Raw genomic sequence first — 52,209 nt, forward strand, 5'->3', positions numbered from 1 at the left:
TCATTCACCCGATTGCCCTGGATGAAGTAGCGGATCTGCTTGAGCGAGATCGACATGCCCGGCCCCCGACGCGGCGAAAGGTATCGGAATTTTCGAAAGCCGGCACGCAGATTTCCGATTTTACAATGGTGCGACCGCTTGCAACTCTCCGTCCGCGGTCCGGACGGAGGCACCCCGATGGTCTCGATCAACTGCGACATGGGCGAGGGCTTCGGCATCTGGCGCCTCGGCGACGACGCCGCGCTGATGCCCCACATCCACATCGCCAACGTCGCCTGCGGCTTCCACGGTTCCGACTTCAACCACATGCGGGCGACGGTGCGGCTGGCGCGTGCCCACGGCGTCGCCGTCGGCGCCCACCCGTCCCTGCCCGACCTCCAGGGCTTCGGCCGGCGCGAGATGAAGATCGGCCGCGAGGAACTGACGAACTGCCTGATCTACCAGATCGGCGCGCTGAAGGGCTTCCTCGACGCGGAGGAGATGACCCTCAACCACGTCAAGCCGCACGGCTCGCTCTACGGCATGGCGGCGCGCGACCCCGAGATCGCCGGGGCGGTCTGCGACGCCGTCGACATCTTCCGGGTGCCGATCCTCGGGATGCGCGGCACGCTGCACGAGAGCGTCTATCCGGCGCGCGGCCACACCATGGTGGCGGAGTTCTACGCCGACCTCGACTACGCCGACGACGGCAGCCTGATCATCACCCGCGAGCACCCGCCGGTCGAGGCCGAGGCCGGCACCGCACGTTGCCTGCGGGCGCTGCGCGAGGGGGTGGTGGCGACGGTCGGCGGGCGCGACGTCCCGGTCGGCCGCGAGAGCATCTGCATCCATTCCGACACGCCGGGGGCGGCCGACCTCGCCCGCACCCTGCGCCAGGCCCTCCGCCGGGAGGGGCTGGAGCACGCGGCCTGATCCCTCGATCGACGGTTAGGACCATCCATGGCGCTCAAGACCATCCAGTCCCCGATCCCCGGCACCTTCTACCGGGCGGCCAATCCGGGCGACCCGCCGTTCAAGGCCGAGAACGACCCGGTCGCGGTCGGCGACACGGTCGGGCTGATCGAGGTGATGAAGACCTTCACCCCGGTCCTCGCCGAGGAGGCCGGCACCCTGAAAGGCTTCCACGTCGAGAACGAGGACGCGATCATGGCCGGCCAGCCGCTCTACGACCTCGAGGCCTGAGCCGCATGGCGATCCGCCGGATCTTCGTCGCCAACCGGGGCGAGATCGCCCTGCGCATCGTCCGTGCCGCTCGCGAACTCGGGATCGCCACCGTCCAGGCGGTGAGTGCCGCCGACCGGACGATGCTGCCCGCCCGCCTCGCCGACGCCGTCGCGGAGATCGGCCCGGCCCATGCCGGCAAGTCCTACCTCAACAAGGAGGCGATCCTGCGCGCCGCGGTCGAGAGCGGCTGCGACGCGGTCCATCCGGGCTACGGCTTCCTGTCGGAGAATGCCGACTTCGCCGGCATGGTCGAGGAGGCGGGCCTGACCTTCATCGGACCCCGTCCCGAGACCATTCGCCGGATGGGCGACAAGGCGACCGCCCGGTCGATCGCCGCGCAGGCCGGCGTGCCGACCGTGCCGGGCAGCGAGGGCCGGATCGAAGGCCTCGACCAGGCCCGTGCGGCGGCGGCGGCGATCGGCTTTCCGGTGATGATCAAGGCGGCGGCCGGCGGCGGCGGGCGCGGCATCCGGGTGGCCCGGGATTCCGACGAACTCGCGGTCCTGATCCCGCAGGCGACCGCCGAGGCCAAGGCCGCCTTCGGCGATGGCGGCCTCTACCTCGAACGCTTCGTCGGCCGCGCCCGCCACGTCGAGGTGCAGGTGCTCGGCGACGGGCGCGACGCGATCCATCTCCACGAGCGCGAATGCTCGCTCCAGCGCCGGCGCCAGAAGGTGTGGGAGGAGGCGCCCGCCGCCTGCCTGTCGCCGGAGGCGAGCGAGGCCCTGTGCGACTCGGCAGTGAGGCTCGCCAAGGCTGTCGGCTATCGCGGCGCCGGCACCCTCGAATACCTCTACGATGCGGGGACCGGCGCGTTCTTCTTCATCGAGATGAACACGCGGATCCAGGTCGAGCATCCCGTCACCGAGATGATCACCGGGATCGATCTCGTGCGCGAGATGATCCGGATCGCCGGGGGCGAGCCCTTGCGCCTGTCGCAAGGAGACGTGCGCCCGCGCGGCCACGCGATCGAGGTCCGGATCAACGCCGAGCACCCGGCCGACGGCTTCCGGCCGGCGCCCGGCACGGTCACGTCCTTGAGCCTGCCGGGCGGGCCCGGCGTGCGCGTCGATACGATGCTCTATCCCGGCTACGCAGTGCCGCCCTTCTACGATTCGCTCCTGGCCAAGCTCGTCGTCCACGACGAGACCCGGGAGGCGGCGCTCGCCCGCCTCGGCCGGGCACTCGGCGAACTCGCCGTCGAGGGCCTGCCGACCACCGCCGCCCTGCACCGGGCGCTCGTCGCCGATCCGGAGGTGCGGGCGGGCGACGTCCACACCCGCTGGCTCGAAACCTGGCTCGACGCCCACCCGCTCACCGCCTGAGGAGGCCTCGCGACCCATGCGCTACACGTTCGGTGGCGACGAGCACGTCTTCGTCGAGGTCGACGAGGCGATGTCCCTCGAAGCCTTCTTCCGCAGCCTCTCGATCACCAACGCGGTGCGCGACAGCCGCATCCGCGGCGTCACCGAGATCTGCCCGGCCAACGCCTCGTTCCAGATCAAGTTCGACCCCGATCTCATCGCCCCCGACGACCTGCTCGGGGAGCTGAAGAGCCTGGAGGGCGCCGGCGCCGGCGGGGCCGAGCTGAAGACCCGGATCATCGAGATGCCGGTCTTCTACGACGACCCCTGGACCCGCGAGACGCTGATGCGCTTCCGCGAGCGCCACCAGGATCCGGGAGCGACCGACCTCGAATACACCGCGCGGATCAACGGCTATCCGGACGTGCCGTCCCTGATCGCCGCGCATGCGGGCTCGCCCTGGTTCGTCTCGATGGTCGGCTTCGTCGCGGGCCTGCCGTTCCTGTACCAGATGGTCGAGCGCGACAAGCAGATCCAGGCCCCGAAGTATCTCCGCCCCCGCACCGACACGCCGAAGCTGACGATCGGCCATGGCGGCTGCTTCGGGGCGATCTACTCGGTGCGAGGGGCCGGCGGCTACCAGATGTTCGGCATCACCCCGATGCCGATCTACGATCCGGCGCAGGAGATCAGCTACCTGCGCGACTTCATGGTCCTGTTCCGGCCAGGTGACATCGTGAAGTTCCGGCCCGTCGGGCGGGATGCGTACGACGCAGCGGTGCAGGAGGTCGAGGCCGGGCGGTTCAGCCCGCTGATCCGCGAGGTCGACTTCTCGCTCGCCGCCTTCCAGGCCGATCCCACCGGCACCAACGCCGCGCTCCTGGGGGTGCTCCATGGCTGAGCCCGAGTCCACGATCGAGATCGTCAAGCCCGGCCTGTCGACCACGGTGCAGGATCTCGGCCGGCCCGGCTACTACCATCTCGGCATCCCGCTCTCCGGGGCGATGGACCGGGAATCCCTGATCGCCGCGAACCTCCTCGTCGGCAACGACGAGGGCGCGGCCGGGCTCGAGGCGGTGTTCCTCGGGCCGGAGATCCGCTTCGCCGCGGATGCCACCGTGGCGGTGACCGGGGCCGACATGCCGCCGAAGCTCGACGGGGTCGAGCAGCCGGGCTGGACCGCCCTGTCGGTCCGGTCCGGGCAGGTCCTGTCCTTCGGCTTCCTCAAGGCCGGGGCCCGCGCCTCGATCGCGGTGTCGGGCGGCATCGACGTGCCGGTGGTCCTCGGCTCGCGGGCGACCTACGCGCTCGGCGCGCTCGGCGGCCACGAGGGGCGGGCGCTGAAGGCCGGCGACCGGCTCCGGCTCGGGCGAGGGCGCCCGGTCGGGGAGGGGCGTAACCTCCCGGCGGCGTTGCGGCGCAAGGCCGAGCCGGTCCTGCGGATGCTGCCCGGCCTCTACGACCACCGGGTCACGGGCGAGGCGACCGAGCGGTTCTTCGCCGATCCCTGGAAGGTGGCGCCCGAAGCGGACCGGATCGGCTACCGCTTCCGCGGCGGGCATCCGCTCGACTTCGTTCCCCGCGAGCCGCCCTTCGGCGCCGGCTCCGATCCCTCGAACATCGTCGACAGCTGCTACCCCTACGGCTCGATCCAGGTGCCGGGCGGCACCGAGCCGATCGTGCTGCACCGCGACGCGGTGTCGGGGGGCGGCTACTTCATGATCGGCACGGTGATTGCTGCGGACATGGACCTGATCGGGCAGCTGCAGCCGCACCAGCCCGTGCACTTCGCCCGCACCGACATGGCGGGGGCGCTGGCGGCGCGGCGGGAGACTGCGGAGCGGCTCGCCCGGATCCGGGACGCCCTCGCGTGAGCGAGGCCCGGGACATCGTCAAGCAACCCGGAGACCCGGTCTCCGGGGCATGGCCGTTGCGCGCGGTTGCGTGAAGATCGGCGCGCTGAGAAGCAAGTCTTCGCGCACTGACGAACAAGAGCGGGACGCCGGAACGCCGTCTACTGCGCTGGCCTGAGCCGGCAAAGAGAGGCCGGGCAGCGATCCGCACCGTGGCAGCAGGAGGAGGATCGGGTGATGCGAACCGCGTTCTCGACCGCACACGCCGAGCCGGTGGAGCGCAAGCGCGCCTGGAGCGAGGCGGTCAGCCGGACCTACTTCCCGCTCGAACTGGGATTTCGCCCCGGCCCGGCCTTCTCCGGTGCCCTCGAGGTCTGGAACCTCGGCGAGCTGGCGATCTCCCGCAACGTCTCGGACGGCCTCGTCTACCGCCGCCACGCCCGCCACCTGCTTCAGGCCCACGACGAGAGCTTCCTCATCACCGTCCCGGAGCGGGCGGAGGTCAGCTTCCGCCAGGACGGCAAGGACGTGCGCTGCCGGCCCGGCGCCTTCCTGATCGAGCGCAGCCACCTGCCCTACGAGTTCGCCTATACGGAGCCGAACGCCCTCTGGGTGCTGAAGGTGCCGAGCCCCGTCCTGCGCGCCCGGATCGGGGCGCCCGAGCGCCTCGCCAGCTTGAGCTTCGATGCCACGCAGGGCGTCGGCGCGCTGTTCGTCGACATGCTGCGCCTCACCGCGCCGCGGGTCGAGGAGCTGGACGAGGCGGCCCGGGCGATGGCCGGGCGCCACCTCGTCGATCTCCTGGCGCTCGCGGTCGAGGCCGACCCGCGGACGCTGGGCAGCCAGGCCTCGTCGGTCCAGGGCGCCCACCTTCACCGGGTCGAGCGCTACATCCGCGCCCACCTCGCCCGCGCCGATCTCGGGCCGCAGGGCGTCGCCGAGGCCTGCGGCCTGTCGGTGCGCTACCTTCACCAGCTGTTCGAGACGCAAGGGACCAGCGTCTGCGGCTTCATCCGCCGCCAGCGGCTGGCGATGTGCGACGAGTCCCTACGCGACCCGGCCTGCCGCACCTCGCTCTCCGAGATCGCCTATCGCTGGGGTTTCGGCGACCAGGCTCAGTTCAGCCGCCAGTACCGGGCCGAGTTCGGCCGCACCCCGCGGGAGGCGAGGGCAGCGGCTCGGGGGTGAGGGAATCCGAACGCGATCACGTCCGGATTCCCCTACGATTGAAGAGCACGCGGATTGATGACGCTTCACAGGGGCATCCTGGGGTCGCGCAGCGAAGCCCGGGATCCAGAACCGCAGTTGATGCAGTCGAGAGCGAAACGGTAGCGGCCTTTTTCTGGACGACCTGCGTGCCTGGATTTCGGGCCCCGCTGCGCGACCCCAGGATGACGAAGAGCGCTGGTGAAGGGCGCGAGTAAACCTTCACCGAAACGACACATGTACAGCGAGGAGGCCTTCCCTTGCAGACCCTGCGCGTGGCCGTCGATGTCGGCGGCACCTTCACCGATATCTGCATCATGGACGAGGCGACCGGACTGATCCGGATCGAGAAGACCGCCTCGTCGCGCGATCCGATCGACGGCATCCTGGCGGGCGTCGACAAGGCCGGCATCGACCTGTCCCGGGTGGCCCTGTTCTCCCACGGCACCACGGTGGCGACCAACGCCCTGATCACGAGGCGGCTGCCGCGCACCGCGATGGTCTGCACCGCGGGCTTTCGCGACGTGATCGAGATCCGGCGCGCCAACAAGGAAGATCTCTGGGACACCTACAAGGACGTGGTGCGCCCCTACGTGCCCCGGCGCGACCGCCTCATCGTGCCGGAGCGGATCGACGCGCAAGGAACGATCGTCACCCCTCTCGACGAGGCGGAAGCGCGCCGGGTCGCCAGAACCTTGCGCCGCCGCGAGGTCGCGGCGGTCGCGGTCTGCTTCATGAACGCCTACGTCAACGGCGCGAACGAGCGCCGGATGAAGGCGATTCTGGAGGAGGAACTGCCCGGGGTGCCGGTCTCGATCTCCTCGGGCGTGCTGCCGGAGATCTTCGAGCACGAGCGCTTCTCGACCACGGTGGTCAACGCGGCGCTGAGCCCCGTCGTCGTCGACTACACCACCCGCCTCGGCGAGCGCCTGCGCGACGGGGGCTACGATCGCGACCTGCTCCTGCTGCATACCGGCGGCGGGGTGATGACGCCGGGCAGCGTCAAGGATTTCGCGGCGCGGCTCGCCGGCTCGGGCATCGCGGCCGGCGCCATCGCCAGCCGCCACATCGCCGGCCTGTGCGGCTACGCCAATTCCATCGGCCTCGACATGGGCGGCACCTCGACCGACGTGTCGCTGGCCTATGAGGGCCAGTCGCGGGTGACGAAGGACTGGCACATCGAGTTCGGCTACCCGATCCGCTTCGCCTCGATCGAGGTCCTGACCATCGGGGCCGGCGGCGGCTCGCTGGCCTGGACCGACGAGGCCGGGTCCTTGCGCAACGGGCCGCAATCGGCCGGCGCCTATCCGGGACCGGCCTGCTACGGCAACGGCAACCGCCAGCCCACCAACAGCGACGCCAACGTGGTGCTCGGCCGGCTCGGCACGAGTCTGGCCGGCGGCAAGATCACCCTGGACCGGGACCTCGCGGCCGAGGCCGTGCGCGAGGGCGTGGCCGAGCCTTTCGGCCTCTCCCTGCCGGAGGCGGCGGATGCGATCCTGCGGGTCGCCAACGCCAACATGTCGGATGCGGTGCGGCTGATCTCGATCAGCCGCGGCTACGATCCCCGCGACTTCGCCCTCGTGGCCTTCGGCGGCGCCGGTGCCCTGCACGGGGTCGACATCGCCCGCGAGCTCGCGATTCCCGTGGTGATCGTGCCGCCCAATCCCGGCGTCACCTCGGCCCTCGGCTGCCTCCTCGTCGACATCCAGCACGACTTCTCGGAGAGCTACCTCGTCGGCGCCGCCGAGGCCGATCCGGGGGCGATCGAGGCCGAGTTCGGCCGGCTCGAGGCGGAGGCGCTGGCCCGCCTCGCCCACGAGGGCGTCGCGGAAGGCGACATCGTGCTCCAGCGCAGCATCGACATGATGTACCAGGGCCAGTGGCGCTCGCTCGCCGTGCCGGCGCCGCGGCCGATCGGGGCGATCCCGGATCTCACCGAGGCGTTCCACCGCCACCACGAGCGCGAATACAATTTCCGCCGCGACGACGCGCCGGTCGGCTTCTTCCGCCTCAACCTCAAGGCCGTCGGCGTGGTGCCGAAGGCCGCGCTGGCCACCCACGAACCCACCGGCGCGACGCCCGCGCCCTCGAGCCGCCGCCCCGTCTGGTTCGACGGGACCGCCCACGACACCCCCGTCTACGACCGCACGACCCTGCCGGCGGGGTTCCGCCTCCCCGGCCCGGCAGTGGTCGAGCAGGTCGATTCGACCGTCCTGGTCCCGCCCGGCACCAGCGCGGAGGTCGACCGCTACCTCAACATCCTGATCCGGGTGAAGGAGTGAGCGCCATGGCCGAGACCCTCGACCCCGTCACCTTCGAGGTGCTGAAGAACGCCTTCATCACCAGCGTCGACCAGATGGGCGAGCAGATCCTGCGGACCTGCTACTCCTTCGTGATCTACAACCGCGACTTCTCGAGCGCGCTGCACGACGCGCACGGCCATTCGGCTGCGCAGGGCAACCAGGACATCGCCGTCCATGTCGGCACCCTGCACTTCACCTGCCAGGACGTGATGCGGGCCTTCGACGGCGACATGCATCCCGGCGACGTCTTCGCCATCAACGATCCTTACGCCGGCGGCACCCATTTCTGCGACGTGCGGCTGATCCGGCCGATCTTCGCCGACGGCAAGATCATCGCCTTCAGCCAGTCGAACGGGCACTGGTCCGACGTCGGCGGCAGCGTGCCGGGCTCGTTCGACGTCACCGCCCGCGACATGTTCCGCGAGGGCCTGCGCATCACCCCGGTGCGGCTGTTCTCGAAGGGCCGGTTCTGCGCCGACGTCGCCTGCCTGATCGCCGCCAACACCCGCGACCCGGCCTCGATCATCGGCGACATCCAGGCCCAGGCCGAGGCGACGCAGGTCTGCGAGCGCGAGATCCTGCGCCTCGTCGGGAAATACGGTCGCGACACCGTCGAGACGGGTCTGGCCGCCGTCCAGGACTACGTCGAGCGCGCGGTCCGCCAGCGCCTCGCGGCTTTGCCCGACGGCGAGTGGGAGACGGTGGACTTCATCGACCGCGACCCGAGCGGGCCGGAGGGCATGATCCCGATCCGGATCAAGATGACGATCCGCGGCGACACCGTCACCTACGACTTCACCGGCAGCCACCCGACCATCGGGTCGATCTACAACTCCGCCTTCGGCGCCACCTTCTCGGCGGTGGCGGCGGGCATGAAGACCTTCTTCCCCGACCTGCCGCTCAACAGCGGCTTCTACCGCGCCTTCTCGATCGTCGCGCCGGAGGGGTCGATCGTCGACGCCAAATGGCCGGTCGCCGTCACCGGCTTCCTGATGCCGTTCGAGAAGATCATGAACGCGATCTACGAGATGTGGTCGCGGATCATGCCCGAGCGCGCCATCGCCTGCGCGTTCAACCTCGAATACCTCCTGACCGGCGGCCGCGACGGGCGCCGGGCCGACAAGCCGATCTACATGTTCTACGACTGGCTGCCCGGCGGCTGGGGCGGGCGCAACGGCAAGGACGGCAGCAACGTCACCACCGCCTGCTTCGGCACCGGGCTGATGTCGCAGCCGGTCGAGGGGCAGGAGCGGGCGAACCCGATCCTGACCACCGAGTACAAGATCCTCACCGATTCCGCCGGACCCGGGCGCTGGCGCGGCGGTGCCGGGGTGCGCAAGACCTCGGTGATGCTGGAGGCCGAGGGCAGCGTGATCTCCTACATCTGCGACCGCGAGCGGGCGGTGGTCTGGGGCATCGAGGGCGGCCTGCCCTCCATGCCGCACGGCCTCTCCCTCACCCGGGCGGGGCAGGACGAGGAATGGCTCGGCTCGGTCTTCTCCGACGTGCCGATCGGCCCCGGCGACACGTTCAGCCGCCCGACCGCCGGCGGCGGCGGCTTCGGCGATCCCCTGGAGCGTGATCCCGCGAAGGTCGTCGAGGACGTCGCCGACGACTACGTCTCGGTCGCTCGAGCCGCGAAGGATTACGGCGTCGTGATCCGGGTGATCGACGCCGAGCTCTGCCACTACGAGGTCGATGCCGCCGCGACCGAGGCCCTGCGGACCGAGATCCGCGGCCAGCGCCGGGGCTGGCTCGCGGCCGATCCGGAGCAGGTGGCGGAAGACTTCCGGGCCGGGCGCCTCGATACCCTCGACGTGGTGCGCCGCTACGGCGTGCTCCTCGACTGGGACAAGGGCACCCTCCTGCCGCGCTCGACCGCGCAGTTCCGCGAGCAGTTCGCCAAGCGCTCGGCGGCATCGTGGCGCGACGCCTGAGGTCCGGCGGCGCCTGCTCACGCAGCGGGCAGGCGCCGCTCAACATTCCCGCAAGCCTTCGCGTTGACAGTCGATGTCAGGTTCATAAACTGTCCACTGTCTGCAGTTTTAGTATTCGAAAGCAGACAGTTGGTTTTCGATCCGCCCCGGCGCGTGCCGCCCGCAGGAGGAAGACCGTTCATGTCGCGATTGCCGGAGACGGGCGCCGTGCAGAGGCTGATCGACACGCTGAGCTTGTCCGATCAGGTGCAGCACTATTTGCTGGATGCGTTGACCTCCGGGCGCCTGCGCCCGGGCGACCGCATCAACGAGGCCGAGCTCGCCCGCACGCTCGGCATCAGCCGCAACCCGGTGCGGGAGGCGGTCTCGGGGCTCGCCCAGCGCGGCTTCCTGGTCTCGGCACCGCGGCGTGGCCATTTCCTGCGCCGGTTCACGCGGCAGGACGTCGACGACGTGTTCTCGTTCCGGATCTGCGTCGAATCCTTCGCGATCCGCCAGGCGCTGCCGCGGATGCGCCGGCCCGACCACGACGACCTCGCGCGCCTCGTCGAGCGCATGATCGCGGCGGCCCGGGCCGGGCGGCTCGCCGAGCTGCACCAGGCCGACATGGCCCTGCACCGGCGGATCTGCGAATTGTCCGGCAACCGCCAGACCCTGCGGGCGCATGAGGGCATCGACACCGAGGTCCAGATGCTGATCGCCTACGTCGATCTCGAGCGCGAGCCGCCGCTGCACTCGGCGCTGGCCCACCTGCCGGTCGTCGAGGCGCTGGCCTCCGGCGACGTCGAGCGCTCGGTGACGGCGATGCAGCACCACCTCGAGACGACCTGGGCCTTCGTCCACCGGATGTACGGCCGGACCGGCCGCGGCGAGCCGCTGATCGATGCCGGGGACGTCCCGCCGAGCCAGGTCCGGAGGATACGGGGATGAAGTTCGCGCAAAACCGGCTCTACGTCGAGAGCTACGCCAAGTGCCCGAATTGCGGCATCCTCCTCTACGAGAACCCGGCCAACGAGGCGCCCGACACGGTGCGGGCCGATGGAAGGATTTATTGCTCCGCCTGGTGCGTCGACTGGGAGCGGAAGCGGGAGGCGCGGCGTCGGGAGGCTGGCGAGGCGGGTTCTTAGTCAATCATGAGTCGTTGAGTTCGGATATTGAATTGATTTTCTGTAAGTGCGCGTCGGTTCATGTGCTGGATTTTCGAAGTAAGGCACGCTTCCCCTCTCCCGTGCGGGAGAGGGGCCGGGGGAACGAAGATCCCGCGTGAGGGTGCAACGGTTCCGTGAAGAACACCGAACGCCGTGCTCGCAGCACCACACTGGGAGCCTGATTCAGGACCGTAGCACCCTCGCGCGATCTCCGATCGCCCCTACCCCTCGCCGACACGGGAGAGGGGAGCCTGCGCCTTTCCGTCATGGCCAGGACCTGACGGACGCCGGGTTCGGGCACCGGAGCGAGACATTCACCGCGGCCCCGGGCCGCGAACGGGCGCGGCTGCCTCGGGCTCCGCCCCGGGGACGTGCGACCAGACCAGAGGCGGCCGGTGCGCCCGGCCTTCAGGCAGGAGGACCAACGATGACGGGAAAGCGGATCATCGGCGCGGTGCTGGCCACGGCCCTCGCCCTCGGGGCACGGCCCGCGGCCGCGGCCGACGGCATCACCGTCGGGCTCGCGGTCGCCTTCTCCGGCTGGATGGAGGCCTATGACGGTGAGGCCGCCAAGATGGCCCAGCTCTGGATCGAGCAGACGAACCAGAAGGGCGGCCTCCTCGGCAAGCCGATCAAGGTCGTCACCGCCGACACCAAGACCGACCGGGTCGAGGGTGCCAAGGTCGGCAAGCAGCTGATCGACCAGGGCGCCAACCTGCTGCTGGTCTCGGCCGATTACGATTACGGCGCCCCGGCCGCGCTCCAGGCCCAGAAGGCCGGGGTGGTCTCGGTCTTCATGGGCGCCTCGGACCCGAAGGCCGGCGTGATCGGCGTCGGACCCTACTCCTTCACCGCCAACAATGCCGGGCAGTTGGAGGGCGCCGTGATGGCCGGCTGGGGCTACGCCAAGAAGGGCGTGCGCAAGGGCTACATGCTGGTCGACGAGACCATCGAGTACAACAAGTCGGTCTGTGCCGGCTACGAGTGGAATTTTCCGACCGTCGGCGGCAAGATCGTCGGCCAGGACACCTTCAAGGGTCTCGATCCCACCATCAACTCGCAGATCACCCGTCTCAACGATGCGATCCGGACCGGCGGGGTCGACCACGTGATGCTGTGCTCGACCAATCCGGGCGCGGCGAGCGCGGTACGCCAGCTGCGGGCGGCCGGGGTGAACCTGCCGGTGTTCAGCGCCACCGCGATGGACGGCACCTACTGGCTCAACTCGACGCCGGGCCTGAAGGACTTCTACCTGCCGGTCCAGGCGCTGACGGTCGACGACCCGCGTCCCCCGGTGAACGAGCTCACCGCGGCATACGCGAAGAAATACGGCAAGCCGCCGACGACCCAGTACGCCTACCCGATCTACGCCTTCCTCGAGCTCTGGGCGAAGGCGGTGACGACGGCCGGCACCACCGATGCCGCCAAGGTCGTGGCCGAGCTCAACAAGGACGACAACGCCCCGACCATCTTGGGTCCGCGCACCTTCACGCCGAAGCTCCACATCCAGACCAAGATGCCGATGATCGTCGTCTCGTATGCCGACGGCAAGGAGAGCCCGGTCGAGGAATGGACCATCAAGGACACCATTCCGGACGCGGTCCTCTACCGGCTGAAGAAGTAGCCGGCATCTCCCACGCGAAGGACTCGGCCTCCATGCAGCGTGCTTACGTCGAACCGGCGGCCAGGGGCGTCGACCGCTCCCTGACCAACGCCTCGGAGCTGTCCGCGGACGGGCTCGCGGTGCGCTTCCAGGGTCTCGCGGCGATCGCGGGCGTCAGCCTGACGCTGCAACGCCACGAGGTGTTCGGGCTGATCGGCCCGAACGGCGCCGGCAAGACGACGCTCGTCAACTGCCTCACCGGCTTCCAGCGCCCGACCGAGGGGAGGGTGCTGCTCGGGGAGGCCGACACCGCGGGCTGGAACGCGGCGGAGTTCCGCGCCCGCGGCGTCGCCCGCACCTTCCAGGCCGGCCGGCTGTTTCGCGACATGAGCGTGATCGAGAACGTCGAGGTGACGGGGGCGGGGCTCGGCCTGTCGCTGCGCGCCGCCCGCGAGCACGCCGGGGCGATGCTCGACTGGATCGGGCTCGCCGACAAGGCGGCGCTGCCGGCCGGCGCGCTGGCCTATACCGACCAGCGCCGCCTCGGCATCGCCCGCGCCCTGGTCCTGTCCCCGGCCTTCGTGCTCCTCGACGAGCCGGCCGCCGGCATGTCGGACGCCGAATGCGAGGAGCTGATGGAACTCGTCGCGTCGATCCCCGCGACCTTCACCTGCGGCGTCCTCCTGATCGAGCACAACATGCGGGTGGTGATGGGGATCAGCCGGCGCATCCACGTCCTCGACGGCGGCCGTACCCTGGCGGAGGGCACGCCCGAGGAGATCCAGCGCCACGAGGCGGTGATGGCCGCCTATCTCGGCATGGAGGCCTGAGCATGGCACCCCTCCTCTCGGTCGAGAACATCCAGGTCCGCTACGGCGACCTCGTGGCCCTGCGCGGCGTCTCGCTGTCGGTCGCCGAGGGCGAGGTCGTCTGCATCATCGGGCCGAACGGCGCCGGCAAGTCGACGACGATGGCCGCCATCGCCGGCGGCGTCGTGCCCCATGCCGGCGACATTCGCCTCGACGGCGCCAGCATCCGGGGCGAGCGGCCGGAAAAGATCGCCCGGCTCGGTGTCTCGCTGGTGCCGGAGGGGCGCCACGTCTTCGGCACGCTCACGGTGGAGGAGAACCTCGCCGTCGGCGGCCATCTGCGCGGCGACCGCGCCGCGGCGCGGGCCGACCGCGAGCGCATCCTGTCGCTGCTTCCGCGGCTCGGCGAGCGCCTGCACAGCCCGGCCGGGCGGCTGTCGGGCGGCGAGCAGCAGATGCTGGCGGTGGCCCGCGCGGTGATGACCCGGCCGCGCCTGCTCCTCGTCGACGAGCCGTCGCTGGGCCTGGCGCCCAAGATCATCGACCAGATCTACGAGATCCTGCTCGACCTGCGCCGGCAGGCCTCCCTCACCCTGCTCATCAACGAACAGAGCTCGACCCGCATCCTCAAGCACGCCGACCGCATCTCGGTCCTGCGCGGCGGGCGCATCCAGCTCGAGGGCAGGGCCGCCGACCTGAAGGACGGCGAGGCGATCCGAGGGGCGTATTTCGGCTTCGGCGAGCGGACGGCCCAACCGGCGGAGGCGAGCGCGTGATCCCGTTCCTGCAGAACCTCATCGATGCCGTGAGCCTCGGGAGCATCTACGCCCTGGTGGCGCTCGGCATCGGGCTCCTGTTCGGCATCCTGCGGCTCATCAACTTCGCCCATGGCGACTTCATCACGGTCGGCGCCTACGCGCTGATCGTCCCCTCGGCCGACGTCACCGCCCGCCTCCTCATCGGCGGCTGGCCCTGGCCGGTGATGATCCCGACGATCTGCCTGATCGTGATCGTGGCGGCCCTCCTCACCGACGCCCTGGTGTTCCGGCCCCTGCGCCGCGCCTCCTCGCCGACCCTGATGATCGCCTCCTTCGCGGTCAGCTACATCATCCAGAACGGCGTGCTGATGGCCTATGGCGCGCGGCCGAAGGCCGTCGACCTGTGGAGCGGCGCCAACAGCCAGATCCTGATCGGAGAGCTCAGGGTGCCGATGCTCCAGCTCGTCACCCTGGTGGTGACCCTGGTGCTGATGGGCGGCCTGACGCTGTTCCTCAAGAAGACGCCCTACGGCATCCAGATGCGGGCGGCGGCGGAAGATTTCCGCATGGCGCAGTATCTCGGCGTGCGCGGCAACCTGGTGATCGGCCTCGCCTTCGCGATCAGCGGCATCCTCGCCGGCGTGGTCTCGCTTCTCACGACCACGCAATCCGGCTCGCTCAGCCACATGATGGGCGTGCCGCTGGCGCTCTTCGCCTTCGTGGCGGTGGTGGTCGGCGGCATGGGCAGCCTCGTCGGGGCGGTGGTCGGCGGCTTCACCATCGGGCTCATCGTCACGATGCTGCAGGCCTACCTGCCGCCGGACCTGCGCGCCTTCCGCGACGCCTTCGCCTTCGCCTTCGTGATCCTGGTCCTGCTGGTGCGCCCGAGCGGCCTCGTGCCGGCCCGCAGCACGATCGAGCGCGTCTGATGGGAACCGCGATGCGCCATCTCGCCCGCCATCAGACGCCGCTCCTGCTGATCCTGCTCCTCGGGCTCGTCGCCGCCCTCAGCCTCGTCGGCGGCGACGCCGTGCAGGTGACGCTGACCGAGATGTTCATCCGGGTCGTCGTCGTGGTCGGCCTGTTCGTCTTCATCGGCAATTCCGGCATCATCTCCTTCGGCCAGGTCGGCTTCATGTGCATCGGGGCCTACGCGGCGGCCTGGGCCACCGCCGAGCCGTCGTTCAAGCAGATCATGCTGCAAGGCCTGCCGGCGGTGCTGCAGGAGAACCAGCTCCCGTTCTGGGCCGCGATCCTGGGGGCGGTCCTCCTGCCGGCCGTCGTCGCCTTCGGGCTCGGCCTCGCGATCATGCGGCTGTCGGGGACGGCGGCCTCGATCGCCACCTTCGCCTTCCTGATCATCGTCAACAGCGTCTACGCCAACTGGGATTCGGTCACCGCCGGCGTCAGCTCGATCGTCGGCATCCCGACGGTGGTCGGCCCCTGGACCGCCTACGCCTTCGCGGGGCTGGCGATCCTGGCCGCCTACGGGTTCCAGGTCTCGCGCTTCGGCCTGATGCTGCGGGCCTCCCGCGACGACGAGGCCGCGGCGCGCGCCTCGGCCGTGAAGGTGGTGCGGATGCGGCTCGTCGCCTTCGTGCTCAGCGCCGCGATCACCGGGATGGGCGGCGGTCTCTACGCCCAGTTCCTCGGCATCCTGACGGTCGATCCGTTCTACCTCAGCCTGTCCTTCATCACGATCGCCATGCTGGTGGTCGGCGGCCAGGCGAGCCTCACCGGGGCGGTCACGGGGGTCGTCGCGGTGACGGCGGTGGTCGAGGTCCTGCGCCTCCTCGAGCGCGGGATATCCCTCGGCGGAACCACCCTGGCCCTGCCCGCCGGCAGCCAGGAGATCGGGCTCGGCCTCGTCATGGCGCTGATCCTGATCTTCCGTCCGAACGGCCTCAGCCGCGGACGCGAGCTTGTCCTGCCCTCGGCCGGGCCGGCCCCCGCCGGCCTCACCCCGGCCGAAGGCGGCGTCGTGACAGCCCCCGGAGGACGCCCGTGACCGAAACGCCCCCACCCTGGTCGGCCGGCGCCGCCTATCTCGACGGCCGCTTCATGCCGATCGCCGAAGCCGCGATCCCGATCACCGACTGGGGCTATCGCCGCTCCGACGTGACCTACGACGTCGTCGGCGTGCGCGACGGTGCCTTCTTCCGGCTCGACGACCACATCCGGCGCTTCCGCGCCTCGATGGAGACCTTCCGGCTCGCCCCCCCGGAGGACGACGCGGCGATCGCGCGGGTGCTGCATCGCTGCGTCGCCCTCGCGGGCCTGCGCGACGCCTACGTGGCGATGGACTGCCTGCGCGGGCGCCCGCCCGCCGGGCAGCCCTACCATCCGGCCTATGCCCGCAACTACCTGGCGGCCTTCGCCCTGCCGTGGATCTCCCTGGTGCGGCCCGACGTGATGGAGCGCGGCGCCCACCTCGTCGTCGCCGAGACCTTGCGCATCCCGGCCCGCTCGGTCGATCCGCGGGCGAAGAACTTCCACTGGGCCGACCTGACCCGCGGCCAGTTCGAGGCTCATGACCGCGGCGCGGATTTCTGCGTCCTCCTCGACGAGGACGGCCACGTCACGGAAGGGCCGGGCTTCAACCTGTTCGTCGTCGCCGACGGACGGCTCGCCACGCCCGATGCCGGCGTGCTCGAAGGGCTGACGCGCCAGTCGGTGATCGAGCTCGCCCGCGAGATGGCCCTCGATGTCGCGATCCGGACGGTCACCGCGGCGGAGCTGCGCGACGCCGACGAGATCCTGCTCGTCACCACCGCCGGCGGGATCATGCCGGCCTCGCGCATCGACGGCCGGATCATGGGCAACGACCGGCCCGGCCCGGTCTTCCGGCGCCTGTACGACGCCTTCTGGGACAAGCGCGCCCGAGGCTGGCACGCCACCCCGGTCGACTACGCCTCCGGCACCATCTGACGAAGGGAGGACGCCATGGCCTACCGCCTCGGCATCGACATCGGCGGCACCTTCACGGATTTCGTCGCCTACGACGAATCCGGCCGGGCGCTCCGGGCGTGGAAGAACCTCTCGACGCCCCAGGACCCGATCCAGGGCATCATGACGGGCTTGCGCGCCTTCGGCGACGTCCCGGCGATCCGGGCGATCCGGCTCGGCACCACGGTGGCGACGAACGCGCTCCTCGAGGGCAAGGGCGCCCGGGTCGCCTACGTGGCGACGCGAGGCTTTCGCGACGTGCCGTTCATCGGCCGCGGCAACCGGCGCCACCATTACGACCTCGCCTGGGTCAAGCCGAAGCCGTTCGTGATGCGGCGCGACGCCCACGAGGTCGACGAGCGGGTCGGCGCCGACGGGTCGGTGCTCCAGCCCCTCGACGAGGCGGCGGTGGCCGCGCTGGCCGACCGGCTGAAGGAGGAGGGCGCGGTCGAGGCGGTCGCGGTGGTGCTGCTGCATTCCTACCTCGCGCCCGAGCACGAGCGCCGGATCAAGGCGATCTTCGCCGAGCGCCTGCCGGGCCTGCCGGTCTCGATCTCCTACGAGGTGCTGCCGAAGTGGAAGGAGCATTTCCGCGCCTCGACCACGATCTGCGACGCCTTCATCAAGCCGGTGGTCGGCCGCCAGCTCGGGGCGATGCGCCGGCAGCTCGACGAGCAGGGCGTCGCGGCGGGCATCGTGGTGATGCGCTCGAACGGCGGCGAGATGAGCCTGGACGCCGCCGTCGCGCAGCCGATCCAGATCGCCGTCTCCGGCCCCACCGGCGGGGTGATCGCCGCCAAGCGCGTCGCCGCGCATCTCGGCCTGCCGAACCTCGTCACCCTCGACATGGGCGGCACCTCGACCGACGTCTCGACGGTGGTGGATGGGCAGGAGAAGTTCACCACCGATTTCGAGATCTCCTGGGGCCGGCCGATCCAGGTCCCGATGATCGACATCCGCACCATCGGGGCCGGCGGCGGCTCGATCGCCCGGATCGATGCCGGCGGCATGCTGGTGGTGGGGCCCGAGAGCGCCGGGGCCGATCCGGGACCTGCCTGCTACGGACGCGGCGGCAGCCTGCCCACCGTCACCGACGCCAACGTGGTGCTCGGCCGCATCGGCGCCGGCAGCTTCCTCGGCGGCGCCATGGCGCTCGATGCCGAGGCCGCCCGCGCGGCGGTCGCGCCGATCGGCGAGGCGCTCGGCCTCTCGGTCGAGCAGGCGGCGCTCGCCATCGTGCGGATCGCCAACAACAACATGGTGGGGGCGCTGCACACGGTATTGACCGAGCAGGGCCTCGACCCGCGCGACTTCGTCCTCGTCGCCTTCGGGGGCGCCGGCCCGCCGCATGTCAGCGACCTGATGAGCGAGGCCGCGATTCCCCGCGGCCTGGTGCCGAATTTTCCGGGCCAGTTCTCCGCCTTCGGCTTCACCATGGCGGATGCGCGGGTCGACCGCGCCCGCACGGTCCAGCTCACCTCCCGGGCCTTCGACCGCGACCGCGCCGCCGCGGCGATGGGCGATCTCGTCGCCGAGTGCCGGGCCGAGCTCGCGGCCCAGGGGCACCGGGAGGTCGCGATCCGGCGCAGCGTCGAGATGCGCTATCTCGGCCAGAACTACGAGCTGGAGATCCCGACCGAGGCCGAGAGCTTCGCCGAGGCCGAGGTCGCGTCCCTCCTCGCGACCTTCCACGCCCAGCACGAGGCGCGGTTCGGCTTCCGCCTCGACGATCCGATGGAGATGGTCAACTTCCTGGTCACCGGCACCGCCCGCACCGGCGACCTCGATTTCCCCGCGATCCCGGAGGCCGACGGCCCGGCCGTGCCGCGCGGGCGGCGTCCGGTCTGGTTCGGCGACGGCTTTGCCGACACCCCGGTCTATGCCCGCGACGACCTGCGGGCCGGCCACGCGCTCGCCGGGCCGGCCCTCGTCGAGGAGGCGGCCTCGGTCACGGTGCTCGATCCCGGCAAGCGCCTGACGGTCGACCGCACCGGCAACCTGCTGATCACCGCCTGAAGCCCGGGGAGCACATCGCCATGGACATGGTCTCGCTCAACATCGTCGGCGGCATCCTGGTCTCGATCTGCCGCGACATGGGGGTGACGCTGATGCGCACCTCCTACTCGACGATCTTCTCGGAATCCCTCGACTTCACCTGCGGCCTCGCGCTGCCGACCGGCGAGCTCGTCGCCACCGGCGATTTCTGCCCCTCGATGATCGGCGGCATGCCGCTGCTGCTGCGCTCCTGCGTGCAGGAGATCGCCCTGTCCGACCTCGAGGAGGGCGACGTCCTCGTCCACAACGACCCCTACCGGGGCGGTCTGCACACGCCCGAGCACACCTTCTTCAAGCCGGTCTTCGTCGAGGGCGGCCTGATCGGCTTCTCGGTCGCGATCGGCCACGTCTGCGAGGTCGGCGGCATGGCGCCGGCGGGATTCGCCGGCGAGGCGACCGAGGTCTTCCACGAGGGCCTGCGGGTGCCGCCGGTCAAGATCAAGCGGGCGGGGCGCGACGTCGACGACGTCTGGCGCCTGATGCTCGCGAATGTCCGCACGCCGCGCTACAATTACGGCGACTTCCGCGCCCTCATCGCCGCCACCGATCTCGGCGAGCGGCGCATGGCCGACCTCGTGCGCAAGCACGGCGTCGCGGCCTTCCGCGAGCACGTCGCGGCACTGATGGACTATTCCGAGCGCCGGATGCGGGCCGAGATCGAGAAGATCCCGGACGGGCGCTACGTCTTTCAGGATTGCATGGAGGATGACGGCATCGAGGACCGGGCCTTCACGATCCGGGCCGAGGTGACGGTGACGGGCTCCGACCTCGTGGTCGACTATCACGGCTCCTCGCCGCAGGCGAAGGGGCCGATCAACGGCACCCTCGGGGTCGCCTACGGGGCGGCCTACAACGCGGTCCTGCAGCTCACCGATTCGACGATCCCGAAGAATTCGGGCTGCTTCCGGCCGATCCGGGTGCTGGCGCCGCCCGGCACGGTGGTGAACGTGAACTTCCCCGGCCCCTCGGTCGGCGGCAACACCGAAACCCATTGCCGGATCGCCAATTGCGTGATGGGCGCGCTGGCACCGGGCCTCAAGGAGCGCTCCGCGGCGACGGACGGGGCGACGCACAGCAACTTCCTGTTCGGCGGCACCGACCCGGCGACCGGCGAGTTCTTCTGCTGCTACGACCTCACCCCGGTCGGGTGGGGCGGGCGCAGCTTCGCCGACGGCAACGACGCGGTCGGCGGCATCAACGGCAATTGCCCGCACATCCCGGTCGAGGTGTTCGAGTACCGCTTCCCCTGGCACGTCGAGGAGTTCCGCCTCGTCGACGGCTCGGGCGGCCCGGGGACCTTCCGGGGCGGCCTCGCCCTCTCGAAGACCGTGCGCAGCACCGGCACCCCGATGACCTTCAGCTACATGAGCGACCGCCAGAAGGTCAGCCCCTGGGGCCTTCATGGCGGGCACGAGGGCGCCAAGGCCGAGCTCCTGATGATGCGGGCCGGAAGCCGGCACTGGCTCACGGTCACGCAAGCCTTCGGCAAGGTCTCGCCGAGCAAGTTCGCCAACGTACCGATCGCCCCCGGCGACCGCATCCGCATCAGCTCGCCGGCCGGCGGCGGCTGGGGACCGCCGGAGGCCCGCGACAGGGCCCGGGTCCGCGACGACCTTCTCGACGGGTTCATCACGCCCGAGCAGGCCCGCACCGTCTACGCGGCTGACTGACAGCCGCCGCCCCCCACCCTCCTCGGACAAAGGCACTCCCGATGACGCTGCTGCCGAACTCCCTCCAGGCGCGCGACGTCGCCTACCACTTCCACCCCTACACCAATGCCCGCCGGCACGAGCGTGTCGGGCCGATGATCATCGAGCGCGGCGAGGGCATCCACGTCTACGACGATCAGGGCCGCGCCTATATCGAGGCGATGGCGGGCCTGTGGAGCGTCGGGGTCGGCTTCGGCGAGCCCCGGCTGGTCGAGGCCGCCGCCCGGCAGATGAGCCGTTTGCCCTACTATCACACCTTCACCCACAAGGCGAACGAGCCGGCGATCCTGCTCGCCGAGAAGCTCGTCCAGATGTCGCCGGCCGGCCTCGACCATGTGTTCTTCACCAATTCTGGGTCGGAGGCCAACGATACGGTGGTGAAGCTGGTCTGGTACTACAATAACGGGCGCGGACGGCCCGAGAAGAAGAAATTCATCGCCCGCCAAGGCGGCTACCACGGCATCACCATCGCGGCGGCGAGCCTGACGGGACTGCCGACCAACCAGCGCGGCTTCGACCTGCCGCTGCCCTTCGTGCGCCACGTCACCTGCCCGCACCACTACCGCAACGCGCTCCCCGACGAGACCGAGGAGGCCTTCGCCGACCGGCTGGCGGCGGAGCTCGAGGCGGTGATCCTGGAGGAGGGGCCGGAGACGGTGGCGGCCTTCATCGGCGAGCCGCTGATGGGCGCCGGCGGCGTGCTGCCGCCGCCCCGCACCTACTGGGAGAAGGTTCAGGCGGTCTGCCGGCGCCACGACGTGCTGGTGGTCGCCGACGAGGTCATCAACGGTTTCGGGCGGCTCGGCACGCTGTTCGCCTGCGAGCATTACGGCATCCGCCCCGACCTGATGGTGGTCTCGAAGCAGATCACCTCGTCCTACCAGCCCCTCGCCGCGGTGCTGTTCAGCGACGCGGTCTACCAGGGGCTCGCCGACCACACCGAGGCCCTCGGCAATTTCGGTCACGGCTTCACCGGCAGCGGCCACCCGGTGGCGACCGCGGTGGCGCTCGAGAACCTGGCGATCATCGAGGAACGCGGCCTCGTCGCCAACGCCGCCCGCTCCGGCGCCCGGCTCCAGGAGCGGCTCGCCCCCTTCGCCGACCACCCGCTCGTCGGCGAGGTCCGCGGCGTCGGCCTGATCGCCGCGGTCGAGCTCGTCGCGGACAAGGCGAGCAAGCGCAAATTCGATCCGCCCGGACGGGTGGCGTTCCACCTGTTCGAGCGCGCTCAGGAGCACGGCCTGATCGTCCGGGCGATCCAGGACACGATCGCCTTCTGCCCGCCGATGATCATCACCGAGGACGCGGTCGACGAGATCGTCGCGCGCTTCGCCCTGGCGTTGGAAGACACGCGGGCCTTCGTCGCCGATCAGGCGTGAGCGCGGGAGCCGCGCCCGCCCCGCGCGGCCGAATCCGGGTCAGTCCGCCCCGCCAGGCGGCGAGGGCGTCGCGCAGCACGTCGTCAAGGGGAGGGGGCACCGCCTCGCAGATCCGGGGGCGCAGCCGCGTCTCGACGAGGGACAGGTGCGTCGTCATCGCCCGCACCGCCCCCGCCCGCGAGCGCCCGCCGAGGGCGCGGAACACCGCCCGGTGCTCGGCGTACTGGCAGGCCACCGAGCTGTCGGGCTCGAAGAACGCCACCAGCATCATCGTGCGGGCGACGAGCTCCTGCATCTGGCGCTGGATCAGCGGGTTGCCGGTGAGGTCGGCCAGGATGGTGTGGAACTCCGCCGACAGGCGGATCGAGGTGAAGCGGTCGCCCGCCGCCATCGCGGCATCCTCGGCCGCCACGTGCGCCGCGAGCCGCGCCTCGCCGGCCGCGGTGACGCGAGGCAAGGCAAGACGGAGCAATGCCGGTGATCGACCTGAACGCCGCCTCGATCAGGTCGCCGTTGCGGATCCGTGTTCGAAGGTCTTCGCCGCGCAGTTCGACCGGCGTTTTCCCGCGAACGGCGATTACGTCAGGCAGAGACGACGCGGAAAGGAGTATTTCTACTGCAAGGGATACGAGCGGGCGGTCGACGGCGTCCCTGGCAGGCACATCCTGATCTATGTCGGACGGGTCGACGATTCTGAGGTGCAGCGGTGCGTCGAGAGTTTCGGTCGCACCAAGGAGCTCTACCGGACCCGGCGCGAACTTGGGATCTAGTTGGCGAGTACGCGAATCGCTTCCCGGTAGACCGCAGCGGATCGCAAGATGTGCCGGCTCAGGATGGTCAGGAGCGCGTCGACCGCGCCCGCCTCGAAATGCGCGATCATCGCCGCATGCTCGGCGAAGGAGGCATCCTGCTCGTGGCTGCGCGGCACCGAGAGCTGGGCGCGCAAGGCGGCCACCTGCCAGGCGACGGAGTCGAAGGCCTTCGCCAGGTAGGCATTGCCGCATTCCGCGAAGAAGCTGGCATGGAACGCGGTGTCGGCGCGGGCATAGGCGCGGCCGTCGCCGTCTTGCCTGGCCTGGTGCATCGCCGCATGCGCGCCCTGCAGGCCCGCCAAGGCCGTGGCGGGCGCGACCGCGAGGCTCTGGCGGACGGCTTGGCTCTCGAGCAGCAGCCGGAACGCCGCGAGCTGGTCGACATCGTCGGGAGAGGGGTTGAACACGAACGTGCCCTTCTTCGGCACGATCACCACCAGCCCCTGCGCCTGAAGGCGGGTCAGGGCCTCGCGCATCGGCGTCCGGCTCACCCCCATGGCCAGCCCGACTCCGTCCTCCGGCAGCGCCTGGCCGAAGGCCAGTTCGGCATTGACGATGGCGTCGCGGATCCGCTCCTCGACGGCGGCGGACAGCGATTTGGGAACAGCGAGATCGAGCTGGATCGGCATGGCGCCTTATCGCATGCCGCTCCCGTCCGGGCGACTCGCTTGTATCCGGTATCCAAGGTACAAGGTACTTGATTCGGCGCGCCGATCGTCGCATTCTCCCTGGCAAGAGCCGGACGGCCGACGGGGGAGGGGACGCACCATGGAAGGAAGCATCGCGGCCCGGCCGCTCGCGGCCGGAATGCCGGACGCGCTGGTCCGCACCCTGTCGGAACTCCTCGGAGAGCGGTTCACCCGGAGCCTCGCCGAGCGCGAGCATCACGGGCGCGGCGAGTCCTATCACCCGACACGCCCGCCCGACGCGGTCTGCTACGCCGCCTCCACCGAGGAGGTGTCGGGGATCGTGCGCGCCTGCGCCGCGCACCGGGTGGCCGTGATCCCGTTCGGCGGCGGCACCTCCCTCGAGGGGCATGTCGCGGCGCTGCAGGGCGGCGTCTGCCTCGATCTCAGCCGCATGACCGGAATCGTCGCCGTCCGGCCCGAGGATCTCGATGCGACGGTGGAGGCCGGGGTCACGCGCCACCAGCTCAACGCGCATCTGCGCGACACCGGACTGTTCTTTCCGGTGGATCCCGGCGGCGAGAGCACGCTCGGCGGCATGGCGGCGACCCGGGCGTCGGGCACCAACGCGGTGCGCTACGGCACGATGAAGGACAACGTCGTGTCGCTCACCGCCGTGATGGCGGACGGCACGGTCATCCGCACCGGTTCGCGGGCGCGCAAGTCCTCGGCCGGCTACGACCTGACCCGCCTCCTCGTCGGTTCGGAGGGGACGCTCGGCATCATCACCGAGCTGACGGTCCGCCTCCACGGCATTCCGGAGGCCGTCGCCGCCTCGGTCTGCGCCTTTCCGAGCGTCGAGGCGGCCGTCGCCACGGTGGTCGAGATCGTCCAGTGCGGGGTGCCGATCGCCCGGGTCGAGCTTCTCGATCCCGTGACCATCGCGGCGGTGAACCGCCACTCGGGCACCGCCCTGCCCGAGGCGCCGACGCTGTTCATGGAGTTCCACGGGACGCAGGCCGGCACCGCCGAGCAGATGGCCCTGGTGGGGGCGCTCGCCGAGAATCACGGCGCGCTCGGCTTTCGGACCGCGGCCGATGCCGAGGCCCGGGCTCGCCTGTGGCGCGCGCGGCACGACGTCCATTACGCGGTTCAGGCCTTGCGCCCGAACGGCCGCGTCTGGAGCACCGACGTCTGCGTGCCGATCGCCAGCCTGCCGCGCTGCCTCGCCGAGACGCGGGCCGACATCGACGGCGCGTCGTTCCCGATCACCACGGTCGGCCATGTCGGCGACGGCAACTTCCATCTCGGCCTCATCGTCGATCCGTCGAGCGAGGCGGAACTGGCGGAGGCGGCGGCCCTGAACGACCGGCTGGTGCGCCGCGCCATCGCGCTCGAAGGCACCTGCACCGGCGAGCACGGAATCGGCTCCGGCAAGATCAAGTTCATGGACCTCGAGCACGGCGCCGCGATCGGCGTGATGACGGCGATCAAGCGGGCGCTCGACCCGCTCGGGATCCTGAATCCCGGCAAGGTCCTGCCGGCGCAGGACGGGAGCGACGCGCGATGAGCGACCGCCACGATCGGGCCGCTCCCCCCATGACCGACGCGGTCGTCCTCGTCACGGGCGGGGCCTCCGGCATCGGCCGCGCCATCGTCGACGCGGTCCTTGCCGCCGGCGGACGGGCGATCGTCTGGGACATCGATGCGGCCGGCCTCTCGGCTTGCGCCGCGGCGCACGGCGCGCGCGTGCATCCTGCCCGAGTCGACGTCGCCGAGGCCGGCGCGGTCACCACCGCGATGGCCGAACTGCCTCCGGACTGGGCGCCGACCCACCTCGTCAACAATGCCGGCATCATCGGCCGCCGGATGCGGCTCGCCGAGATGGATCCGGCGGACATCGACCGGGTGCTCGCCGTCAACCTCAAGAGCGCGCTCTACGCCACCCGGGCCTTCCTCGACCGGCGCCGGCCGCATCCCGGCGCCGCGATCGTCAACCTGTCGTCCATCGCGGCCCGCACCGGCGGCATGCCCGGCAACGCGCTCTACGCCACCACCAAGGGCGCCATCGCCTCGCTGACGGTCGCCGCCGCCAAGGAGCTGGCCCCGGATGTCCGGGTCAACGCCCTGGCGCCCGGGGTGATCGATACGCCGATCCAAGACGGCGTGTTCGGCGGCGACCGCGGCCGGATCGCGGAGATCGCCCGCGCGATCCCGCTGCAGCGGCCGGGCGCGGCGGCGGAGGTGGCCGAGGCGGCCCTGTGGCTCCTGTCGCCGGCCTCGTCCTACGTCACCGGCACGGTGCTCGACGTCGCCGGCGGACGCTGAGCGCCGGCCCGCACCGCCACGACCTCACGACAACAACGAAGGGGAACGCCCAATGACAGCCGCCATCGCCCCAGCCCCGACGGAGACGGGGGCCGCCGTCGCGACCGCCCGGCGGCGCCTGGTGCCGTTCCTGGTGCTGATGTACCTCCTGGCCTATCTCGACCGCGCCAACGTCGCGTACGCCAAGCAGGCGCTTCAGCTCTCGACCGGGATCTCGGAGGCGGCCTTCGCCTTCGCGGCGGGCATCTTCTTCGTCGGCTACGCGGTGTTCGAGCTGCCGAGCAACCTGATCCTGCACCGGATCGGCGCGCGGGTCTGGCTGTCGCGCATCATGGTGACCTGGGGCCTGCTCGCCGCCGCGATGGCCTTCGTGCAGGGCGACACCTCGTTCTGGATCCTGCGGGTGCTGCTCGGCATCGCCGAGGCCGGCTTCTTCCCGGGCGTGCTGCTCTACCTGACCTACTGGTTCCCGGCCAGGGAGCGCGCGCAGATCCTCGGCCTGTTCTACCTGAGCCAGCCGCTCTGCTTCATCCTCGGCGGGCCGATCTCGGGCGTGCTGCTCGACCTGCACGGCGCCTTCGGCCTGCACGGCTGGCAGCTGATGTTCGTCGTCGAGGGCCTCGCCGCCTCGCTCGTCGGCATCTGGGCCTATGTCTACCTCACCGACCGTCCCCGCGATGCCGCGTGGATGCCGGTCCGGCAGCAGGCCGCGCTCGAGGCGGCCCTCGCCACCGAGAACGCCGCCAAGTCGGCGCATGGTGCGGTCAGGCTCGGCGCCATCTTCCGCAACCCGCTGCTCCTGCATTTCGCGCTCACCTACTTCGCGATCGCGATCTGCGGCTACGGCATCGCCTTCTACCTGCCGGCGCAGGTGAGTGCGCTGCTCGGCACCAAGATCGGCCTCACCGTGACCCTCGTGACCAGCATCCCGTGGCTCTGCGCCTTCGCGGTCAGCGCGTTCTGGCCCGGCCTTGCCCAGCGCACCGGCCGCCGGCGGCTGTTCGCGGTGGTGTCGCTCCTCTGTGCCGGCCTCGGCATGATCGCCTCGGGCTACCTGCCGCCGCTCGTCGCCGTGATGGCGCTCTGTGTCTCGGTCGCCGGCCTGATCAGCGCGCAGCCGATCTTCTGGACCTTCCCGATGGGCTATTTCGGCGGCTTCGCGGCGGCCGGCGGCATCGCGATCATCAACGCGATCGGGAACCTCGGCGGCTTCGTGGCGCCGAACCTCAAGGTCGCGGCCGAAGGCTGGGCCGGCACCAGTCTGGCCGGATTGTGGGTGATCGGCGGCGGCGCGCTCCTCGCCTCGCTCCTCGTCGCGCTGATCCCCGCCCGGGCCGAACTCGCGGCGCCGGAGGACGAGACCCGCGACGGCACCGTCGCCTCGAAGGGAGCCCTGGCATGACGGCGCGTCCGAGCCCGGCCGCGCGGCTGCGCGCCGCGATGGCGAACGGCATCGTCATGGCGCCCGGCGCGGCGGACGCCCTGACGGCGCGCCTCATCGAGCGGGCCGGCTTCCCGGCGGTCTACATGACCGGTTTCGGCGCCACGGCGGGCCGGCTCGGCCTGCCCGATCTCGGTCTGATGACCCAGACCGAGATGACCGAGCACGCCCGTATCATGGTCCGGGCGGTCGGCCTCCCGGTCGTCGCCGACGCCGATACCGGCTATGGCGGGCCGGCCAACATCCACCGCACGGTGCGGGAATACGTTCAGGCCGGGGTTGCGGCGATCCACCTCGAGGATCAGGTCGCGCCCAAACGCTGCGGTCAGCTCGCCGGGATTCGCCTCGTCGACGCCGAGGAGAATGCCCGGCGGCTGGCCTGCGCCATCGAGGCGCGGGGTGACGACGACCTCCTGGTGATCGGCCGCACCGACGCGCTGCCGGCCGCCGGTCTCGACGAGGCGGTCCGCCGGGCCGCCCTGTACCGGGAGGCAGGGGTCGACCTCGTTTTCGTCGACGGCGTCAAGCGCATCGCCGAGGTCGAGGCGATCGCCCGGGCCGTGCCCGGACCGAAGGTGGTCTCGATCGTCGACGGCAACGAGACGGTCGCGCTGACGGCGTCCGACCTCCAGGCGATGGGTTTCAGCCTCGTCTTCTACGCCCTCAGCACCCTGTTCTCCGCCGTGCGGGCGATGGAGGACACGCTGGCGGTGCTCAAGCGCGACGGCACGCCGCGCGCGCGCGCCGACGCGATGACGACCTACGGCGAGTTCGCGGCCCTGGTCGACCTCGCCGGTCATCAGGCCCGGGCGGACCGGTTCGGCGGCTGATCCCCGGGCGGCGAGGGCGGCCGGATCCGGCCCAGGACCCCGGGGCCGAATTCAGCCCCGGGACCGCCCTGGGATCATTCCGGAAGGTCGTGTCCCCCGGAGCGGTGTCGCGGAGCGGCAGCCATTCAGGGGAGCCCCGGCCCATGATCGAGCCGAGCGGCGGGACGCGCCCTGCCGCGAGGCGACGGACCCCGTCAGCGCAGGGGCACCCGGAAGACGTGGGCCGGCTCGTCCTCTTTCGAGGATTGGCGCGGGATCGCGAGCCCGGCCGCGGCCGTCCGGTCGAGGAGCGCGGCGAGTTCCGCCACCTCCGCTCGCGACAGGGCGGACAGGCCGTAGCGGGTCGCGTAGCGTTCGGCGTCGGCGAGCTGTTCGGGCGTCACGGACGGCGGGGTCGAATCGGGCATGGTCGGCTCCGGGGCGTGCGGGGCGAGATCGGGTTTGCGGGCGCGCCAGGGTGTCGCCGCCTCGTAGGCCTGCGCCACCCGCAGCACCGTCGCCTCGTCGAAGTACCGGCCGACGATCTGGGCGTTGAGCGGCAGGCCGCCCGCGTCGAACCCGGTGCAGAGCGAGAGGGCCGGGTGGCCGGTGAGGTTGAAGACCGAGCAGGCGGTGTCGCGGGTGAAGGCCGGCACCGTCCCGGGCTCGCGCAGGCTCGGCGCGACGTGGAAGGCGCCGGGCAGGAGCAGGGCGTCGACCGAGCGCACCAGCGCATCGGTGGCGAGCGCGAGCCGCCGCCGCTCGCGCAGGGCCGCCAGGTAATCGACGGCCCGGACGCAGAAGCCGGCGGTCATCTTGGTCCGCAACGCGCGGCCCATCAGGGCGCGCCGGGCGAGGAAGTCCTGCTCGTGGATCGAGAACGATTCGGCCCAGTTGATGGTCCAGGCGACCGCCTGGTAGGTCGCGAGCGGGGCGGGCAGCGCCACCTCCCGGAGGATCGCACCGGCCTCTGCGAGCTGCGCGCCGGCCTCCGCGAGCGCCTCGCGCATGGCCGGATCGAGATCGTCGCCGAGGTCGCGCACGATCCCGATCACCAGGCCGCGCACCCCCTCGTGCAGGCCCTTGCGGTAATCGCCGACGGGCGCCGTCGCGCTCGACGGGTCGCGGTGATCGTGGCCGGCGGTGGCGCCGAGCACGATCGCCTGGTCCTCGACCGTCCAGGTCAGGGCGCCGGTATGGTCGAGCGACCAGCAATTCGGCAGGCAGGCGGCGCGGCTGTTGCGCCCGAAGGTGGGCTTGAGCCCCTGCAGGCCGCAGGCGGCGGCGGGCAGGCGGATCGACCCGCCGGTGTCCGAGCCCAGCGCGAACAAGGCGGTCCCGCCGGCGACCGACGCCCCCGCCCCGGTCGAGGAGCCCCCGGTGAAGCGGGCGAGATCCCAGGGGTTGCGCGCCACGGGGTAGGGCAGGTCGTGATAGACCTGCCCGTCGCCGGTGCCGTATTCCCAGGTATTGAGCTTGCCCATCAGGATGGCGCCGGCCTGCTCGAGCCGCGCCACGATGGTGGCGGTCTCCGCTTCCGGCGCACCGCCCTGCATCAGGCGCGAGCCGCCGGTCGTCGGCAGCCCGGCGACGTGGTAATTGTCCTTGATTCCGAACGGGATGCCGTGGAGCGGCCCGCGCCAGCCGCCGGCCATGATCTCGGCCTCGGCCGCCCGCGCGGCGCGCATGGCCCGCTCGGCCAGAACCAGGACGTAGCTGTTCAGGCGGCCGTCGACGGCCTCGATCCGGTCGAGCATCGCCGCGACGAGCTCGACCGGCGAGAGCTTGCGAGCGCCGATCAGCCGGCCGGCCTCGGCGACGGAGAGGTGGTGGAGCGCGCTCATCGAACCGGTGCCCTCTCCCTGCGCCACGGCGTAGCCGCCTCGTAGGCGGCGGCGACCCGCAGGATGGTCGCCTCGTCGAATCGCTGCCCGACGACCTGCCAGGATAGGGGCAGCCCCGCCGGGGTGAAGCCGGTGCACTGGACGAGGCTCGGATGGCCCGAGAGGTTGAACGGCGTCATCGCGGTCTCGACCGTGAAGGCGACCATCTCGTCCTGCCGGTCGAGCCGCGGCGCCACCCGGAAGGTGCCGAAGGTGACGAGCGCGTCGAAGCCGGAGAGGAGCCCGTCGATCCCCTCCGCCACGGCCCGGCGCCGGCGCTGGGCGGCGATGTAGTCGGCGGCCCGCTGCACCGTGCCGCCATGCATCTTGTCGCGCAGGGCCGTGCCCATCAGGGCGGCATCCGTGCGGTACTCCGCCTCGTGGATCGAGGCCGATTCCGGCGGCCCGATGAAGCGCGAGAGCGCGAAGCACTCCGCCGCCGGCACCGGCAGCCGCGTCTCGACGACCGTTGCACCGAGACCCCGCAGGACGTCGAGCCCGGCGTGAAGAGCCGCCGCCATCGCGGCGTCGGGGGCCGGGAAGCCCGGTCCCGGATCGGTCACGGCGGCGAGGCGCAGGCCCTGCACGCCGCCGGCGAGGCGCCGGGGATAGTCCGGCACCGGCACGTCCTCGGTCACCGGGTCGGCCGGATCGTGGCCGGCGATCGCCCCGAGCACGATCGCGGCATCCTCGACCGTCCAGGTGAACGGGCCCGGGATGTCGAGCGACCAGCAATTCGGCAGGAGGCCGTGGCGGCTGACCCGCCCCGGCGTCGCCTTCACGCCGACGACCCCGCAGGCCGCCGCCGGCAGGCGCACCGAGCCGGTCGTGTCCGAGCCGAGGGCGAACATCGCGGTCCCGGCCGCCACGGCCGCGCCCGCTCCGATCGAGGAGCCGCCGGCGAAGCGCGTCAGGTCCCACGGGTTGCGGGTGGTGGGGAAGACGGTGTCGCCGTACTCGCCGCCGTTGCCGGTGCCGTATTCCCAGGTCGAGAGCTTGCCGAGGAGAAGCGCCCCTGCCGCCTTCAGCCGCGCCACCGGGGCGGCGTCGCGGGTCGCGACGTGGTCGAGGCGCAGGCGCGAATTGGCGACCGTCGGCAGGCCGGCCACGTCGTAATTGTCCTTCACGGCGTAGGGCAGCCCGTGCAGGGGGCCGCGCCGCCGTCCCGCCGCGAGCTCCGCGGCCGCGACCCGGGCCGCCGCGCGTGCGCCCTCGGCATCGACGTGCACGTAGCTCGGCATGCGGGCGTCGACCGCGGCGATCCGGTCGAGGAACGCCTCGACGAGGTCGACCGGCGAGAGCGCGCCGGCGGCCATGCGCCGCGACGCCTCGGCGACGGTGAGGCGCCACAGGGGTTCTTCGCTCATGGGGCGGCCTCACGGGAGGAGGGGAGGGGGCCGCTCACGCGACCACCACGGGGGTGAGGTCCTGCAGCCAGCTCTGGGCCTGGACGAAGCCGCGGACGTTCGGCGCGAGCGCCCGCGGATTGAGGTCGTGGACGACGAAGATCCACATCGCGTCCTCCACCACCACTTCGTGGAGCCGTCCCAGCAATGCGTTCTGCGCCACAGGATCGAATTCCTGCTTGGCCGCCTTCGCCAGCTCTTCCGCCTTGGGGTTGTAGTAGTCGCCCCAGTTGAAGCCCGAATCCTTCATGAACCGGCTCGCCGGGCCGATCAGACCGATATCCGGATCCCAGTAGGCGAAGGAATTGTTGATCCCGTGCCGGCCCTTGTTCTCGGGCGCTGCGGCACCGAGGCGGCGTCGGCTGCGCAGGGTCTCCCAGTCCATCACCTCGAACTCGACCGCGATGCCGACATCCTGGAGGTTCTCCTTGATGAACTCGTTCATCGGCAGCGGCTGCATCTGCCCGGAGCCGGCCGGCGAGATGATGATCCGGGCCTTGACCGGCTTGTCCCGGCCGAAGCCCGCCTCGGCGAGCAGCGCCCGGGCGCGGTCGGGGTCGTAGCCGAGATCGAGGGCCGGCTTGCCGAACCAGGGATGGCCCGGATCGACCATGCCCTTTGCCGGCGCCGCGAGCCCGCCGAGCAAGCTCACCAGCCCCGCGCGGTCGATCGCCATGTTGGCCGCCCGGCGCACCCGCACGTCGAGGAAGGGCGAGCCTTCCTCGAAGCTCAGCATGTAGGGCCAGATATGGGGATAGACGTTGGTGACGATCTGCATCTTCGACTGGCGCAGGCGCGGGATCGCGTCGGGGGGCGGTGCCTCGACGAAGTCGACCTGGCCCGACAGGAGGGCGGCGACCCGCGAATTGACGTCCGGCATCGGGATCAGCACCAGCCGCTCGGATTGCGGGATCCGCGCCGTGTCCCAGTGGTCCGGGTTGCGCACGAGCTCGGCGCGCTCGCGGGCCCGGACGCTCTCGAGCCGCCACGGCCCGGTGCCGGAGGGCTTCTGCGCCACCTTGTTCCAGTCGCGGCCCATCTCCTCCCAGCGCGCCGGGCTCGACATGAACACGCTCGCCAGCGAGTAGGGCAGGACCGCGTCGACGACCTTCGTGGTGATCTCGACCGTGCTCGCATCGATCTTGCGCCAGCGCGCGATGCCGCCGGTATAGAGGCTGCCCTGCGTCGCCTGGGGCAGGTCGAACTGGGGTGCGGCCTTGTTGAGCAGCTTGTCGAGGTTCCACACCACCGCATCGGCGGTGAAGGCGGAGCCGTCGTGGAAGCGCACCCCGGGCCGGAGCCTGAACGTCCAGACCCGCTTGTCCTGCGGATCGACCGTCCAGCTCTCGGCGAGGCCCGGCACGATGGCGGCGGCGCGATCGCTGCGCGAGAGGTCCCAGCGCGTCAGGCCGTCGTAGAGCGTGATGCCCATGAAGCGGATGCCCTCGGCGCCCTGGTTCGGCTGGCCGGTGGTGAGCGGGATGTCGCCCGCCGTCATCGCGACCCGCAGCACCCCGGGCCGCGCCTGCGCGTGCGCCGCCCCCGGCAGGCCGAGCGACAGCCCGGCGGCGGCGCCGAGCCTGAGAAATTCGCGCTTGTGCATCCCCGTGTCCTCGCCCGGCGCCTCGACGGTTCCCGTCCGTGCGATCCTCCCGTGCGGCCGGGTTCGCCCCGCCGACTTGTCGTCTCTTGAAGCGTCGGTCGAGCAACCCGCGTGCCAGGCGCTGAGCCGGGGAGGGCAAAAGCGGCGCGGACGGGGAACATCGTCCGGTTGCGCATCGTCACGCCGTCGTCCGGCGCATGCCCGCCCGCGCCGACATGCGTTGCAGGCTCTGACAATCCAGCCCTACAAATGAACCAAAGGCGCGCCGGCCAAGGCCGCGCCGCGGGAGGAAACCATGCCCTCACTCGACCGTCGCAGCGTCCTGCGCGCTGCCGGCACGCTGGCGTTCGCCGCCCCCGCCCTGATCGGCCGGGCCCAGGCCGCGCCCCTGCGCCTGCGCCTGTCCTCGTCGCAGGCGAACGACCCGAAATTCGGCAACGGCCGCGTCTTCTACGACCGGCTCGTCGGGCAACTGCGCCAGGACGGCCTCGACGGGCAGGTCCAGGTCAGCTTCTTTCCCGACAACCAGCTCGGCCAGGAGATCGACGTCATCAACTCGGTCAAGCTCGGCGTGATCGACATGATGGTGTCGGGCTCCTCGATCGCCGCGAACGTCGTGCCGCTCGTCGGCACCTTCGACCTCGGCTACCTGTTCTCGAGCTTCGAGCAGCAGACCCGGGCCTTCGAGGCCGGCGCGGCCCGCCCGATCGAGGAGGCCCTGCTGCGCGGCGGCGGCATCCGCATCGTCGCCTGGGCCTACAATTTCGGCGCCCGCAGCGTGCTCTCGAAGAAGGCGGTGCGCACGCCCGGCGATCTCGCCGGGCAGAAGATCCGGACCCTCCCCAACCCCGTCATCACCGAGTGCCTGCGCCTGATGGGGGCAGCCGCCACGCCGCTCGCCTTCGGCGAGATCTACACCGCGCTCCAGGCCGGGGTGATCGACGGGCTCGAGCACGATCCCCCGACCATGGTGGCGAGCAAGTTCTACGAGACCTCGAAGTTCTACTCGCTGACCCAGCACAACTTCTCTCCGCTGGCGCTCTATCTCGGCGACGCGACCTACAACCGGATGAACCCGGCCCTGCGCGACCGCTTCCTGGAGGCGGCGAAGAAGGCCGCAGCCGAGACCCGCGCGCACGGCCTCGCGGTGGAGAAGGAGGCGCTCGCTCTCCTGCGCGACAAGGGCGTCACGATCGTCGAATGCGACCGCGATGCGTTTCGCCAGCGGGTCGCGCCGCAGATGGAGGCCTTCCTGCGCAGCCGCCCGGAGGCGAGGCCGGTCGTCGAGCAGATCCGCGCGACGGCCGCCTGAAGGATCGCCCCCGATGCATGCTCCCGCCACCCCCGCCCCCGGCACGGGCGACGGGCTCGTCGAGAGGGGGCTCGTCGCGCCCCTCCTCGCCTGCTCCGACGCCGTCGCGGCCCTCCTCCTGGCCGCCGACCTCGTCGTCGTCGTCGGCTCGGTGCTGGCGCGCTCGCTGTTCGGTGCCCCGGTCGAATGGTCGGACGACGTCGCCCGCGGCCTGATGGTCGGGTCGAGCTTCTTCGGTGCGGCCAGTGCGGTCGCCTGGGGCGAGAATCCGGGCGTCGCCTTCTTCGCCGACCGGCTCGGACCGGCGGCGCGGCGGCGCCTCGACGGGCTCGGCGCCGTGCTGGTGGCGCTGATCTCCGGCCTCGTCTCCTACAACGCCCTGCGGCTCGGCTGGCTGACCGCGGGCCAGACCACCGGCTCGGGCCTGCCGCTCGAATGGACCTTCCTGCCGATGGGCGGCGGCGCCCTGTTCATGACGGTCTTCGCCCTCGCCATCGCGGGGCGCCGGCCGTTGCGCGACCTCGCGGAGGCGGTCGGCGCGCTCGCCGTCGTGGCCGCCGGCTTCCTGGCCTGGAATGCGGCGGCGCCGGATTCGCTGCCGGATCCGGGTTGGTTCATGGGGTTCGGCTTCGTCGCCGCCCTCGTCGGCGGGCTGCCGATCGGCTTCTCGATCGCGCTCGCTGCGCTCATCTACATTTGGGTCGACGGCAACCTGCCCGGCGTGATCTTCGCCCAGCAGATGGCCCGCGGCATCGACAACTTCGTGCTCCTGGCGATCCCGTTCTTCATCCTGGTCGGCTACCTCATGGAGGCGAACGGCATGTCGGTGCGCCTCATCGAGCTGCTGCAGCGCCTGGTCGGGCGGATGCGGGGCGGGCTCAACGTCGTCATGGTGCTGTCGATGGTGCTGTTCTCCGGCATCTCCGGCTCCAAGATGGCGGACGTGGCCGCCGTCGGCTCGGTGCTGGTCCCGGCGGCGCGGCGCTCGCGCCAGGATCCGAGCCAGGCGGTGGCTCTGCTCGCCGCCTCCGCGGTGATGGCCGAGACGATCCCGCCCTGCATCAACCTCATCATCCTCGGCTTCGTCGCCAACCTGTCGATCGGCGGGCTGTTCATGGCCGGGCTTATCCCCGCGGCCTTGATGGCGGCGGCCCTGATCGGGGTCTCGATCCTGTTCGGCACCAAGGCGGCGATCGCCGCCGACCTGGTTCCGGACGGCTCGCTGCGTCGGATGTGGATCGGCGCGATCGTCTCGCTCGGGCTGATCGCGATGATCTTCATCGGCTTCAAGAGCGGATTCGCCACCGCGACCGAGATCTCGGCCTTCGCGGTACTCTACGCGATCGTCGTCGGCGCGGCGGTGTTCGGCGAGCTGAGCTGGCGCGGCCTGGCGAAGTCCTTCGTCCAGGCGGCGACGCGCTCGGGCCTCGTCCTGTTCATCGTCGCGGCGGCGCAGGCCCTCGCCTTCGTGCTGACGCTCCAGCAGGTGCCGCACGCGCTCGGCGAGGCGATGGTCGGCCTGTCGCAATCGAGCGGCACCTGGCTGTTCCTGCTGCTCTCGATCGCGATCCTGATCGTCATGGGCTCGGTGCTGGAGGGCGCGGCGGCCCTCATCATCTTCGGGCCGCTGCTGGTCCCGATCGCGGCGCGGCTCGGGATCGATCCGCTGCATTTCGGGGTCGTGCTGGTGATCGCCATGGGGATCGGGCTCTTCGCGCCGCCGCTGGGCCTGGGCCTCTACGGCGCCTGCCTGATCGGCCACGTCCCGATCGAGCGGACGGTCCGGCCGATCCTGGGCTATCTCGGCCTCCTCTTCGCCTGCCTGCTGCTGATCGCCTTCGTGCCGGTCCTCAGCACCGGGCTGCCGCGGCTGCTCGGATATTGAGGAGGGACGATGAAGCTGCTCCTGACCCACACCCCGCACATGCGCGAGCGGTATTACGGCCCGCGGGCCCTTGCCGCGCTGCGCGGCCTCGCGGAGGTCGTGCTCCACGAGGGCGACGCGGCCCTCGACGCGGCCGCCCTGGTCGCGGCCGCCGCCGAGGTCGACCTCGTCGTCTCCGACCGGCTCACCCCCGGCCCGGGCGAGATCTTCGCCGGCCTGCCGCGCTTGCGGGCCTTCCTGCGTTGCGCCGTCGACATCCGCGACGTCGATGTCGGGGCGGCGAGCCGGGCCGGCATCCTGGTCACGCATGCCGCGCCCGGCTTCGTCGCCTCGGTGACCGAGCTGGCGCTCGGCTTCATGGTCGACCTGTCGCGCGGCATCTCGCGCGCGACGCGGGATTATCAGGCCGGCCGCGCCCCGGAGGTGCGGATGGGGCGCCAGCTCGCCGGCAGCCGCCTCGGGATCATCGGCTACGGGGCGATCGGCCGGAGCCTCGCGGGCGTCGCCGGTGCTCTCGGCATGGAGGTGCTGGTGTCCGACCCCCACGTCGCGGTCCCGGCGGGCCAGGGCCGGCAGGTGGGCTTCGAGACGCTGATGGCGGAGGCCGACATCGTCGTGTGCCTCGCGGTCGCCACCGAGGCGACCGAGAACCTGATCGACGCGCGGGCGCTGGCGCGGATGCGGCGCGACGCGGTCTTCATCAATCTCTCGCGCGGCAACCTCGTCGACGAGGCGGCCCTCGCGGCGGCGCTGACCGAGGGCCGCATCGCCGGCGCCGCGATGGATGTCGGGCGCGCCACCGACCAGATGCCCTCGCCCGCCCTCACGCGGCTGGGCAACGTGATCGCGACCCCGCATATCGGCGGCCTGACCCCGCCGGCGATCGAGGCGCAGGCCTTCGACACGGTCTCGCAGGTGCGCGCCATCCTGGCCGGCGAGGTGCCGAAGGGGGCGGCCAACGCGGAGAGCTGGTCGCGCCGGCCGTGAGCGACGCGCCAATGGGGCGGGCAGCCCCGTCGTCCTTCGACCGGGCGGGCTCGGCGCGTCGCCGCCGGCTGCGGCGGCGCGGTGCCGCACCAAGAGGTCACCCGGTCATTCCGCATACGAGCTTGTCTCGGAGCCCGTGAGCGGCCCCCATCGGGCAGGGCCCGGAACAGCCACGCCCGATCGTCCGCCTCGGCCTCATCGCTCCTCGTCGCCCCGTCGCGGATCGAATCCATGCAGGTCCTCGCGGTTGGCGCGCAGCGCGTGCCCCCATTTCGCGAGCCACCAGCCATATTGCTCCGGCCAGGCTTCGAAATTGCCGGTGAGCCCGAAATGCTCGGCGGCGTGGTGGGCCCAGAACGGGTCGTACAGCATCTGGCGCGCCAGGAAGATCAGGTCGGCCTTGCCGTCCTGGAGGATGCGCTCGGCGAGATCCGGCGTCCGGATCATGCCGACGGCCCCCGTCGCGATGCCGGCCTCGCGCCGGATCTGGTCGGCGAAGGGAACCTGGTAGCCCGGGCCGCGCGCCAGGTTGGCGTTGGTCGAGCCGACCCGCAGGTTCCCGCCCGTCGAGCAATCGACGAGATCGACGCCGAGCGCCTTGAGCGCGCGCGCGAAGACGACGCTGTCCTCGATCTCCCAGCCGCCGTCGATCCAGTCCGTCGCCGAGATGCGCACGAAGAGCGGCATGCCGGCCGGGATCGCCGCGCGCACGGCGCGCGTGACCTCCAGGGGGAACCGCATCCGGTTCTCGCGGCTGCCGCCATGCGCGTCGGTCCTGACATTCGCGAGCGGCGACAGGAAGGATTGCAGAAGGTAGCCGTGCGCCATGTGCAGTTCGACGAGGTCGAAGCCCGCCAGGACCGCCCGTCGCGCGGTCGCCACGAACGCATCGCGGATGCCGACGAGCCCGTCGTCGCTGAGCGGAATCGGTTCGGCGTAACCGTCCGCGAAGCGCAGGGCGGAGGGGCCCGACGGCGTCCAGGCCTCCTCGCCCATGGCGAGGTCGCGGTCCGTCAGGGGCCCGTTGCCCCGGAAGGCCCGCTGCTGGCCCGACTTGCGCCCGCCATGGTTGATCTGGATTCCGGCGGCGGCGCCGTTCGCCTTGATGACGTGCGCGACCTGGCGCATCCCGTCGATCTGGCCGTCGTGCCAGAGACCGGGATCGCCGTTGGTGATGCGGCCGAGCCGGCTGACCGAGGTCTGCTCGACGATGACCAGCCCCGCCCCACCCATCGCGAACTTGCCGTAATGGACGAGGTGAAACGGCGTGACTTCGCCGTTCTCCGCCGAGTACATGCCCATCGGCGAGACGACGATTCGGTTCTTGAGTTCCAGACTCCGGAAGGAGACCGTTTCGAACAATTTCACCATCGGAGCCTCGGTCTCATCGAGCCTGGAGAAGGCTTGCGGTCACGCCGGGGCCCGGGCGAGCGCCCCGGACGCATGGAGCGCCTCGATCGCGCTCTGCGGCAGCCCGAGATACTCGGCGAGCACCTCCGCATTGTGCTGTCCGAGGCGCGCGGAGGGGACATAATCCGGCGCCTCGGCGTCATGCAGGATCAGCGGCGTGCGGTGGACCAGGATCTCGCCGTAATCGGGATGATCGATCTCGCGCAGCATGCCGCGATCGTGGAGATGGCGATCCTGCGTCACCTCCAGGAGGTCGCGGACCGGGGCGCAGGGCACCTTGTTGCGGCGGCAGGCCTCGGTGATGTCGGCGCGCGTGCGCGCACCGGACCACTGGCCGATGATCTCGTCCACGAGGTCGATGTGCTGCAGGCGGTCGCGCACCGTCGCAAAGCGCGGGTCGGCGAGAAGGTCGTCCCGATCCATGGCCCGCGCCAGCCCGACCCAGTGGGACTCGTTCACGCTGATGATCGCCACGTAGCCGTCGGAGGCCGGATAGACGTTGTAGGGCGCTTCCGCGAGCCCGCCGTGGCGGTTGCCGGTGCGCGGCGCGGCGGCCTGGCGGTTGAAGACTTCCGCGAGGTTCGAGGCCATGGCCGGGTAGCAGGCCTCGACCATCGCGACCTCGACGAGCTGCCCCTTGCCGGTCCTCTCGCGGCTGTAGAGCGCCGTCATGATCGCGCCGTAGAGATGGATGCCCGTGAGGAAATCCGAGATCGCGGGACCGGCCTTGACCGGCGGCCCGTCCGGAAAGCCGGTGACGCTCATCATCCCGGAGACGGCCTGGATCGTCAGGTCCATGGCGAGGTTGTCGCGGTCCGGTCCCGACAGACCGTAGCCGGTGGCCGAGGCGTAGACGAGGCGCGGGTTCAGCGCGCTCAGGGCGCCGTAGCCCGCGCCCAGCCGGTCGAGCACGCCGGGGGCATAGTTCTCGAGCAGTACATCCGCCTTCGCGGCCAGCGACTTCAGGAGTTCCACGCCGTCCGGCGACTTCAGGTTCAGGCTGACGTTGCGCTTGTTGGCATTGAGCATCGCGAAGGGTACGGCGTTGCCCTTGCTGATGAGCGCGCGATGGCGCACCGGCTCCCCGTGGGGCGGCTCGATCTTGATGACGGTCGCGCCGGCCTGGGCCAGCAGGAAGCCCGCATAGGGCCCCTGATAGACCTGACCGAGATCCAGCACGGTGATGCCTTCGAGCGGAAGCGTCTTCATGGTGTCTGCTCTCGTCGACGCCGTCAGAAGCCGTAGAGGCGTGTCGGGTTGTCGATCAGGATTCTGCGGCGCACCGCCTCGTCGGGGACGCAATCCCACAGGAGCTGCAGCAGGTCCTGGAGGTCGGGCCGGGTCTCGTCCGTGTGCCCGACATGCGGCCAGTCGCTGCCCCACACGACCTGGTCCGGCGCCGCCTCGACGATCGCGCGCATGAAGGGCGCGGTATCCCGGTAGGGCCGCCCCGCCCGCGTGTTGCGGTCCGCGCCCGAGATCTTGACCCAGTAACGCCCGGTCTTCAGCCGCTCCGTGAAGGCGACGTAGTCCGGGTGCCGGTGACCCTTGTCGGCCATCGTCCGGCACATGTGGTCGACGACGTAGGTGAGGGGCAGCCGCTCCAAGCTCTCGGCCGCCGCCGCCAAATCCGAACTCTCGATCCAGATCTGCGCGTGCCAACCGCGCTCCGCGAGGCGGGGCGCGAGTTCGACGAGGTCGTCGAAGCTCGTCCCCAGCGTCGAGACGGGTTTGCCGTCCTGCCGGATCATGGTGACGCGGACGGCCTTGAAGCCGGCATCGGTCAGCTCGTCGAGGCGACGGTCGGTGACGTCCGGCTGCAGGATGGCGGTCGCCCGCAATCTGTCCGGGAAGCGGCGAAGCGCTTCGAACGTCACCGCGTTGTCCGCACCCGATCCGACCGCGTGGACGATCACGCCGCGCATCACGCCGATCCGGTCCCACAGCGCGAAGGCGTCCTCGATGGTGAAGGCGCGGGCGGGCGTGAACCGCCCTTCCGAGCCGGCCGGGAAGCGCTCGAACGGCCCGTAGATGTGAAAGTGGCAGTCGCAGCTGCCGTCGGGGAGGCGGAGGGCGGTGTTGCTCATGGTCATGTCCTGGCGATGTCCCGGCGGTCTGCCGGCAATCCGTAGGGGCCGGAATCGGCGCGTGGGACGTCGGGCGGATCGGAGGCTGCGCCGGCGGGGCGGCCGGCCGACGATCCGGGCGCAGTCCGTCGCCGCGATCCGCCCGCACCGGCGGATCCCGACGCCGTTGCCGTCCCGGACGATGTGCGGATCGACGTGAGCCGCACGAAGAACCGTCATGATTTCTGCATGAGCGGGCACTTGCTCTCCGCGCGTGGAATGTTCGCGTCCTCGCCCGACACGGTCGAGATCACGTCGTAGTAGTCCCATGGCGCCTTCGATGCCGCCGGGCTCTTTACCCGCAGCAAGTAGTAATCATGGATATGCATTCCGTCTTCGCGGACATGCCCATTCTTCGAGAAGAAGTCGTTGACCGGCATCGATCGAATCATCTCGAGCACCTTTCCGGTCTCGGTCGTGCCGGCGGCCTGGACGGCCTTCAAGTAGTGCATCGTTGCCGAGTAGAGGCCGGCCTGAACCATGGTCGGCATGCGGCCGATCTTGTCGAAGAAGCGCCGGCCGAACTTGCGAGACTCGTCGTCGCGGTCCCAGTAGAACGCCTCCGACATGTAGATGCCCTGCGCATTGGCAAGGCCCGCCGCATGCGTGTCCGTGATCTGGAGAAGCAAGGCGGCCGCCTTCATCGTGCTGCCCTTGCCGAGAACGCCGAACTCGTGCGCCTGCCGCAGGGCGGTCGAGACATCGAGGCCGGTATTGGCCAGCCCGAGGACGCTCGCGCCGGAATTCTGCGCCTGAAGAAGGAAGGACGAGAAGTCGCTCGTACCGAAGGGATGCCGGGCGGCGCCGAGCACTTTGCCGCCGAGCTGCTTCACCACCGAGGTCGCATCGTGCTCGAGCGCGTGACCGAACGCATAGTCGGCCGTCAGGAAGAACCAGTCTTTGCCACCGCGCTCGACCAGTGCCTTCGCCGTGCTGCGGGCGAGCGCGTAAGTATTGTATGACCACTGGAAGCTGTTGGGCGAACACTTCTCGTTGGTGAGCGCCGACGTCCCGACCGACGATGCGATCATGATCTTGTTCTTCTCGCGCGTGATCTCGGACACGGCGAGCGCTACGGCAGAATTGGACAGATCGAGAATGACGTTGACGTTCTCGGTATCGTACCATTTGCGAGCGATGCTGGACCCGATATCCGGCTTGTTCTGATGGTCGGCCGAGATCATCGCGATGGGCGAGCCGAGCAGCTTTCCGCCGAAATCCTGGATCGCCATCTTGACGACCTCGACCGATGCCGGGCCCGAGGCGTCGGCATATTGCCCGGACTGATCGTTCAGCACGCCCAGCTTCACGGGCCCTGCTTGGGTCTGTGCTTGTGCAGCCGTCAGGCTGGTCGCGATCAAGACAGACGCGATCCACGCTCTCATGCGGCGTCCTCCCTTTAGTTTGTTTTTTTCTTGGCGACTGATTGCGTTAAAGCCTGAGCGAGACACTGTCGGGTGTCAATCAGCATCGCGATCGTCTCACATCACATATGTGATGTAACGCGCCTTCATATCCGTGAAAATGCGCAAGCTCGCAGACGTCACCTCACCACGCGAAGTCTCGAATCTGCTTGTCATACCCTCGCGCCCTGGCCTCGACCCGTCGATGCCGGGGCGTCCGGCGCATCAGCGCCGACGCAAGGACAGGGAAACCTTGCGGGGCCTCATCCGTGGGTGGAGCGGGTGCCCGGGGGATTTCGCGCCCTCCGTCCGCCAGGACGGCGGTGGCGGCGCGATCGGGCTGGAAGGCGGTTACGGCGGCAGGGCCGTCGGGGGAGACGGCCTTCCCGGCGCGTCTCGTCCCGCTGCCGGCGGCCGGGGCGGCGGCGAAGAACCCGCGAACCGGAGTGACGCTCAGGCGCTGGTCGCTCGGCGGTAGCGGGCGAGCGCCTCGTCGTTCGGGGGGTAGAGGCCGGGAAGAGGCGTGCCGGAGAGAATTTCCGACAGGATCCACGCTTCGAGGCGCTCCTGCTCGGCCGCCGGGCCGGCGAGCTCCGCCACCAGCGCCTTCGGCACCACCACCGCGCCGTCCGCATCCGCCACGATCACGTCGTCCGGATAGACCGCCACGCCGCCGCAGCCCACGGGCTCCTGCCAGTTCACGAAGGTCATGCCGGTGACGGCGGGGGGCGCGGCGACGCCCTGCGCCCAGATCGGCAGGCCGGTCGCGGTAATGCCGTCGAGGTCGCGCACCGCGCCGTCGGTGACGAGCGCCGTCACGCCGCGCTGGCTCATGCGGGCGCACAGGATGTCGCCGTAGACGCCGGCATCGGTGCAGCCGCCGGAGGCGACGACGGCGATGCAGCCCGGCGGCATCGCCTCCACGGCGGTGCGGGTCGAGATCGGTGCCGACCAGGCCGCCGGGGTCGCGAGGTCCTCCCGGGCCGGGATGAAGCGCAAGGTGAAGGCGCGGCCGGCGACCCGTCCCTGGCCCGGCACCAGCGGCCGAGTTCCCCGCAGCCAGACATTGCGCAGGCCCTTCTTGAGCATCAGCGTCGTCAGGGTCGCTGTGGACACCTCGCGCAAGGCTGCGATCAGTTCTGCTTCGGACATCGTCGGTTATCTCTGCCGGTTGTCGATGCCCGGCCGGTGGCCGGGACGCGCTCTGCGTGTCCGCGGTGGCGCGGACGGTCGAAGGGTTTCGCTCCTCCGCCCGGGACGCATGACGGAGGCGACCGCTCCGGTGACGACGGCCTACCGGTCGACGAGCCGGGCGGGCACGAAGGCGAGGACGAGGATCGCGGTGCCGACGAGCCAGGCCGCCGTGCCGTAGAGGCCCGCGTCGAGGGAGTGGGTCGTGGTGGCGAGCCAGCCCATGACGGCCGGGCTGACGAAGCCGCCGAGATTGCCGGTCGAGTTGATCAGCGCGATGCCGGCCGCGGCGGCCGCGCCGCCCAGGAAGGCGGTCGGCAATGCCCAGAACATCGCGATCGTCGTGACGATCCCGGCCGCCGCGAGCGACAGGCAGGCCATGGCGGGCACGATCTCGCCCCGGAACGACCCGCACAGGAACAGGCCGGCGGCGGTGGCGAGGAGCGGGACGACCACGTGCCAGCGTCGTTCCCGCAGCCGGTCGGCGCTGCGCCCGGCGATCAGCATCGCCGTGAGGGCGACGAGGTAGGGCACGGCCGACAGGAGCCCGATGCGCAACGGATCGCCGATCCCCGCCCCCTTGATGATCGTCGGCTGCCAGAAGCCGACCGTGTTCGACCCGATGCTGACGCCGAAATAGACGAGGCAGAGCAGCCAGACCCGCGGGCTCGCGAAAGCCGATCCGAAGGAGCGCAGCGTCTTGGCCTGGGCGTCCGCCGCGAGGGCCCGCCGCACCGCGTCCTTCTCGGCCGGCGAGAGCCACCGCGCCTCCTCGATCCGGTCGCTGAGCGCGAGGAACACCACGACGGCGAGGATCAGGGCCGGGATACCCTCGACGATGAACAGCCACTGCCAGGATGCCAGGCCGGCGATGCCGCCGAAGCTCTGCATGATCAGGCCCGAGAGCGGCCCGCCGACGATGCCCGAGAGGGGATTGCCCGCCATGAACAGGGCGGTGATGCGCCCCCGCCGCGCCGTCGGGAACCATTGCGACAGGTACAGGAGGACGCCCGGATAGAAGCCGGCCTCCGCGACCCCGAGCAGGAAGCGCAGGACGTAGAAGCTTCGCTCCCCGGTGGCGAACGCCATCGCGATCGACAGCGCCCCCCAGGTCAGCATGATCCGGGCGATCCAGCGCCGGGCCCCGACCCGGTGCAGGATCATGTTGCTGGGCACCTCGAACAGGCAGTAGCCGATGAAGAAGATGCCGGCGCCGACGCCGTAGACCGCTTCGCTGAGCTGCAGGTCGCTCAGCATCTGCAGCTTGGCGAAGGAGACGTTGACCCGGTCGAGATAGGCTACGAAGTAGCAGACGAAGAAGATCGGCAGGATGCGCCAGGTGATGCGGCGGAACGTGGCTTCCTCGAGGGCCCGGTCCCCGGCGAGGCCCGCTGCGGCCGCCCCGTCCGCGGCGGCAGGAGATGCGTTCGCCATCGTGGTCCCCCCTGTATCGTCGTCGCGCCGGCCGTCAGAGCGCCGCTTCGCCGTCCTGCGCATCGGCGGCCTCGTCGCGGACGTGGCGCAGGAAATCGAAATCGACGCCCTGGTCGGCCTGGGTCACGGACTCGAGGAACAGCTTGGCGTAGCCGCGGGCGGCCCGCGGCCGCGTCCGCGGCGCCTGCGCCACCCGCGCTGCGAGATCGGCCTCCGGCACCAGGAGTTCGAGCCGGCGGGCGGCGACGCTCAGGCGGATGCGGTCGCCGGTCCGCACATGGGCGAGGGGACCGCCGATCGCGGCCTCCGGCGTCACGTGCAGCACGATCGTGCCTGCCGCCGTGCCGCTCATCCGGCCGTCCGAGATCCGCACCATGTCCTTGACGCCGGCCCGGGCGAGCTGCTTGGGAATCGGGATGTAGCCCGCTTCCGGCATCCCCGGCCCGCCGGTCGGGCCGATGTTCTGGAGCACCAGCACGTCGTCGGCGGCCACGTCGAGGTCGTCCGCGTCGATCCGTGCGGCCAGATCCTCGAGCCCGTCGAACACCACCGCGCGGCCTTCATGCTCCATCAGGGCCGGGCTGGCTGCCGACTGCTTGATGATCGCCCCGCCCGGCGCGAGGTTGCCGCTCAGGACCGCGATGCCGCCCTGCGGATAGAGCGGCTCGGCGAAGGGCCGCACCACGGTCTGGGGGAAGGCCGGCCCGGCCCGCTCGATCTCCTCGCCGAGGGTGCGTCCGGTGACCGTGAGCGCGTCGAGATGCAGGAGCGGCTTCAGCTCGCGCAGCAGCGTCGGCAGGCCGCCCGCCCGGTGGAAATCCTCCATGTAGTGCTGGCCGGACGGTTTGAGGTCGACCAGCACCGGCGTCTCCCGGCCCATCCGGTCGAGGGTCGCGAGGTCGATCGGGATGCCGAGGCGCCCGGCCATCGCCGTCAGGTGCACGATGCCGTTGGTCGAGCCGCCGATGGCGAGGAGCACCCGCAGGGCGTTCCGGAAGGCGTCCGGGGTGAGGATCCGGTCCGGTGTCACCCGCTCGCGGGCGAGGCCGACGGCGCAGAGGCCGCTCAGCTCGGCGGCACGAAGGCGGTCGGCGGTGACCGCCGGCGGCGTCGCCGAGCCCGGGACGGCGAGACCGAGCGCCTCCACCACGCAAGCCATGGTGGAGGCCGTCCCCATCACGCCGCAGCTGCCGACGCTCGCCACCAGGCGGTCGTTCACCGCGTCGATGCCCGGACCGTCGATCTCGGCCGCCCGGTAGCGGCCCCAGTAGCGGCGGCAATCGGTGCAGGCCCCGACGCGCTCGCCATGGTGGGAGCCGGTGAGCATCGGGCCCGTGACGAGCTGGATCGCCGGCACGCCGGCGGAGGCCGCACCCATCACCTGGGCCGGGACCGTCTTGTCGCAGCCGCCGATCAGCACCACGGCGTCCATCGGCTGGGCGCGGATCATCTCCTCGGTGTCCATCGCCATCAGGTTGCGCAGGTACATCGAGGTCGGGTTGGCGAAGGATTCGCCGATCGAGATGGTCGGGAACGGCATCGGCAGCCCGCCGGCCATGAACACGCCGCGCTTCACCGCCTCGACCAGCTGGGGCATGTTGCCGTGGCAGGGATTGTACGCGCTGCCGGTCTCGACGATCCCGATCACCGGACGTTCCAGGGCGGCGGAGCTGTAGCCCGCACCCTTGACGAAGGCCTTGCGCAGGAAGAGCGAGAACTCGGCGTCGCCGTAATTCGCCAGGCCTTTCGCGAAACCCTGTCCGGCCATGGCCGTCTCCCCCCTCGTATTGTCCCGGGGCGTGGAGTAAGCGGATCGCCGTCGTCAGGAAACGCACGCCGTTCTGGCTTCAAAGATCAGGTTTCCTGATGTCCCGAGATGCGGCGGCGGAGGCCAGGGTGGACACGGCGTTTCTGGACAGTCTCGTGGGCGTCATCGAGGGCGGATCGATCGCCGCGGCGGCGCGGCGGCAGGGCATCAGCCCCGCGGCCGTCGCCCTGCGGCTGCAGGCCCTGGAGAGCGAGTTCGGCAGGCCGCTCGTGACGCGCTCCGGCCGCACGGTGGTCGCCACCGAGGCGGGCGCCCGGATCCTCGCGCAGGCCCGGGCGCTGCTGCGGGCCGTCGATGACCTCAAGGGCCTGGCGACCGGGGAGGGAATGATCGGGCAGTTGCGCCTGGGCGTGATCGCCTCGGCCGCCTCGGGCCTGCTGACGCCGGTCCTGCGGCGCTTCGAGGCGGCCCATCCGGGCAGCCGGCTCCTGATCCAGCGCGGCGTGTCGAGCGCGCTCTTCCACGCCGTCGTCCACGATGCGCTCGATGCCGCGCTCATCGTCGAACCGGATTTCCAGATTCCCAAGACCTGCGCCTGGACCCGGCTCGACGTCGAGCCCCTGGTCCTCCTGACGCCCCGGGCCTTGGGCGGCGGCGATCCGCACGCCATTCTCGCGCGCGAGCCGCTCATCCGCTACGGCCGCAGCCACTGGGGCGGCGGCCTCGCGGATGCCTACCTGCAGCGCGCCGGCATCGTGCCGTGCGAGCGCTACGAGCTCGATGCCCTCGACAGCATCGCGACCCTCGTCGCGCAGGGGCTCGGCGTCGCCCTCGTGCCGGACTGGGTGGGCCTGCGCCGCTTGGCGGACGAGGTCGCCAAGCATGCCCTGCCGCAGGCGCGGCTCGAACGGCGCATCGGCATCCTGTGGTCGCGCTCGACGGTGCGCGTGCGCCACGTCCAGGCGCTGGCGGCCTGCGCCTCGGAGGTGATCGGCGACCTGCGGACCGGCGCCGGCGCCTGACGCGCCGCTGCCGGCTCGGCCGTTCCGCAGGATGCCGGGACCGGCGTCACGCCGGATCCGGCTGCTCCCGCAGATGGCTGGCGAGGGCCATCAGGCGCCGGTCGCGCCAGGCCTGCCGGGCCGCGATGTCCTGCGTGGGCAGGTCCGCCCGGCGGGCGGCCGCGACGCGCCCGACGAGGTCGCCATCCCAGCGGCGCGGCGGCATCTGGGTCTGCAGCGCCTCGTAGAGGGCGCCGTAGCGGGCGCAGAAATCCGCGATCCCGCCCGGCGCGTTGAGGTCGACGGTCTCGAACGGGCCCATGAACGACCAGCGGCGGCCGAGCCCGTGCTTCATCACCGTGTCGACCTCGTCCGGATCGACGACGCCGTCCGCCACGAGACGGAACGCCTCGGCGAGGAGCGCGCCCTGCAGCCGGTTGAGGATGAACCCGTCGGCCTCGCGCCGCATCGTCGCGACCTGCCGTCCGGCCCGGATCATCAGCCGCCGCGTCCGCTCCAGGACCGTCGGATCGGTCCAGGGCGCGGGGCAGAGTTCCACCAGGGGCAGGAGGGAGGGGGGATTGGCCGGATGGGCGACGAGGCAGCGCGCGCGGCCCGGAATCTCGGCCGTGAAGCGGCTCGGCGGCATGCCGCTGGTCGAGCTTGCCAGGACCGCCCCGGGTGGGGCGAGGGCGTCGATCTCGGCGAAGGTCTGCCGGCGCGAGGCGAGGGTCTCGGGGCCGTTCTCCTGGACGTGGTCGGCGCCGCGCACGGCATCCGCCAGGCTCGCGGCGAGGCGGATCCGCGCCCGGATGCGGGCGGGCTCCTCGCGGATCAGGCCCTGCCGCGCCAGTTCGGCGAGCTCGGCGGCGATCACCCCGGGTACGGCCTGCAGGGTGCCGGGATCGGGGTCCCAGACGGAGACCCCGTACCCGGCCTGGGCGAAGACGATCGCCCAGCCCTTGCCGATCGCCCCCGCCCCGACCACGGCGGTCTGCGTGTCATTCATCGGTTCGTCCCCGCTGCGAATCGTCCTGCGGCGCCGCCTCGGCCGGCCCACCGTTACTGGAGCTGCTCGTGGGCGGTCTCACGCAGGGCCAGCACGGCGAGGCCCGACAGCACCGCTCCGAACATGACGAAGAAGGCGAGCGAGATCGGCTGCCCCGTGGCGGCGATCAGCCACGACGCGATGAAGGGTGCGAAACCGCCGAACAGCATGGATTGGAGGTTGTAGGCAGTGGTCAGCCCGGTCATGCGCCGCGCCGTGGGGAACAGCTCCACCAGCGCGGAGGCCAGCGCGCCGAGGAACAGGCCGTTGATCGCCGCGAAGGCGACGTGCAGGGCGACGATGCGGCCGGCCGGGGCGCCGTCGAGCATCAGGTGGATGAGCGGATAGGCCAGGACCAGGCTGAGCCCGCAGGCCGCGAGCAGGCAGGTGCGTCGGCCGTAGACGTCCGACAGCGCCCCCGATGCCAGCGCGCTCGCGCCCATCACCGCCGTGGCGACGACCGTCGACCACAGGGCCGTGCTGGCGCTCAAGCCGAGGTAGCGCTGGCCGAAGGTCGGGAAGTAGCTCAGGAACACGTAGGTGAGCACCGATTGCAGCACCGGGAAGGCGAAAGCCAGCATCATCGCCTTCGCCATCGAGAAGGGCGGCGCGCCGGCGGGGCTGCCGGCCACGGCGGGGGCCGCCGCGGCCTGCTTGAAGGCGGGTGTCTCGTGGACGCGCTGGCGCACCAGGAACCCGATCGGCGCGATCAGGCCGCCGAGCAGGAACGGCACGCGCCAGCCCCATTCGGTCATCGCCTCCGATCCGAGCGCCGTGGTGAGCCCGGCCGTGACGCCGGCGCCGAGGAGCTGGCCGATGCAGATCGCGCAAGGATGCATGCTGCCGAAGAAGCCGCGGCGATGCGGCGGCGCCCATTCCACCAGGAAGGACGCGGCACCGCCCCATTCGCCGCCGGCCGAAACGCCCTGCATCAGCCGTGCGACGACGAGGAGGATCGGGGCCGCCAGGCCGATCGATGCGTAGGTGGGCAAGAGGCCGATCACCCCGGTGGAGACCGCGATCATCGCGAAGGTGAGGAGCAGGGCCGGCTTGCGCCCGTACCGGTCGCCGAACAGCCCGATCAGGATCCCGCCGACCGGCCGCGCGACGAACCCGACGCCGAAGACCGCGAAGGTGGCGAGCAGGGCCGCCGTCTCGTTGGTGGAATCGAAGAAGAGCTTGCCGATGATCCCGGCCAGATAGGCGTAGACCGTGAAATCGTACCACTCGAGCACGTTGCCGACGCCGGCCCCCACCACGGCGACCGTCCGCCCGCTCGATCTGGGAGCGGCATCCGCGGCCGGGATGCCTCCCGGCGTCTTCGCTGCTTGAACCAACATCGGATTCCTCCCGGGGCGCTCTTCGTGCGGCGCGCGCGTTCTTGTTGTGATTGGTCGTGACGCGATCGCTTCAGGGCCGATCAGTCTCGATGCGGGGACGCCCGCCCCGGCGAGGCGGCGGGTGCGCCCGCTCTCGAGCGGACCGGAGGAGGGGACCCGTCCGTCTTGACGCGAGCATCGGCCCGTGGCCTGCTGCCGTCCAATCGAAAATCGAATGCTTCCGATGCGATCTCGGAATACCCAGGCGATCCCCGCCCTCGCCGACCGCCTGCGGCTGCGGCAGCTGCGCCTGGTCACCGCCCTCGGCGAGCAGGGAACGCTGCGCCGGGCGGCCGCGGCCCTGAACGTGACCCAGCCCACCGCGACCAAGATGCTGGCGGAATGCGAGGCGATCTTCGGCGTCGCCCTCTACGAGCGGCGGCCGCGGGGCCTGCACGCGACCCCGGCCGGTCGCGAGGTCCTCGGCCTCGCGCAGCGGGTCATGGCGGAGTGCGGCCGCAGCGCCGCCGCCCTCGCCACCCTGGAGCATGGCGGCGGCGAACTCGTGGTGGGAGCGATTCTCGGCGCGACCCCCGACTTCATCGTCCAGGCCGTCCTCGACGTGAAGACGCAATGGCCTCACCTGGTGGTCCGGCTGCGCGGCGAATCCAGCGATCAGGTCCTGGCGATGCTGGAGAACAGGACCGTGGACATCGCGGTCGGCCGGTTCAGCAAGCCGACCCAGCACAACCTCTTCCGGTACGAGCCGCTCGGGGACGAGGCGCTCTGCGTCGTCGCCCGGGCCGGGCATCCCCTGCTGCGCGCGCGGGACCTGCGCCTCGGCGACCTGACGGAGCAGCGCTGGGTGCTGCAATCGATCGAGACGCCGGCCCGCCAGATCCTCGAGGCCGAGTTCGGCAAGGCCGGCGCCGCCACGCCGGGGGACATGATCGAGGCCAACTCGATCCTCACGATCGTCCAGCTCCTCCAGCGGTCGGATGCCGTGGCGATGCTGTCGGAGCCGATGGTGCGCGACCACGTCGCCTCCGGCCTCCTCGGCCAGCTCCCGGTCGCCATCGGGGCACGGCTGAGCGATTTCGGCCTGCTGACGCGGCGGGGCGAGACGCTCACCGGCGTCGCGGCGCAGTTCGCCGACCGCCTGCGCGAATCGGCCAGGACAGGAGTGAGACCGTGACCGGACCCGTCCTCGACCCGCCCGATTGCCCCGGCCCGGTGCCGCATCCCCGTCCGGCGCGCGTCCGGGTGCCGGACGGCGCCTGCGACAGCCACATCCACGTCTTCGGCCCGCAGGCGCTCTTCCCGTTCGCGCAGAGCCGCGGCTACACGCCGCCGGAGGCCCCGGTCGAGGCCTATCGCCGGGTCCAGGCGGCGCTCGGTCTGGCCCGGGCCGTGATCGTCCAGCCGAGCGTCTACGGCACCGACAATGCCTGCACGTTCGAGGCGGCGCGCCAGCTCGGCGGCCCCGAGCGCTGCCGCATCGTGGCCGTCGCGCCGCCGGGGGGACCGCGGGACCCCGACGGCTGGCGCGAGGCGGGGGTGTGCGGGATCCGCATCAACGCCGTTGCGGGCGGCGGGCCACCGATCGACCAGATCGGTGCGGCGGCGGCGGCCGTCGCGGATCTCGGATGGCACGTCCAGCTCTACCTGCCGCGCGCCGCCCTGATCGAGGCGGTGCCGACCCTGCTCACCCTCCCGACCGCGGTCGTGATCGACCATCTCGGCGACCCCGACCCGGCGGACCCGACGGGCCCCGCCCTGGTCGCCCTGCAGCGCCTGCTCGACGGCGGCCGGGCCTGGGTGAAGCTCAGCGGCGGCTACATCGCGTCGGCCCTCGACGCGCCCTGGCCGGACGTGGCGCCGACCGCGCGGGCGCTGGCCGCGACCCATCCGGACCGGCTCGTCTGGGGCACGAACTGGCCGCACCCGGTGCGATACCGCGCCATGCCGGAGGATGGCGACCTGCTCGACGCCTTGGCCGAGTGGCTGGACGACGAGGCCGCCTTCCACCGCGTGCTCGTCGAGAACCCCGCTCACCTCTACGGCTTCGCGCGGCGATAGAGCCTTTTCCGACGAGGCGGATACCAGTTCGCCGCAGACGATGCGGCAGCATGAAAGATCCAGAACACGTCCCGAGTGCGGCGCCACGGTCCACGACACGA

General features: G+C 71.1%; 45 protein-coding genes. 30 read left to right on the forward strand and 15 right to left on the reverse strand.

The window, feature by feature from the left end:
* A partial coding sequence (locus A5481_RS34985; RefSeq protein ID WP_209436150.1) for a hypothetical protein occupies positions 1 to 200 on the reverse strand: 200 nt, incomplete at its 3' end.
* On the opposite strand from A5481_RS34985, the gene pxpA reads away from it, so the two are divergent.
* The 19 genes from pxpA to A5481_RS22515 all read left to right on the forward strand — a co-directional run bounded on the left by pxpA (position 178) and on the right by A5481_RS22515 (position 22,237).
* On the forward strand, positions 178 to 912 hold the full coding sequence (pxpA, locus tag A5481_RS22425) for a 5-oxoprolinase subunit PxpA (protein ID WP_048433602.1): 735 nt from the start codon (positions 178 to 180) through the stop codon (positions 910 to 912). The genes A5481_RS34985 and pxpA overlap by 23 nt on opposite strands.
* A gap of 27 nt (positions 913 to 939) precedes the next feature.
* A complete protein-coding gene (locus A5481_RS22430; protein ID WP_048433603.1) occupies positions 940 to 1,182 on the forward strand; it encodes an acetyl-CoA carboxylase in 243 nt (80 codons plus the stop codon).
* A 5-nt stretch (positions 1,183 to 1,187) separates the two neighbouring features.
* Positions 1,188 to 2,549, forward strand: coding sequence for an acetyl-CoA carboxylase biotin carboxylase subunit (locus A5481_RS22435; RefSeq protein WP_048433604.1), 1,362 nt, complete (start codon positions 1,188 to 1,190; stop codon positions 2,547 to 2,549).
* Positions 2,550 to 2,565: 16 nt separating this feature from the next.
* The gene (locus tag A5481_RS22440) at positions 2,566 to 3,429 is read left to right on the forward strand and encodes a 5-oxoprolinase subunit B family protein (RefSeq protein ID WP_048433605.1); all 864 of its coding nucleotides are present in this window, start codon (positions 2,566 to 2,568) and stop codon (positions 3,427 to 3,429) included.
* Positions 3,422 to 4,402, forward strand: a complete 981-nt coding sequence (locus A5481_RS22445; RefSeq protein WP_048433606.1) for a 5-oxoprolinase subunit C family protein — start codon at positions 3,422 to 3,424, stop codon at positions 4,400 to 4,402. The genes A5481_RS22440 and A5481_RS22445 overlap by 8 nt, the downstream gene beginning before the upstream one ends.
* A gap of 216 nt (positions 4,403 to 4,618) precedes the next feature.
* Entirely contained in the window at positions 4,619 to 5,569 is a 951-nt protein-coding gene (locus tag A5481_RS22450) for an AraC-like ligand-binding domain-containing protein (RefSeq protein WP_048433607.1), read from the forward strand.
* A 278-nt stretch (positions 5,570 to 5,847) separates the two neighbouring features.
* The gene (locus tag A5481_RS22455) at positions 5,848 to 7,872 is read left to right on the forward strand and encodes a hydantoinase/oxoprolinase family protein (RefSeq protein WP_048433608.1); all 2,025 of its coding nucleotides are present in this window, start codon (positions 5,848 to 5,850) and stop codon (positions 7,870 to 7,872) included.
* Between the two features lie 5 nt (positions 7,873 to 7,877).
* Positions 7,878 to 9,830, forward strand: a complete 1,953-nt coding sequence (locus A5481_RS22460; RefSeq protein WP_048433609.1) for a hydantoinase B/oxoprolinase family protein — start codon at positions 7,878 to 7,880, stop codon at positions 9,828 to 9,830.
* 180 nt (positions 9,831 to 10,010) lie between these two features.
* Positions 10,011 to 10,760: a GntR family transcriptional regulator gene (locus tag A5481_RS22465; RefSeq protein ID WP_048433610.1), complete on the forward strand. Its 750-nt coding sequence runs from the start codon at positions 10,011 to 10,013 to the stop codon at positions 10,758 to 10,760.
* On the forward strand, positions 10,757 to 10,957 hold the full coding sequence (locus A5481_RS22470; protein ID WP_048433611.1) for a hypothetical protein: 201 nt from the start codon (positions 10,757 to 10,759) through the stop codon (positions 10,955 to 10,957). Before A5481_RS22465 ends, A5481_RS22470 begins: the two co-directional genes overlap by 4 nt.
* Positions 10,958 to 11,405: 448 nt before the next feature.
* Complete coding sequence (locus A5481_RS22475) at positions 11,406 to 12,602, forward strand: ABC transporter substrate-binding protein (protein WP_048433612.1); 1,197 nt, start codon at positions 11,406 to 11,408, stop codon at positions 12,600 to 12,602.
* 32 nt (positions 12,603 to 12,634) lie between these two features.
* A complete protein-coding gene (locus A5481_RS22480; protein WP_048433613.1) occupies positions 12,635 to 13,411 on the forward strand; it encodes an ABC transporter ATP-binding protein in 777 nt (258 codons plus the stop codon).
* A 2-nt stretch (positions 13,412 to 13,413) separates the two neighbouring features.
* Positions 13,414 to 14,166 carry an ABC transporter ATP-binding protein gene (locus A5481_RS22485; RefSeq protein ID WP_048433614.1) on the forward strand — a complete coding sequence of 251 codons (753 nt, stop codon included), beginning with the start codon at positions 13,414 to 13,416 and terminating at the stop codon, positions 14,164 to 14,166.
* Positions 14,163 to 15,077, forward strand: coding sequence for a branched-chain amino acid ABC transporter permease (locus A5481_RS22490; protein ID WP_048433615.1), 915 nt, complete (start codon positions 14,163 to 14,165; stop codon positions 15,075 to 15,077). Before A5481_RS22485 ends, A5481_RS22490 begins: the two co-directional genes overlap by 4 nt.
* Complete coding sequence (locus A5481_RS22495; protein ID WP_048433616.1) at positions 15,077 to 16,156, forward strand: branched-chain amino acid ABC transporter permease; 1,080 nt, start codon at positions 15,077 to 15,079, stop codon at positions 16,154 to 16,156. The genes A5481_RS22490 and A5481_RS22495 overlap by 1 nt, the downstream gene beginning before the upstream one ends.
* Positions 16,153 to 17,076 (forward strand): branched-chain amino acid--2-keto-4-methylthiobutyrate aminotransferase, encoded by a 924-nt coding sequence (locus tag A5481_RS22500; RefSeq protein ID WP_048433617.1) that lies wholly within the window; start codon positions 16,153 to 16,155, stop codon positions 17,074 to 17,076. Before A5481_RS22495 ends, A5481_RS22500 begins: the two co-directional genes overlap by 4 nt.
* A 15-nt stretch (positions 17,077 to 17,091) precedes the next feature.
* A complete protein-coding gene (locus A5481_RS22505) occupies positions 17,092 to 19,110 on the forward strand; it encodes a hydantoinase/oxoprolinase family protein (RefSeq protein ID WP_048433618.1) in 2,019 nt (672 codons plus the stop codon).
* 20 nt (positions 19,111 to 19,130) lie between these two features.
* Positions 19,131 to 20,819: a hydantoinase B/oxoprolinase family protein gene (locus A5481_RS22510; RefSeq protein ID WP_048433619.1), complete on the forward strand. Its 1,689-nt coding sequence runs from the start codon at positions 19,131 to 19,133 to the stop codon at positions 20,817 to 20,819.
* Positions 20,820 to 20,860: 41 nt separating this feature from the next.
* Entirely contained in the window at positions 20,861 to 22,237 is a 1,377-nt protein-coding gene (locus A5481_RS22515; protein ID WP_048433620.1) for an aspartate aminotransferase family protein, read from the forward strand.
* Here A5481_RS22515 and A5481_RS32710 read toward each other — a convergent pair.
* Positions 22,152 to 22,709 (reverse strand): FCD domain-containing protein, encoded by a 558-nt coding sequence (locus tag A5481_RS32710; protein WP_082173076.1) that lies wholly within the window; start codon positions 22,707 to 22,709, stop codon positions 22,152 to 22,154. The two genes, A5481_RS22515 and A5481_RS32710, sit on opposite strands and share 86 nt — an antisense overlap.
* On the opposite strand from A5481_RS32710, the gene A5481_RS34725 reads away from it, so the two are divergent.
* Positions 22,606 to 23,007, forward strand: coding sequence for a hypothetical protein (locus A5481_RS34725; protein ID WP_167350052.1), 402 nt, complete (start codon positions 22,606 to 22,608; stop codon positions 23,005 to 23,007). The two genes, A5481_RS32710 and A5481_RS34725, sit on opposite strands and share 104 nt — an antisense overlap.
* On the opposite strand, the gene A5481_RS22525 is transcribed toward A5481_RS34725, so the two are convergent.
* The gene (locus A5481_RS22525) at positions 23,004 to 23,678 is read right to left on the reverse strand and encodes a GntR family transcriptional regulator (RefSeq protein ID WP_048433622.1); all 675 of its coding nucleotides are present in this window, start codon (positions 23,676 to 23,678) and stop codon (positions 23,004 to 23,006) included. The two genes, A5481_RS34725 and A5481_RS22525, sit on opposite strands and share 4 nt — an antisense overlap.
* A 139-nt stretch (positions 23,679 to 23,817) precedes the next feature.
* On the opposite strand from A5481_RS22525, the gene A5481_RS22530 reads away from it, so the two are divergent.
* Genes A5481_RS22530 through A5481_RS22545 form a run of 4 tightly spaced genes read left to right on the forward strand, consistent with a single transcriptional unit; the run spans position 23,818 to position 28,274 of the window.
* Complete coding sequence (locus tag A5481_RS22530) at positions 23,818 to 25,245, forward strand: FAD-binding oxidoreductase (protein ID WP_082173077.1); 1,428 nt, start codon at positions 23,818 to 23,820, stop codon at positions 25,243 to 25,245.
* Complete coding sequence (locus A5481_RS22535) at positions 25,242 to 26,003, forward strand: SDR family NAD(P)-dependent oxidoreductase (RefSeq protein ID WP_048433623.1); 762 nt, start codon at positions 25,242 to 25,244, stop codon at positions 26,001 to 26,003. Before A5481_RS22530 ends, A5481_RS22535 begins: the two co-directional genes overlap by 4 nt.
* Before the next feature lie 52 nt (positions 26,004 to 26,055).
* Positions 26,056 to 27,405, forward strand: a complete 1,350-nt coding sequence (locus A5481_RS22540; RefSeq protein ID WP_048433624.1) for an MFS transporter — start codon at positions 26,056 to 26,058, stop codon at positions 27,403 to 27,405.
* Positions 27,402 to 28,274 carry an isocitrate lyase/PEP mutase family protein gene (locus A5481_RS22545; protein WP_048433625.1) on the forward strand — a complete coding sequence of 291 codons (873 nt, stop codon included), beginning with the start codon at positions 27,402 to 27,404 and terminating at the stop codon, positions 28,272 to 28,274. Before A5481_RS22540 ends, A5481_RS22545 begins: the two co-directional genes overlap by 4 nt.
* 194 nt (positions 28,275 to 28,468) lie before the next feature.
* Here A5481_RS22545 and A5481_RS22550 read toward each other — a convergent pair whose 3' ends face one another.
* Genes A5481_RS22550 through A5481_RS22560 form a run of 3 tightly spaced genes read right to left on the reverse strand, consistent with a single transcriptional unit; the run spans position 28,469 to position 33,145 of the window.
* The gene (locus A5481_RS22550) at positions 28,469 to 30,097 is read right to left on the reverse strand and encodes an amidase (protein WP_064504317.1); all 1,629 of its coding nucleotides are present in this window, start codon (positions 30,095 to 30,097) and stop codon (positions 28,469 to 28,471) included.
* Complete coding sequence (locus A5481_RS22555) at positions 30,094 to 31,503, reverse strand: amidase (protein WP_053082338.1); 1,410 nt, start codon at positions 31,501 to 31,503, stop codon at positions 30,094 to 30,096. Before A5481_RS22555 ends, A5481_RS22550 begins: the two co-directional genes overlap by 4 nt.
* A gap of 34 nt (positions 31,504 to 31,537) precedes the next feature.
* Positions 31,538 to 33,145: an ABC transporter substrate-binding protein gene (locus tag A5481_RS22560; RefSeq protein ID WP_048433626.1), complete on the reverse strand. Its 1,608-nt coding sequence runs from the start codon at positions 33,143 to 33,145 to the stop codon at positions 31,538 to 31,540.
* Positions 33,146 to 33,440: 295 nt separating this feature from the next.
* Here A5481_RS22560 and A5481_RS22565 point away from each other — a divergent pair, with 295 nt between their 5' ends.
* Genes A5481_RS22565 through A5481_RS22575 form a run of 3 tightly spaced genes read left to right on the forward strand, consistent with a single transcriptional unit; the run spans position 33,441 to position 37,329 of the window.
* Positions 33,441 to 34,457: a TRAP transporter substrate-binding protein gene (locus A5481_RS22565; RefSeq protein ID WP_048433627.1), complete on the forward strand. Its 1,017-nt coding sequence runs from the start codon at positions 33,441 to 33,443 to the stop codon at positions 34,455 to 34,457.
* 13 nt (positions 34,458 to 34,470) lie between these two features.
* Positions 34,471 to 36,342: a TRAP transporter large permease gene (locus A5481_RS22570; protein WP_048433628.1), complete on the forward strand. Its 1,872-nt coding sequence runs from the start codon at positions 34,471 to 34,473 to the stop codon at positions 36,340 to 36,342.
* A 9-nt stretch (positions 36,343 to 36,351) separates the two neighbouring features.
* Entirely contained in the window at positions 36,352 to 37,329 is a 978-nt protein-coding gene (locus tag A5481_RS22575) for an NAD(P)-dependent oxidoreductase (protein WP_048433629.1), read from the forward strand.
* A gap of 195 nt (positions 37,330 to 37,524) precedes the next feature.
* On the opposite strand, the gene A5481_RS22580 is transcribed toward A5481_RS22575, so the two are convergent.
* From A5481_RS22580 to A5481_RS22610, 7 genes are all read right to left on the reverse strand, one after another.
* Entirely contained in the window at positions 37,525 to 38,700 is a 1,176-nt protein-coding gene (locus A5481_RS22580; RefSeq protein ID WP_048433630.1) for an NADH:flavin oxidoreductase/NADH oxidase, read from the reverse strand.
* Between the two features lie 39 nt (positions 38,701 to 38,739).
* A complete protein-coding gene (locus tag A5481_RS22585; RefSeq protein ID WP_048433631.1) occupies positions 38,740 to 39,948 on the reverse strand; it encodes a CaiB/BaiF CoA transferase family protein in 1,209 nt (402 codons plus the stop codon).
* Between the two features lie 23 nt (positions 39,949 to 39,971).
* The gene (locus A5481_RS22590) at positions 39,972 to 40,826 is read right to left on the reverse strand and encodes an amidohydrolase family protein (protein WP_048433632.1); all 855 of its coding nucleotides are present in this window, start codon (positions 40,824 to 40,826) and stop codon (positions 39,972 to 39,974) included.
* A 215-nt stretch (positions 40,827 to 41,041) separates the two neighbouring features.
* Positions 41,042 to 42,250, reverse strand: coding sequence for an ABC transporter substrate-binding protein (locus tag A5481_RS22595; RefSeq protein ID WP_048433633.1), 1,209 nt, complete (start codon positions 42,248 to 42,250; stop codon positions 41,042 to 41,044).
* A 471-nt stretch (positions 42,251 to 42,721) separates the two neighbouring features.
* Positions 42,722 to 43,420 (reverse strand): ribonuclease activity regulator RraA, encoded by a 699-nt coding sequence (locus tag A5481_RS22600; RefSeq protein WP_048433634.1) that lies wholly within the window; start codon positions 43,418 to 43,420, stop codon positions 42,722 to 42,724.
* A gap of 141 nt (positions 43,421 to 43,561) precedes the next feature.
* On the reverse strand, positions 43,562 to 44,893 hold the full coding sequence (locus tag A5481_RS22605) for an MFS transporter (protein WP_048433635.1): 1,332 nt from the start codon (positions 44,891 to 44,893) through the stop codon (positions 43,562 to 43,564).
* Between the two features lie 34 nt (positions 44,894 to 44,927).
* Positions 44,928 to 46,661 carry an IlvD/Edd family dehydratase gene (locus A5481_RS22610; RefSeq protein ID WP_048433636.1) on the reverse strand — a complete coding sequence of 578 codons (1,734 nt, stop codon included), beginning with the start codon at positions 46,659 to 46,661 and terminating at the stop codon, positions 44,928 to 44,930.
* 155 nt (positions 46,662 to 46,816) lie between these two features.
* Here A5481_RS22610 and A5481_RS22615 point away from each other — a divergent pair, with 155 nt between their 5' ends.
* Positions 46,817 to 47,683, forward strand: a complete 867-nt coding sequence (locus tag A5481_RS22615) for a LysR substrate-binding domain-containing protein (protein WP_245238777.1) — start codon at positions 46,817 to 46,819, stop codon at positions 47,681 to 47,683.
* A 46-nt stretch (positions 47,684 to 47,729) separates the two neighbouring features.
* Here A5481_RS22615 and A5481_RS22620 read toward each other — a convergent pair whose 3' ends face one another.
* Together A5481_RS22620 and A5481_RS22625 are read right to left on the reverse strand one after the other, a co-directional pair.
* The gene (locus A5481_RS22620) at positions 47,730 to 48,671 is read right to left on the reverse strand and encodes a 3-hydroxyacyl-CoA dehydrogenase (protein WP_048433638.1); all 942 of its coding nucleotides are present in this window, start codon (positions 48,669 to 48,671) and stop codon (positions 47,730 to 47,732) included.
* A gap of 53 nt (positions 48,672 to 48,724) precedes the next feature.
* The gene (locus tag A5481_RS22625; protein WP_048433639.1) at positions 48,725 to 50,050 is read right to left on the reverse strand and encodes an MFS transporter; all 1,326 of its coding nucleotides are present in this window, start codon (positions 50,048 to 50,050) and stop codon (positions 48,725 to 48,727) included.
* Between the two features lie 223 nt (positions 50,051 to 50,273).
* Between A5481_RS22625 and A5481_RS22630 the strand changes: the two genes are divergently transcribed.
* Both A5481_RS22630 and A5481_RS34730 read left to right on the forward strand, forming a co-directional pair.
* The gene (locus A5481_RS22630; RefSeq protein ID WP_048433643.1) at positions 50,274 to 51,224 is read left to right on the forward strand and encodes a LysR family transcriptional regulator; all 951 of its coding nucleotides are present in this window, start codon (positions 50,274 to 50,276) and stop codon (positions 51,222 to 51,224) included.
* Positions 51,221 to 52,108 (forward strand): amidohydrolase family protein, encoded by an 888-nt coding sequence (locus tag A5481_RS34730; RefSeq protein ID WP_053082340.1) that lies wholly within the window; start codon positions 51,221 to 51,223, stop codon positions 52,106 to 52,108. Before A5481_RS22630 ends, A5481_RS34730 begins: the two co-directional genes overlap by 4 nt.
* The last annotated feature ends 101 nt before the right edge of the window (positions 52,109 to 52,209 follow it).

It is taken from the genome of Methylobacterium platani (assembly GCF_001653715.1).
In the GTDB taxonomy this organism is placed as follows: Bacteria; Pseudomonadota; Alphaproteobacteria; order Rhizobiales; family Beijerinckiaceae; genus Methylobacterium; species Methylobacterium platani.

Coding starts and splice junctions, on each gene's coding strand:
- A5481_RS22630 (WP_048433643.1), top strand. CDS start 50,274: ATGCGATCTCGGAATACCCAGGCGATCCCCGCCCTCGCCGACCGCCTG.
- A5481_RS22610 (WP_048433636.1), bottom strand. CDS start 46,661: ATGGCCGGACAGGGTTTCGCGAAAGGCCTGGCGAATTACGGCGACGCC.
- A5481_RS22435 (WP_048433604.1), top strand. CDS start 1,188: ATGGCGATCCGCCGGATCTTCGTCGCCAACCGGGGCGAGATCGCCCTG.
- A5481_RS22450 (WP_048433607.1), top strand. CDS start 4,619: ATGCGAACCGCGTTCTCGACCGCACACGCCGAGCCGGTGGAGCGCAAG.
- A5481_RS22475 (WP_048433612.1), top strand. CDS start 11,406: ATGACGGGAAAGCGGATCATCGGCGCGGTGCTGGCCACGGCCCTCGCC.
- A5481_RS22480 (WP_048433613.1), top strand. CDS start 12,635: ATGCAGCGTGCTTACGTCGAACCGGCGGCCAGGGGCGTCGACCGCTCC.
- A5481_RS22430 (WP_048433603.1), top strand. CDS start 940: ATGGCGCTCAAGACCATCCAGTCCCCGATCCCCGGCACCTTCTACCGG.
- A5481_RS22515 (WP_048433620.1), top strand. CDS start 20,861: ATGACGCTGCTGCCGAACTCCCTCCAGGCGCGCGACGTCGCCTACCAC.
- A5481_RS22465 (WP_048433610.1), top strand. CDS start 10,011: ATGTCGCGATTGCCGGAGACGGGCGCCGTGCAGAGGCTGATCGACACG.
- A5481_RS22540 (WP_048433624.1), top strand. CDS start 26,056: ATGACAGCCGCCATCGCCCCAGCCCCGACGGAGACGGGGGCCGCCGTC.
- A5481_RS22440 (WP_048433605.1), top strand. CDS start 2,566: ATGCGCTACACGTTCGGTGGCGACGAGCACGTCTTCGTCGAGGTCGAC.
- A5481_RS22605 (WP_048433635.1), bottom strand. CDS start 44,893: ATGGCGAACGCATCTCCTGCCGCCGCGGACGGGGCGGCCGCAGCGGGC.
- A5481_RS22445 (WP_048433606.1), top strand. CDS start 3,422: ATGGCTGAGCCCGAGTCCACGATCGAGATCGTCAAGCCCGGCCTGTCG.
- A5481_RS22505 (WP_048433618.1), top strand. CDS start 17,092: ATGGCCTACCGCCTCGGCATCGACATCGGCGGCACCTTCACGGATTTC.
- A5481_RS22560 (WP_048433626.1), bottom strand. CDS start 33,145: ATGCACAAGCGCGAATTTCTCAGGCTCGGCGCCGCCGCCGGGCTGTCG.
- A5481_RS22580 (WP_048433630.1), bottom strand. CDS start 38,700: ATGGTGAAATTGTTCGAAACGGTCTCCTTCCGGAGTCTGGAACTCAAG.
- A5481_RS22625 (WP_048433639.1), bottom strand. CDS start 50,050: ATGTTGGTTCAAGCAGCGAAGACGCCGGGAGGCATCCCGGCCGCGGAT.
- A5481_RS22555 (WP_053082338.1), bottom strand. CDS start 31,503: ATGAGCGAAGAACCCCTGTGGCGCCTCACCGTCGCCGAGGCGTCGCGG.
- A5481_RS22590 (WP_048433632.1), bottom strand. CDS start 40,826: ATGAGCAACACCGCCCTCCGCCTCCCCGACGGCAGCTGCGACTGCCAC.
- A5481_RS22525 (WP_048433622.1), bottom strand. CDS start 23,678: ATGCCGATCCAGCTCGATCTCGCTGTTCCCAAATCGCTGTCCGCCGCC.
- A5481_RS22575 (WP_048433629.1), top strand. CDS start 36,352: ATGAAGCTGCTCCTGACCCACACCCCGCACATGCGCGAGCGGTATTAC.
- A5481_RS22510 (WP_048433619.1), top strand. CDS start 19,131: ATGGACATGGTCTCGCTCAACATCGTCGGCGGCATCCTGGTCTCGATC.
- A5481_RS22535 (WP_048433623.1), top strand. CDS start 25,242: ATGAGCGACCGCCACGATCGGGCCGCTCCCCCCATGACCGACGCGGTC.
- pxpA (WP_048433602.1), top strand. CDS start 178: ATGGTCTCGATCAACTGCGACATGGGCGAGGGCTTCGGCATCTGGCGC.
- A5481_RS22495 (WP_048433616.1), top strand. CDS start 15,077: ATGGGAACCGCGATGCGCCATCTCGCCCGCCATCAGACGCCGCTCCTG.
- A5481_RS22585 (WP_048433631.1), bottom strand. CDS start 39,948: ATGAAGACGCTTCCGCTCGAAGGCATCACCGTGCTGGATCTCGGTCAG.
- A5481_RS22600 (WP_048433634.1), bottom strand. CDS start 43,420: ATGTCCGAAGCAGAACTGATCGCAGCCTTGCGCGAGGTGTCCACAGCG.
- A5481_RS22545 (WP_048433625.1), top strand. CDS start 27,402: ATGACGGCGCGTCCGAGCCCGGCCGCGCGGCTGCGCGCCGCGATGGCG.
- A5481_RS22620 (WP_048433638.1), bottom strand. CDS start 48,671: ATGAATGACACGCAGACCGCCGTGGTCGGGGCGGGGGCGATCGGCAAG.
- A5481_RS22565 (WP_048433627.1), top strand. CDS start 33,441: ATGCCCTCACTCGACCGTCGCAGCGTCCTGCGCGCTGCCGGCACGCTG.
- A5481_RS22470 (WP_048433611.1), top strand. CDS start 10,757: ATGAAGTTCGCGCAAAACCGGCTCTACGTCGAGAGCTACGCCAAGTGC.
- A5481_RS22570 (WP_048433628.1), top strand. CDS start 34,471: ATGCATGCTCCCGCCACCCCCGCCCCCGGCACGGGCGACGGGCTCGTC.
- A5481_RS22530 (WP_082173077.1), top strand. CDS start 23,818: ATGGAAGGAAGCATCGCGGCCCGGCCGCTCGCGGCCGGAATGCCGGAC.
- A5481_RS22550 (WP_064504317.1), bottom strand. CDS start 30,097: ATGAGCGCGCTCCACCACCTCTCCGTCGCCGAGGCCGGCCGGCTGATC.
- A5481_RS22485 (WP_048433614.1), top strand. CDS start 13,414: ATGGCACCCCTCCTCTCGGTCGAGAACATCCAGGTCCGCTACGGCGAC.
- A5481_RS22595 (WP_048433633.1), bottom strand. CDS start 42,250: ATGAGAGCGTGGATCGCGTCTGTCTTGATCGCGACCAGCCTGACGGCT.
- A5481_RS22460 (WP_048433609.1), top strand. CDS start 7,878: ATGGCCGAGACCCTCGACCCCGTCACCTTCGAGGTGCTGAAGAACGCC.